The sequence below is a fragment of the Nocardia aobensis NBRC 100429 genome, assembly GCF_000308375.1.
In the GTDB taxonomy this organism is placed as follows: Bacteria; Actinomycetota; Actinomycetes; order Mycobacteriales; family Mycobacteriaceae; genus Nocardia; species Nocardia aobensis.
In genome coordinates this window covers 57,011-112,095 of record NZ_BAFQ01000094.1, presented here as the reverse complement: position 1 = coordinate 112,095, position 55,085 = coordinate 57,011, and the positions used below count along the sequence as shown (strand labels likewise).

Sequence of the window (55,085 nt, the reverse complement as noted above, 5' to 3'; positions counted from 1 at the left end):
AACTGATATGGCGAATGCGGATCTGACCGGCCGCACCGCGATCGTCACCGGCGCCTCGCGCGGTATCGGCCTCGCGACCGCGCAGGCTCTCGCCGCGGCCGGGGCCAACGTGGTCCTGACCTCGCGGGATCAGGAATCGGCCGACGCCGCGGCCGCACAGGTACAGGGCAGCGCGCTCGGTATCGCCGCGCACGCCGTCGACGAGGGCGCCGCGCGCGCCTGCATCGACCGCACCCTCGAGCGGTTCGGCAGCGTCGATATCCTGGTCAACAACGCCGGCACCAATCCGGCGTTCGGCCCGGTGATCGATCAGGACCACGGCCGGTTCGCCAAGATCTTCGACGTCAACCTGTGGGCCCCGATCCTGTGGACCTCGCTGGCGACCAAGGCGTGGATGGGTGAACACGGCGGCGCGGTCGTGAACACCGCCTCGATCGGTGGTATGGGTTTCGAGGCGAATCTCGGCCTCTACAACGCCTCCAAGGCGGCGCTCATCCACCTCACCAAACAGATGGCGCTGGAACTGTCCCCACGGGTGCGGGTCAACGCCGTCGCGCCCGGCGTGGTGCGGACCAAGCTCGCCGAGGCGCTGTGGCGGGAACACGAGAATCTGGTGGCGGAGGCGACCGCCCTGGACCGCATCGGCGAACCCGACGATATCGGGTCGGCCATCGCATTCCTGGTATCCGACGCGGCGCACTGGATCACCGGCGAGGTGATGGTCATCGACGGCGGGCAGCGACTCGGCCACCCGGCGGCATTCCGGACGGCACCATGACGCCGGAGCAGCCCCGTGGAATCGACACCGCGGCGATCACCCGGTGGATCGACGGGCTGGGAGTCGGGCTGACCGGCGCCCCGACCTTCACCCGGATCGGTCTCGGCCAGTCCAATCTCACCTATCTGGTGCGCGACGACGCCGGGCACCGCTGGGTGCTGCGGCGCCCGCCGCTCGGCCGGCTGCTGGCCTCCGCCCATGATGTGGTGCGCGAGTCGCGGATCATGTCCGCGCTGGCCGGTACCGATGTCCCGGTGCCCGAAATCGTCTCTGTCACCACCGATTCCGAGGTCTGTGACGCACCGGTGGTGCTGATGGAATTCGTCGACGGACAGGTCGTGGACACCATGGAGGTCGCGGAGTCGCTGCCCCCGCGGCGACGCCTGGCCATCGCCGAATCCCTGACCCACACCCTGGCGCGCATCCACGCGGTCGATCTCGAGGCGGTGGGGCTGGCGGATCTGGCCAGTCACAAACCGTATGCGCAGCGGCAGCTGAATCGGTGGTCGCGGCAGTGGGAGCAGTCGCGCACCCGCGAAGTGCCCGAACTCGACGACCTCACCCGCCGGCTCGCCGAATCGGTTCCGCCGCAACGGGAAACCACGCTGGTGCACGGTGACTTCCACCTGCGCAACGTGATCACCTCGCGAGACAGCGGCGCGGTGGTGGCCGCACTGGACTGGGAACTGTCCACCCTCGGCGATCCGCTCGCGGATATGGGGAGTCTGCTCGCCTATTGGGTCGAGCCCGGCGAGGACATCGGCGGCGACTTCCCGGCCTCGGCACTGCCGGGTTTCCCGAATCGAGCCGAGATGGCGCGCGCCTACCTCGACGAGACCGGACGCGACCGCGACGCTCTCACCTTCTGGCATGTGCTCGGATTGTGGAAACTCGCGATCATCGCCGAGGGTGTCATGCGGCGCGCTGCCGATACGCCGGGCAACAAGGCCGCCGCGGGCACACCGACCGTCGAACGCATCGACGCGATCATCGCCCACGCCCGCGAGATCGCCGCCGAGGCCGGCCTCTGACGGGCGTCGATCAGTACGCGACGGCGGCCGCGATCACCTCGGTGACCGGCCGCCGTGGCGTATGCGGCAGCGGTGCGGCGCCGGAGGACAGCCAGCCCAGCCGCACCATCGTCTGCGGATACGCGCATTCGGCGAGCACGTGGCGGCGTATCTCGGCGCGCAGATCCGGCATGGCCAGCGGTTCGGACTGCAGACTCGACGACAGGCCCAGCGTGGTCGCCGACAACAGCAACGCGCTCACGGCCTCCCCCGCGCGCAGCCGCGCGAGGCGGTCGTCGCCGGTCGTGCACACCACCAGCCATTCGGCGGCCTCGGGCTCGGTGGCCGGATCTGCCAGCTCCGGCGACTCGAACCGGCGTTTGGCGATCTCGTCGTCGGAACGTGGTGCGGGGGTGTTCGCGGCCGGGACACCGTCGGTCGTTCCGTGCCGCCCGCTCCAGACCGCCAGCTCGTGCAGATAGGCGGGGTCGGCGGCGTGCCGCACGGACGCGACCCGGGCGGCGTCGGCCAGTTCCGGGCGCAACTCCGGCGGAACCTGCCGCGCGGCGGCGCCGTAGGCGCGGGCATCGGCGGACACCTCGCGCACGAGAGCCTGCGGCACCGGGCGGCCGCTGTAGCGGCGGCGATCGGACTGCCGGTGGGCGATCGCCGCGGCCAGGTCGATATCGCGCGCCGACGGGGTCCGCGGGCTCATGGTGATCGCCGCGAGGTGGTCGGGATCGGTGTCGTCGGGAAGGTAGGTGACCTGCGCGGACCAGCCGAGCATCGCCAGCGCCACCCGCATGTGGTGCAGCGCCGTGCCGCAGCTCAGCAGCAGTGCGCGCTGGGCCGGATCGGTCACGGTCAGCTGCCGGGACTCGTCGGCGTACAGGTGGATGGTCTCCTCGCGCAGCGACCACCGCCACGGCTGGGTGTTGTGCACCGAGGGTGCACGCACGGCCATCTCCACAGCGTCGGCGAAGACCGCGGTGAACGGATCGGCGAATGTCATGATGCCGGTTCTGCCTTTCGAGCGTCGCACGGACATGCCGGGACGGTGACCGGCGGATATCGGCCGCCATATCGAGTCCCTGTATCGATCAACCGCCGGCACGGCCGGTTAGTTTCGTAATAGTTCACAAAATCGCGGGGCGTGCACTTGTGACCTTGTGCTCACGATTCCGCGGCGCCGGAATTCAGCTCCCGATAGCGCAGCGCCCACCACACCTGCTGCGCCACGTGCGGATCCTTCAGCGAGGCCCCGGTCAACTCCTCGAATCGGGACAACCGATAGCGAACCGTGTTGTGGTGCAGATACAGCCGATGCCCGGTTTCGCTCGCATTGAGGCCCGCCGCGAGATACGCGTCGACGGTGTCGAGTATCGAGCCGGCTTCGGCGTCGTCGAGCGGAGTGATGTAGCGAAGCAGCAGGGCGCTGCCCACATCGCTGTCGCCGACCACGGCCGGTAGGACGCCCAGCTCGGTGAGGGTGTGGCGGCCCGCTCGGCCGAACAGCCGCGCGGTTTCGGCGACCCGGCCGGCGATACGCAGGGAATGGGGAACCCCTTCGAGCGGACAGGCGGGGCCGACGCCGAGGAATACTCCGGCCGAGGGCCCCGAATCGTCGTGCGGGTCGCAGATGCCGACCACATCGCGGTCCAGGATCGCCACCACGCCGCGCGGCGGACGGAACCCCGGCCGCTGCCGCAACTCCCATTCGGTGTGCTCCGGTTCATCGGTGATCGCGCGGAAGGCCGCGTACGCGCCGTCGAGGCGCAGCCCGATGTATTGCGCGCGGCGGCGCAGTTCCCCGGCGGGCAGGGCGCCCTCGGCCAGTGCGCGCACCATATCGTCGCGCCGGGTGTCGAGACGGCGGGTGATCTGTGCCTCGGCCTCGCGATGGCCGGAGCTGTAGGCGACCGTGGCCGCGTCCGAGGCGCGCAACAGAGCTGCCAGCACCGACATCAGTACCGCGCCCGGCCGGGTCGCCCAGTGTTCGGAGGTGCCGATACGTTCGATCACCTCCCCCACCACGATCTGCCATCCGCGCAGCATCGCATCGAGCGGCACACCCAGTTCGGCACGCAGTGCGCCGTACTCACGGAAGTCGGCCAATTCTTGTTCGTCGAGTGGCCGATCGGCTGAAGTGGCGCTGATCAGACGATCCACCGCGTCCGCGATCGAGGGCACCAGGGTCGATGCGGCAATCCCCCGGTACGCCGGAATCTCGCGCTGGAGCCGGGCGCAGACGTGTTCGGCGAAGGCGCCGGGATCGCCGATCACGGAGGGCCGCAATCGCGGGCGCGTCGCACCGTCGTCATCGCTCACATCGGTCGACGATACGGGTAGCGGAGGCGGATACGGTGGTGGTCGCGGTCCGGCCGCCGAGTCGGAAGGCCACCATCGGCGCAGTTCCGAGGCCTTCTCGTCGACGCCCCGAGTGATGACGAGCCGGTCCGGCACGTGCGGGCGCAGTCGGTCGAATCGATGGCGAAGGCGGTGGCGATCGGCGGTCGGGAATATCGCAGTATCCGGCCGGCAATCGGACCCTTCGCCGTCGCCGCCCGAAAACCAGCCCCGACAGCGTGCTCTTCTCGGCGAATGGCAGGCAACCCCGTTGCGCGGGAGCATGTTTCGGCGCTCACGAATCGGAAACCGAACACCGGAGCGGTATCTGGGTAAGAATGGGAGCGGCCGAGATCCGGCCACAGGGGACATGTCGGCCCGGCCGGGCCGACGGATTGTGGGGAAAGATCATGAGAGCCAAGAAATTCGCCGCCACTGCGCTTCTGGCCGTCGGCGCCACCACCGCGGCCGCGGGCGTCGTGCAGGCCGCACCGGCCACGGCCTCCGAGATCGCGGTGCGCGGTGTCGAACAGGGCGTCGGCTTCGTCACCGCGCCGACCGCCGATCACACCGGTCTGACCACCACCGTGGAGGCCGGATCCTTCACCGTCACCGGTGATTCGGTCACGCTCACCGATGCCGCCGGTCGTGCCGTCGCCTCGGTTCCGCTCGGCCTGCGCACGGCCTCGGGAACCGTCGGCCTCACCCCGCGCATCGAGAACGCCGGCCGCACGCTGACGCTGACACCGCAGTCGGCGACCGAGCGCACCGCGCAGGCCATCGACGAAGCCTCCGACACCCTCGCCCGCAAGCAGTACAACGCGGGTGTCGGTGCGCTGGTCGGCGCCGGAATCGGTGCGGTCCTGGGCTTCTTCCTCGGTGGCGTCGGCGCCCTGATCACCATCCCGATCGGCGCCGGGATCGGAGCCCTGATCGGCTACTCCACCCCGTAGCCGGTACCTCGCGCGGCCGTGCGGCCCTCGCCCGGCGAACCCGCACGGCCCGCGGTGGGCCGCATGAACTCGATGTGCGGCCGCACTGGGAAAAGTCATCATCGTCGCGTTCGTCGCACCCGGACACCCGCCGCCGTTCACGAATGCTGTTGGGAGCCACCACATTCGCGCATCTGCTCGCCGTGCCGGGCAGTAGCCTCGTCGCATGGTGAGACCATCGGCCCTGTCGCGGCGCCGGGCGCTGACGCTCGCGGCCGCCGGCGCGGGTGCGTTCGCCGCGGCCCGATCGCCACTGGCTCGCGCCGACGGGCCCGACAACGCACGCTACGGCGGATATTCCGCGCAGGACCGCGCCGCGCCGTATGCCCATTTCATGACCGAACACACCGCCCCGCCGCAGTCGGCGGTCGCGGCGGCGTACGCGGGGCCGCCCACCCCGGCCGATCGCATTCCTCCCTTTTCCGCCCTCCCCGCGGAGCTGGGGCCGTCCGGCTACGCGCCGATCGAAACCGGCTACGGGCAGACCGATTCCGGAATCGTCTGGGTCGCGGTGCGGACCGAGATGGCGCGGGTGACGGCCGCCATGTGGGACTGGTGGTTCGGGTGGCATCTGGTCGAATCGGCCCGGTACAAGCTGTGGCATCCGGACGCACACCGGTACGCGGAGGTGGCGGCCGATCGGACCGATGGGGCGATGCCGGACCGGCAGCGGTATATCGGCAACATCTCCTACGTCGACGAATACATCGGCCCGAAGTTGCAGCAACTCGCCATCGCCTTCCACGATCCGGTCGCCTACGGATTCACCGTGCCCGACGATCACACCGTGGTGTTCGGCCGGGTCGGCAGCAGCATCGCGCCGGTCGATCTGGGCTGGCTGGCCCACCAGGTCCGCCCCATTCCCGGTGGATGCGAGATGCGCAGTCGCTTCTACCTGCGCATCTACGGAGTCCACACCTTGGATCCGGTGCACGCCGCGCGTGCGGTGCAGCGCGGTGCCGCCGCCGACGTCGGCGACCTCCTCCCCGGACTCGGCCTCGCGCGGGATCTGCTGTTGCACTGCGGGCAGGAGATGAACCACCTCGCGCGCTTCCTGCCCGAGCTGTACCACGAATTCGCCTGACCGGTTTCGGCCGTCACAATGGTGAGGTGCCCGATTCGACGACCTCGCCCGCCGTCGCCGCGCTGATCCGCTGGCAGGACAGCGGTGGCGTCTGGCGAGTGCTGGGCCGGCGCGGCGCGCACGTGACCATCGGACTGTTCGAATGCACCGGCGGCGACGAAGTCGACCGTATCGTCTCCGCGGATCCCGCCTTGCGGGCGTTCGTGGGGCAGCGGGCGGGCAGTGAGGACTGAAACCGACAGTTCGGCACCATTTTCCGGTCGCAGGGACTACGGTGTGCGCGGCAACGCATCGATTCCCTTACAGCTACGGCGAAAGGCGGCGCGATGGCCGATACCGGTGAGGCGAATCGTCCCCTGGCCGAGCGATATCCGGGCACCGAGCCGGTCGGCTGGCGCGGTGTCACGGTCCACCCGATGTACTCGCAGCGCCTGGGTGGCGAAACGACGGTGGTGCGGTTGGTGCTGCACGCCGCGGCATCGCCGCCGGGACTGCTCGGACTGGGCATCGGGGTATCGGTGATCGACGGATACGTGACATTGCGCGGGCAGCGGTTGCCGGGCGTCGACGTATGGAGCGATGCCCTCGCCGAGGGAGCCGATCTCCACCTGTCGGGAACCGGACCGGCCGCCGCGTACACCCTCACCCCGGTCTGGATGACGGCCGCGGGCGCGGTCGAATCCTGGACGGGCAACTACGGACTCGTCATCGAACGCGGCGCGGCCGGTTCGATGCTGCTGCGCTGCAGCACAGGAGTCGGGGAACCCGATTTCGATGAATTGGTGGTCGCGATGACCGTCACCGTCGACGCCGGCGGCGAGCAGGACCGCCTCCGCTCCACCATCTACCACCTCGGAGTGGAGGCGCACACTCGCGGCGACCTCGACCAGGCCCGGCGGATGTGGCGGCAGGCGGCCGATCTCGGACATACCGCGGCGGCCTACGATCTGGGCGTACTCGGTTATCGGACACGCGAATTCGACGAGGCGCAACGCTGGTGGCGCCTGGCGGCCGAACAGGGCGATGCACGCGCGATGGCCGGTCTCGCGGAAGTGCTGGAGCGCCGGGGTGATCCGGATGCGGCCCGGCGATGGCGTGCGCAGGCTCAGGAGCATTGAGCCGTCGAACGCCGCGCCGCCGCCCGACACCTGGTCGGTACCCCGCACGCTCGCCGGGCGGCTGGGCGGTTCAGAGAAGGCCCAAGAGCTGTCCCAGGTTTCCTCCGAGCACCAAGTCACGCACCGCACCGGGAGGGGTGACCCGTTCCACGGTCGTGCGGGCGAGCACCGGATCGCCGTAGGGAGCATCCGAGCCGAACAACGTTCGCTCCGGAATTTCGCGGATGGCCAGCCGCACCGCGAAAATGATGTTGGCTGTGGACAATTCCACATACATACTCGGTGTGTCCTTCACCATTTCGATCGCCGCCATCCAGTTCGTCCCGCCGAGTTGGCTGACCACCAGCGGAACCGCCGGGTATCGCGCCGCGAGACGGGACAACGTGCGCAGGTCTTCGCCAGTGGTGGGGGCAGATCCGTGGACCACGACCGGCAGCCCGCCGTGGTCGTGCGCCGCGGCGAGCACGGGCTCGATCCGGGCTGCCTCACCCGCGGGAGGTGTAAGTTCCCCGATGCCGCGCAGTCCGCGTCCCACCACCTCCCGGTCGATCAGAACCGCGATGTCGTCCTCGGGCAGGTCCACCGGTATGGAGCCGAACCCGATGAACCGGCTCGGGTGCGCGGCCAGGGCCTCGTGAAGCTCTGCCCAGGCGGTGCGATAGCTGTCGAGGCTGTTCTCGCCGCCTGCCAGAGCGCTGTCGAGGACGCCCATCTCACGACGTAGTGACACAAGATCGACGGCCCGCTCCGGATGCGGTCTGGTCCCGAAGAGCACGGCGCGATCCACTCCCGCATCGTCCAGAGCGGCGAGGTGGCTTTCGACCGGGTCGTGGACATGACTGTGGGCATCGATGATCAAGGGTTCCTCCAGGAGTGAGCGGGGCCGCTGGAATGCGGCAGGGCAGGCCCACTGTTGCTCCTTGACACTGTTGGAAGGTCAAGCGCGAGAGGAAAGACGGTGCTCATCGGAGAACTGGCCAAGCGGACCGGAACCAGCGAACGGCTCCTGCGCTATTACGAACGGGCGGGGCTGCTCCGGTCCGAGCGCCGGTCCAACGGGTACCGGACCTATGACGAGACCGCCACCACGACGGTCCTGCGGATTCGGGCTCTGCTCGCGGCCGGCCTCCCGACCCGTATCATCCGCCACATCCTTCCCTGCACCGACGCCGCGGCAGCGGTACTGCCCTGCCCCGGCGTCTTGGACGCGCTCCGCGCCCAGCTGCGCGTCCTCAACCAGCGATCGGCCGAGATCAACACAGCCAGAGACGTTCTGCGGCAGACCATCACCACCGCAGAAACCGCCGCCGCACGTGCGGCGCTACCCCGAACCTTTCAGGCGGCTGTGCCGCCGAGCTGAATTCCGAGCAGCTCACCGGCCCCCACGACCAGTGCCGCGAGGGTGAGCACGCCGAACACGAGGACCCACAGCCGCGCCGGAATGCGCGTGAGCCAGGCCAGCTGGTCGGCATCGGACCCGTCGCCGCGCACCGACACCTGCCACAGTTCGATCACGGCGCGTACCCCGCCGAACAGCAGGAACCACGTCACCACATAGCCGAAGACGCCCTGCCACACCGCCGTTCCGTACCAGGACACGGCGAAGGCGGCCCCGCCCGCGCAGATCACGGCGAGGAAGCCGAACAGGTTGCGGATCACCACGATCAGCACCACCAGTGCCGCGATGAGTATCCACAGCATCAACGTCTGGCGTCCGGTGCCGAGCAGGATCGCGAACCCGAGCCCGACCGCCGAGGGAGCCGGATAACCCGCCAGGGTGGTCAGCACCATCCCGAAACCGCGTGGCTTGCCGCGGGATACGGTCACGCCCGAGGTGTCCGAATGCAGGCGGATACCGCTCAGGGTGCGGCCCGTGCAGATCGCGACCACCGCGTGGCCGATCTCGTGGGCGATCGTCACACATGTCCGCAGCACTCGCCACACCGGCCGGTAGAGCACTACCGCCAGGGCCACGGCCGCCGTCGCCAGCACCACCCATACCGGCGGTTGCGGAGATATCGTCGTCAATCTATCGGTTACCGACGACACCGCATCGGCCGTTCGAGACAGCTGCACCGCCGTAGGGTAGCGGTCCGCCCGATTCGGCCGGATACGACGGGGTATTCGGCCGGTGAACGCTTAGGCTTGCGGTCGAATTGCCGGGATCGGCCCGGCACGCGGCCTCGACGAGGAGAACAGATGACATCCAGGGCCCATCGCAGCATCGCCGCGCTGTTCGGCACCATCGCAGCGGCCACGGTGACCGCGGGCCTGCTGAGTGGATGCTCGGACGTGCAGCGCGCGATCAACAAGGGTGGCGACACCCCGTGCAGCGAGTATGTCAAACAGGACGCCGACACCAAGCGGGTCACGATCACCAAATTCGTGAAACAGCAGACGAACAACGATCACGAACCCGCCGGCACCCAGGTCGACGCCACCATGGCGGCGGTCGATTTCCTGTGCGCCAACCAGCGCAACGCCGATACTCCGATCAAGAACGCGAATCTGACCGGAATCTTCTTCAACCAGTGAGCGCGCGGGTCGGTCACCGCCACCCGGTGACCGACCCGTCCCGCTCAGCGTCCGGGCAGGAAGCGGAAGCTGCGTGCCAGCGTCATCAGCAACGCCTGCCACTTCGACTGCGGAATGCCCAGCGGCGCATCCAGATTCATTCCGCGAGTGACGACCACCGTCTGCGGTTCGGTGAACTTCAGCAGTCCGTCGGGGCCGTGGCGGCGACCGACCCCGGAGATCCCCATTCCGCCCATCGGGGCGCCGGTGCTCCCCCACGCCGGTGCGTAACCCTCGTCGACACAGACGGTTCCGGTCCGCAGCCGGGCCGCGATGGCCTGCCCCTCGGACGCGCTGCTCGCCCACACGCTGGCGTTGAGCCCGTATTCGGTGTCGTTCGCGCGGGCGATCGCCTCCTCGACGTCGGCGACCGGATAGATCGACACCAGCGGGCCGAAGGTTTCGTTGCGGCCGCATTCCATCTCGTCGGTGACCTTGCTCAGCACGGTCGGCTCGAAGAACAGTGGCCCCAGATCGGGCCGGGCGTTGCCACCGGCGAGAATTTCGGCGCCCTTGGACGTGGCGTCGGCGACGTGCTTGGTGACCGTCTCGAGCTGCGCCGGTGAGATCAGGCTGCCGATGTCGGTCGAGAAGTCGTAGGCCGCACCGAGTTTCGCGGCACCGACCGCCTTCACGAACTTCTCGCTGAACTCCGCCGCGATCGACTGCTCGACGTAGATCCGCTCGATCGAGATACACAGCTGGCCGGCGTTGGAGAAACATGCGCGCACGGCGGCCTTGGCGACCTTGTCCAGATTCGCGCCGCGAGTCACGATCATCGGATTCTTGCCGCCGAGTTCGGCCGAGAATCCGATCAGCCGCTTACCGCACTGCTGGGCCAGCTCGCGCCCGGTGGCCGAGGAGCCGGTGAACATCAGGTAGTCGCACTGGTCGACGATCGCGGTGCCCACCACGCCGCCCGGTCCCGGGATCACCTGCAGTACATCGCGGGGCAGACCCGCGCGCAGCAGCAATTCCACGCTCGCCAGCGACGAGAACGGGGTCTGGCTGTCGGGTTTGACGACGACCGCATTGCCGGCCAGCAGCGCCGGGATCGCATCGCCGATCGACAGCACCATCGGATAGTTCCACGGCGCGATGACGCCGACCACGCCCTTGGGCTGGGTGCGCACCTGCGCGCGATTCAGCACCGGGAACGCGCCGGGTACCGAATGCGGTGCCAGCAGCTTCGGCGCCACGCGCGAGAAGTAGCGGGCCGCGAACATCATGCCCAGGATCTCTTCCTGCGCCGCCCACCGGGCCTTGCCGGTTTCGGCCTGGATGACGTCCATCAGGTAATCGCGCTCGCTGATGATCAGTTCGCGGAAGCGTTCCAGCACCGCCGCCCGCTCCTTCGGCGTGCGTTTCGCCCACTCTGCCTGGGCGGCGCGGGCGCGGATGAACGCGGCGCTCACATCGTCGGCGGTTCCCACCGGCACCTCGCCCAGCGGCCGCCCGGTGAACGTCTCGGCGATGGTCTTGTTCGCGTGCTCACGGGAACCGTCGACGGACGCGAACGCCCGCAGACGCTCGAACACCGCAGCTTCCGGCACGGGCATCGTCGCCTCCTACTTGTGAGTAATGTAACCGTCCGATACACATAATCTACCGCGCGCCGCGCGGGCATATCTCCGCCCTGGGACGGATATTGTGCGACGCCCTCGAGCCCGACGGCTCACAGGGTCAGCAAGCGCCGCACCGGGGCGGGTCCGCCGGGCAGGTGCTTCCTCGCCGCTCGAGGCCAGGATCATCGCGCAGCCATCATCACCAGGTCGCGGTATGGCAGCGTGACAACCGGCAATGTATCGATACTCAACTCGAGCTCGACCTGCTCGAGGTGCGTGGCTGCCTCGTGCGGGTCGCTCGCGCAGACTTCGGTTTCGACGAATTCGCCGGCACCGGCGACACTGTCGAGAGCGACCACTGTGTCCTCGCGATCGGGATGGCGGAATACGCACCGGTTCTTCTCCACGACCGCGAGTTCTCGCATCCCGACAGCCTCGAGCAGCGCGCGTGCCGCGTCGCTGTCCGCGACTCCCGCGAGAGCGACATTGATTTCCCGTTTGGCGATGATGTGGTTCGCGCCGTGAGTGCCGGAATTCGACGGCGGTTTGTAGGTGATCTCGCAGAAGTCGCCACGGCGGCGTACTCGAAGGCATTCGACGGTCTGCATGTAATCCACATCGGGCCTGCTGTAGTAGACGTCGGTCTCGGTGACTCGGGCGTTCTCGCAGTAACCCAGCGCGATGAGCCGGTCGCGCAGGGCGGGAGCGTCGGTGAGGACGCGTTTGCGCTCGACCTCGATCAAATGCATTGGGGTTCAGCCTTTCCAATGGATGGCAGTATGCAGCCGGGCGACGTTGGGCTTGGAGCACAGCTGTTGCAGCGTGGCCAGCGCTCGTTGCATGGTGTGGATGTCGTGGGTCGGGATGTTTTGAAACAAGATCAGCTGTTTCGCGTCGACCAGAGGGTTCGCAAGCCGCTTGGCGAGAAAACGATTGTAGTAGAGGCGATCTCGCGTGATCACGTCCTCGACGGAGACCGGCATCAACACCGTGTCTTGATCCGGCCGACCTTCCAGCGAGTTCACGGCGAACGCGGTGAGTAGGTCGTCTGCGGTCAGGTACGCGTAGGTCTCGTGGCCTTCGCGTGCCAGCCATGCACGCCATGTCGGTTCACACCGGGAGTCGGCGAGTTCGGCACCAGAGAGGAATGCCATGAGAGCAGCGTCGGTGACCGCATCGAAGATGTCGCCGTCGATCACGTAATGGTCGCTGTACCGCTCACTGACCGCGAGCAGCGCGTCCGGATGCGGTGAGACCATTTCCGAGTCCGTGAGGGTGTAGTGAACGCGCTTGTGACCGGAACGGAAATCAACCCAGTCCACCGACAACTCGCCGTCCAGTATCGGCGTGAACCCGAGTATCCCGGACCTCCAGACATGGTCGCGCAGGGTGATGTAGTGGCGCTGCACCTCCCGGAACACCCCAACCGGTGCCTCGATGACGGCGCAGACGTGGGTGTCGAGTTCTGCGACGGGCACTATCCGCGAGTTCTGTCGCGCGACGACCTCGTCGTCGTGGTGATGGTAGGGATGCGCCTTCGACGAGGTAATGAGGTACGAACATCCGCAGGAACTGCAGCCAGGATTGCGAGCTGTAGCAATGCACGACACGTTCGTGCAGAGTCGGCGCGTCGACGGCATAAACGTCGCGGTAGACGAAGAATCCGTGATGCCGGATCACGGTCGGCAGCACCCGCATCATCGTGTGAAGCCCCGTGTACGCACCCCCATAGGAGTACACCTCGTGCATGAGCGCCGAGGCGCTGATCACATCTACAGGGTCGGCGATCAGTGTAGAAAGGTCCTTCGCCCAGCCTTGGACAAGATGACAGGTGCCCACAGCCGCGAATGCTTCCATGGCTTCTCCCAGCGAATGTGATGTCACCCCAGGGGCCTCGATCAACGTGAGCCGTGCCCGACTGTCGGCGGTGAGTCTCGAGGCAAGGTATCGCACGGCTGCGCCCCCACCAGGTCCGATTTCGACCAGGTCAGCTTCGGCCGTCTGCAGACGTGTGATGGCATGGTGGACGAGTGCGCCTTTCTCGTCGCCGTGATCGTTCGCGGCGATGTCGAGGTAACCAGCATCCGATTTCTGTTGATGGGCAAACATATTCACTGTAGGCATCGGTTCTTCCTGAACGGAGAATTGTGCAGGGGAATCTCTCGGCGGAGCTACGGCTCCTGCGGCCTGGATTCGTGGCGGTCGCGTTCGCTCCATTCATCGAGCCCTTGCGCGACGCGGATCAGCAGCGCTGCGGACGCCAGCGTGGTTGGGTAGCGCAGGAACCCGGATTCACCGGGCTCGCGCCGTGGAAGCTGCTCGGTCATCGCGACGGCCCCTCGGCTTCCAACCGTGCCAACCTGTCAGCGGTTTCGGAGCCGGCACCAGGGGCACGACGCTGCGGCATGTCGATCACGGAGGACGAGTCCGAACGATTGCGGTATTCGCCGAGACACGTTGGGGTGCAGAAGACACGACCGTCCGCGCGAAGGGGTTCGCCGGGGATCTCGAGGGCGCACCAGTCGCACCACTCGTCGTCGGTTGTGGCGTTCACGCCGTCACCTCCGATGCCCACGACAGGGCTGCCAGGTACTGGGGGCATCGCGCCCCGTGATCGGCATGAACTGTCAGAACGCGACGAGCCTCTTCCAGACTGTTGATCGGAGCAAGGCAGTCTTCGCAGAACCGGTGGATGATGTCCGACTGCGGGAGCTGATGCGCGACACTCGGGCTCACCGGATGCCTCCGATGAGGGGCACACGCGGATGAATGCGACCCGCGTCGACCAGGACCATCCAGGCCGCGTCTTTGCGCTCACAATCACCACGGCGGCACTCGCGATGGAGTTGCATCTCCAGGTGCGCTTGGGCCTCGGTGAACAGCATCAGCGGTGCGTGGTGTGGACACTCCGGATCCTGCGGGTTGTCGCAGGCAAATGTGGTGGGACGCGGTCGTGCCGGCATGAGGTAGGCAGCGGCGGCCAGCCCTACCCGTACGGCGGCGAGACCGCCGATCAAGAGCGATGTCGTCAGCATCGGAACCTTCGGTTTGTGTGTCGGCCGGATGGACTCTCCCGATGCCTGGCCCGCCGACCAATTCGAAGTTATGGACTCGATCGGTGCCGGAAACCCCTGTGGGGCTGAGGCATTGGGCATCGGAAGCTGGAACCAAGCGTGGCTCGGGGAATTCCGCGACAGAAGGTGCACGCGGTACATGGCGGTATACGCTGGGTTCACGGTGGTATACGAACCCAGCGCCGAGGGGCCAGGATTGGGTATGCATGTCACGTGGACAGGTGCCGACGCAACCGCGTTGCGGAAAGCCCTGGGACTCCCCCAGAAGCGATTCGCCGACCGGCTCGGGATTCATGTGCAGACAGTGAAAAAATGGGCCAGCCGAGGGACAACAATCCGACTGGACGAGTTTTACGCGGGTCTGATGACGACACTGCTCGACGGCGCTACCCAGGAACAACGCGGGCACTTCTATGCGAGACGCCAACAGGTCGCAACGCCTGAACCTGGCGTTGCCGAAAAGAGTCTGGATGTCCCCGAGTGGGATCCGACATCGTGGAGTACCGATTGCGCCACCGTGACGGCAGAACTGACCAGGAGAGATTTGATGTTGGACCGACGCCAGGCAACCCGCGCCCTGATCGGCGTGGTGGTCGGTGCGAAGCTGATCGAACCGCTGGAACAGTGGCTACAGCGCGTAAGCGACGAGCCGGTGGCCGCTATCGGCCGCGGCAATATCGGCCGTCAAGAGGTCGAGCAGCTGGAGAACGCGGCGCAGATGTTTCGCGAGTAGGACGACCAATTCGGCGGCGGGTTGCGCCGCAAGGCCGTGATCGGTCAATTGAGCGAGGTCAATGAACTGCTGCAAGACAGCCATCCAACAGAGATCCGGCGCCGACTGCGGCGTGTATTGGCCTTGCTTGCCGAAACGGCAGCGACGATGTCCTGGGATTCAGGGCTGCAGACGGCGGCCCAGGAGTACTACATGCTGGCCGTGGGGGCGGCGAAAGCTGCGGGCGATCCAGCTCTGTGCGCGAACGCGATGGCAGGCATGGCCAGACAGCTTCTGTCTCTGGACCATTACGGCACAGTGTCCAGGCGCAGGAACCTCGTACATCAGCGCGCGATGGATGCGCTGGAGATAATCCGGCTGGCGCAGGACGAATTCGGTGATGTGGTGACGCCAAGGGTGCAGGCGATGCTTTACGCCCGCGAGGCGTGGGCGTACGGGAAACTCGAACGACCGTCGGCGTTCCGCCGGACATGCGATAAGGCCTACCGGGCATTTGCCCGCGCCGACACCGCCAGTGATCCGTACTGGATTCGGTACTTCGATGCGGCCGAGCTTTCTGGGACGTTGGGCGGAAGGCTGCTCGAGATGGCTCGCCACGACTCGTGTTTCGCTGCGGAGGCCGCGTGTGAAATCGAGCGTGCGATCGAGTTGAGGGTGCCAGGACGGTTGCGCAGCTCGGCTCTGGACAAACTGGGGATCGTGGAGGCGCGCCTACTCCAGGGCGAGTTGGACGAGGCGGCACGGCTCGGGCACGAGGCTTTGAACATGGTTGAGCAGACCGCGTCCGATCGCGTTCGAAAGAAGCTGTGGAACGTGTACGGCCGCACCGACCAACTCGCAGGGGTGCGGTGCGTCGCCGAGCTGAGGGATCGAGTGCGTCCACTGATCATCGACACGGTGTAGAAATCTTGCATGGTTCGAATCGGTGTCACCGGACATATGGACATCACTGACGACACACGGCGTCTGGTGTACGGGGAGATCACCAGCCTGCTGGCTCGCTACGATGACGTGACGGGCATCAGTTGTATTGCGAGGGGCGCTGATTCCGTATTTGCCGAGGCGGTTTTGGACGCGGGCGGCCAGCTCGAGGTGGTGATACCGTCGCGAAACTATCGCGAGAAGAAGGTCAAACCCGACCATGCGCCGGTGTTCGATGAGCTGTCCAAGCGCGCCGAAGTGGTGAGCGTGATGCCGTTCGATGACACAGGACCGGAAGCGTATGAGGCCGCCAATGAGGCCGTGGTGGGGACATGCGATCGTCTCGTGGCGGTGTGGGACGGTCAGCCTGGCGAGCGCAGCGGAACTGGTTCTGTGGTGAAGTTCGCGCGGGAGAGAGGTGTGCCGGTGGACGTGGTGTGGCCCGAAGGCGCACGGCGCGTACGCCGGTAGCCGAGCCGGGCGGCCCGGCCGCCGATGCGCTGAGCCTGCTAGCCAGCTGGACGGCCACCCATCTGGGTGCCGCGCCGAGTTCTTCGCTGCCCTCCGACCCGCGCTGACGTCCTTCCGGTCGTTCGCCTGCTGCGGTCGCGTTCCGATGCGATCATGGAGCCGTTCGGGGCGGCGGCAGATCGGCGACGACCGGAGGCGGTTCATGGCGGCTCGGCGGGCGGCACGAGTGGCGCCTGCGCCGCTGAGCGCCTGGGGTTTCGTCGTGCGGTTCGGCATCGTCAGCTTGCTGGCCGATTTCGTGTACGAAGGGGCGCGGTCGATCACCGGACCGCTCCTCGGGTCGCTGGGGGCTTCCGGGTTCGTCGTGGGCGTGGTGACCGGGGTGGGTGAGGCGGCGGCGCTGGTGCTGCGTCTGGTGTCCGGCCCGCTCACCGACCGGACCAGGCGGTTCTGGGCGTGGACCATCTCGGGGTATGTGCTCACCGTGGTCAGCGTCCCGCTGCTGGGTGTGGCGGGGGTGTTGTGGGTGGCGGCCGCCTTGGTGATCGCCGAACGGGTCGGCAAGGCGGTGCGCAGCCCGGCCAAGGACACGTTGCTCTCGCATGCGACGGCGGTCACCGGGCGTGGTCGGGGCTTCGCCGTCCACGAGGCACTCGATCAGGTCGGCGCGGTCGCCGGGCCGCTGACCGTCGCGGCGGTTCTCGCCGCGACCGGCGACGATTTCACTCCCGCCCTCACGATGCTCGCGATACCGGGTGCGGCGACGCTGCTGTTGTTGGTGCGCATTCGCATTCGCGTCCCCGATCCCGTTCGATACGAACCGGCCGCGGCACCTCGGCCCGGAATCGCGAGAGTTCCACTGCCCCGCAGGTTCTGGCTGTATTGCCTGTTCACCGCCGTCTCGATGGTCGGCGCGACCACCTACGGCGTGCTGTCGCTGCACATGGTGGCGGCCGGGGTGTTCACGACGGCGACGGTGCCGGTGGTCTATGCCGCGGCCATGGCCGCCGACGCCTTGGCCGCGCTCGCATCCGGGTGGCTGTACGACCGCGTAGGCGCGAAAACGCTCCTCGTTCTACCGGTTTCGACGGCACTGGTGCCGGTCTTCGGTTTCGCCGGCGGCATGGGCGCGGTACTGGCGGGCGCGCTGCTGTGGGGCGCGACGGTCGGTGTGCAGGAATCCACGCTGCGTGCCGTGGTGGCCGACCTGGTGCCGGGCGATCGCCGCGCCACCGCCTACGGCATCTACGCCGCCGTTCTCGGCGCCGCGACCGCCGCCGGCGGCGCGATCACCGGATTTCTGTCCGACACATCGTATTCGGCACTGGTCGCCACGGTGGTGGCAGTCGAATGTGCCGCCGTGGTCGTCCTGTTCGTCCTCGCCGCGCGCGGGCGCACACCGGCCGGCCGGTGACCGAACGCGCTGCCTCACAGCGATATTCGAGCCCGGCTATACCTAACACTGTTCAAACGTGTGACTTGCCACAATCGTTCGGTGGCCGTCACCTTCACCACATCCATCATTCACGCCCTGACCTGCACACTCATATCGGGCAATGAAAGTCAATATGGGTCTCGCTCAGTGGTATCAGACCTGAAGTTTGAAACATCGCCCGTTATGTTGTGCCGATGTTGAGAGCGAGGCTCGGTATCCGGACCCGCATCCTGGCCATCGCAGTGATTCCAAGTCTGACGTTGCTCGGAATCGGTGTGGGCACAGCGGGTTATCTGGTACGGGAGGGGCAACACGCCAAGGACTGGGCATCGATCCTGGGCAACGCCAATGTGCACACTCGCGAGATGATCGCCGCGGTGGAACAGGAGCGGATGCTGTCGCTGTGGCATCTGGCCGGTGAGCACGGCGACCCGGCCGCTCTCGGCGCGGCCCGCACGCGAGTGGACAATGCCCTGCAGGCCCTGGCCGCCACCGAGAACAAACTGATGACCAGCGGTTCGAATCCGATGGGTGACGACACCGGCGGATTCGAAACCCTCAAGAAGCAACTTCCGGCCATCCGCGGCGGCATCGATGCGGGCGCGCTGCCGATTCCCGAAACCTACGCCATCTACAACCGCATTCTGGATGCGGTCGTCGTCGGCACCAATCTCACCATTCCGACCGCGCCCGACGCGGCGGTCGCCCAGCAGCTGGCCGGCGGTCTGCGCACTCTGCACGCGATGGAGGGCATGTCGCGCAGCGCCGCCCTGACCGCCGCCGAACTCAACGGCCAGATCCTCGCCGGGCAGATGCGCGACGACTACCGCAACCTGGTCGGCTACTACCGCACCGAACTCCCCCAGCTCGCCGCCGATCTCACCGGTCCCCCGGCGGACAAGATCAAGACCGTTCTCGCCTCCCCGGCCTGGCAGCAGCTGGCCGCGATGGAGGACTACCTCATCCATCCGCCCGCGCCGGGCAAGAACGGCGAATTGCCGCCGCCCCCCATGAGTTTCACCGACTGGCGCACCTCGGCCGAACAGCTCGGCGACCAGTTGCTCGCCGCCTGGCAGTACCAGAACGACCACGCCAACCAGACCGCCGTCGACGACGGCGACCGCACCGCGACCAATTCGCTGTGGGCCGGCGCCGGCGTGCTGGCGATCGCGATCATCGCCTTCCTGCTGTCGCTGTGGCTGGCCAACCGGTTGATCGGGCGGCTCAAGCGGCTGCGCACCGAAACCCTCGCACTGGCCGAGGTCCGCCTGCCCGACACGATGCGCCGCCTGAGCGAGGGCGAGAACATCGACGCCGAGACCGAGGCGGCCCGGCTGGACTTCGGTCACGACGAGATCGGTTCGGTGGCCAACGCGTTCAACCGCGCTCACACCGCGGCCGTCTCCGCCGCGGTCACCGAGGCACGCACCCGCGAGGGTGTGCGCGCGGTATTCCTCAACATCGCGCACCGCAGCCAGATCGTGGTGCACCGCCAGCTCGAGATTCTCGACGAAGCCGAACAGCGTCAAGAGGATCCGGCCCTGCTCGAGACCTTCTTCCGGCTCGACCATCTGGCCACCCGCGAACGCCGCAACGCCGAGAACCTGATCATCCTCGGCGGTGGCGAACCGGGCCGGCAGTGGCGGCGCCCGGTGCCGCTGGTCGAGCTGGTGCGCAGCGCGATCGGTGAAACCCTCGACTACGCGCGGGTTCGCGCGCATCGCATGCCGCAGGTGTTCATCGTCGGCAACGTCGTCGCCGACCTCATCCACCTGCTCGCCGAACTGGTCGACAACGCCACCTCCTTCTCTCCGCCGCAGTCGCGGGTCGAGGTGACCAGCAACGTGGTCGGCAAGGGTGTGGCGATCGAGATCAGCGATCAGGGCATGGGCATGCCCGCCGACGAACTCGAACGCGCCAACGAGATGCTGCGCAACCCACCGGATTTCGGTGTCGCCACCCTGTCGGCCAATTCGCGTCTGGGCCTGTTCGTGGTCGCCCAGCTGGGCGCCCGCCACGGCATCTCGGTGCGGCTGTCGGAATCCGACTACGGCGGCATCCGCGCCATCGTGCTGGTGCCGACCGCCGTCGTCGCCGCCGATGCGCCGCTGGCCGACCACCTGCCCGAACGGTTCGGCGGCCGCCGCCCCGAACCCGCGATGACCGGTGAGATGCCGGCCATCCCGGCGGCCGAGACGACCTCGGCGGCAACGTCGCTGGCGACCCTGACCTCGCCGCAACCGCAGGCTTGGTCAAATTACCCGCGCACCGACAGCGTGCCGCGCACCGACGAGCGGAGCTGGGCCGACTCCCCGGCCCGGCGCGAAGCGCCGCCGCGCCACGAGCTGCCCGCGACACCCACCGACCAACCGGCGCGTCGCAGCCCGCAGCGTCCGTCCTACACTGGCAGCGATGCTCGCCCACCGTTGCCCCGCCGTCGCCGACAGGCCAGTCTGGCACCGGAATTGGCGCACGACCCCCAACCCGACGCTGCGTCCCCGCAGCGGCCGCGCTCGGCGGAACAGGCACGAGACCTGATGTCCGCCATCGAGAACGGAACCAGGCAGGGGCGGCGATCGCAGCCCGGCCACACCCCGGACGAACAGGAAGGCGAAGGTGACTTCTTCCAACGCAGGTGATCTGAACTGGCTGCTCGACGATCTGGTCGATCGCCTGGCCGGGGTGCGCTACGCGGTGGTGCATTCCACCGACGGGCTGCTGCTGGGCCGCTCCACATCGATGAGCCGCGAGGACGCCGAACACTTCGGCGCCATGTCGGCCACCCTCTACGGGCTGGCGCGCAGCGCCGGGAACCGATTCGACGGTGGTGGCGTGCGCCAGGCGGTCATCGAACTCGACCGTGCGGTATTGTTCGTCACCGCGGCCGGTGACAACGCATGTATCGCATTGCAGGCCAACGAGAACGCGAATCTGGGTATGGTGGCCTACGAAATGAACCTGACCGTGCAGCGAGTCGGCGGTTACCTGTCCACCGATCCGCGTAACGGTCTGGCCGAGCACGTGGAGCATAGATTGTCATGACGCGCTTCGGTCAACCGTGGTTCGACGATGCGGCCGGTCCCCTGGTCCGTCCGTACGCCGTAACTCGGGGCCGCACGATGGGGGCGGGACACGATCTGGACATGCTCACCCTGGTGGTGACCGTGTCACCGGGTCCGCCGCTGCGGCGCGTCGAACCCGAATACGCGGAAATCGTCCGGCTGTGCCGGACCCCGCAATCGGTAGCCGAGGTCTCGGCGAGACTCAAGCTACCGTTGGCGGTGACCAAGATCCTCGTCGGTGATCTGATCGGCGAGGGTCTGCTGAACTTCCGGGCTCCCGCCCGGACCGACACCGATACCGGCGGGACCGGCGAACTGAACATCTTGCGAGCAGTACTCGATGGAATCCGAAAGCTGTAGAACACCGTGCCTGATATTTCGTCCTCGGCCGACCTGGCTGCCTCGGTCAAAATCCTCGTAGCCGGCGGTTTCGGCGTCGGGAAGACCACGATGGTGTCCTCGATCAGCGAGATCACGCCGCTGCGCACCGAGGAACTGATCACCGAATTGTCCACCGGCATCGACGATCTGTCGGGCGTGGAGGGCAAGACCACCACCACCGTGGCGCTGGACTTCGGTCGCATCACCATCGACCAGAACCTGGTGCTGTACCTGTTCGGCACGCCCGGCCAGGACAGATTCTGGTTCCTGTGGGACGAATTGGCGCGCGGCGCCCTCGGAGCGGTGGTCATCGCCGACACCCGCCGGCTGGAGAACTCCTTCGCCGCCATCGACTTCTTCGAACGGCGCGGACTCTCGTTCGCGGTGGCGGTGAACTGCTTCGACAACGCCCCGGTCTACACCACCGAGGAAGTACGCGAGGCGCTCGATCTCGACGCCCACATCCCGGTGGTGCTCTGCGATGCGCGCGACCGCAGCTCCTGCAAGACGGTGCTGATGACGCTGGTCGAACATCTCATCGCCCGCGCCACCAGCTCGGTGGCCTGACCGCCGATGTCGTGAGCGGAGTATCCGGCGCGGCCGCTCAGCGGGCGACCGCGACCGGATCCAGCTCGGCGAAGCTGCCGATCCACCGGTGCGGCGGCCGCGGCGAATTCGGCTCACCGGCGCGGGTGACGCCGACGGCCTGCCAACCAGCGGCCACCGCGGCGTCCAGTTCGTCGGGATGATCGGACAGGAACAGGATCTCTCCCCCCGGCACGCCGATCTCGGCCGCGATGCGGCGATACGACCGCTCCTCGCGCTTGGGCCCGGCATTGACCAGGTCGAACCACCCCCCGATCAGCGATGCCAGCTCGCCTCCACGCGCGTGGGCGAACCAATCCTGTTGATTGCGAATCGAACCCGACGAATACACCCACAGGGTGAGTCCGGCGGCATGCCAGGCACGCAGAGCCGCGGGCGCGTCGGGAAAGAATTCGCCGAACAGGGCGCCCTCGCGAAAGCCCTGAGCGCAGATCACGCCCTGCGCGGTCTTCAGCGGTGCCGCCTTGATGTCGGAATCCAGCCAGCCACGCAAGATCTCGGCGATCTCGTCGAGATCGGCCTCGGGCCGCCCGGCCAGTTCGCGCGTCTGCTCGATCACGGTCTTCGCGGCGTCGTCGGAAGCGTCCGCCAACCACTGCGGCAGCCGTCGGCGGGTGTAGCCGTAGAGATCTTCGCGGACCGAACTGGTGGGGCTGGTGGTGCCTTCGATATCCACGACGATCGCGCGGACCGTCAGGGCTTCGCCATCTCGTCGGTCGCTCATGCGGCGACGAGCTCGTCCAGGGTCGGAAAGCCCTGCGCGATGGGGTCGCCGGTGAAATCGCCGATCCAGCCGTCAGCCTCTTCGAAGAACCGGATGGCCACGAAGTCCGGGCGGGTGCCCATATCGAACCAGTGCCGCGTCCCCGCGGGCACCGACACCAGATCGCCGCCCTCGCAGACCACCGCGACGACCTCCGGTTCCAGGTGCAGGTAGAAACAGCCGCGGCCGGAGACGAAGAAGCGCACCTCGTCCTCGGCGTGGCGGTGTTCGGACAGGAACTTCTGCCGCGCCGCACTCGCCTGCTCAGGCCAGAGCGGATCGCTGTCGTCGGGATGCAGCCGGGCCAGATCGATATGACGGTAGCGGCCGTCGGCGTTGAGGTCGGCGATCCGATCCCGGTATCGGCCGAGGATCTCCTCGGACGCGATGTCGGCGGTCACGGCCTCGGCGGGCCAGCGGTCGAATTCGATGCCGCGCGTGGCCAGTTCGGCCGCGATACGCTCCGGATCGGTGGTGTGCAGACGCACGTCGGCCGGATCGGTATCGGCCGCGATATGCAACAGGGTCACTGCGGTTGCTCCTCGAGAATGTGGTCGGTGGAGATGTCGCGGCGTCCGGTGAGCGACACCAGTTCACACAGGGCCTCCAGGCATTCCGCACGGTCGCGGGCCTGCGCCAGGTCGGCGCCCCAGGCGGTGATGCCGTGGCCGGCGATGAACAGCGCCGGCGGGGCCGCCGGATGCGCGCGTAGATACTGTTCGATCTCCGCGCCGATCAGCGACACATCGGCGTGATTGGGAAAGACCGGAACGTCGATGGTATCGCCGGAGCGCAGACCCTTGATCAATTCGAAACCGGTGAACCGCAGCGGATTCGGGGCGCCGACGGAGGCCGCGGTAGCCCGCGGCGAATGCACGTGCACCACCGCCGCGGCCTCGGTGGTGCGGTAGATCGCGGTGTGGATCGCGGTCTCCGCGGAGGGCCGCCGGTCTCCGGCAACGGGTTCGGAGTTCTCGATCCGCACCCGGACCATATCGGCGGCGGTCAGCTCCCCCTTGGACAGACCGCTGCCGGTGACCACTGCGGTGGGCCCCTCGGTGTCCGCGCCGTTGTCCGATGCCGCCCGGAAGGCGCCGTCACGCACGGAGATGTTGCCGGCGGTCCCCGGCATCCAGCCGCGACCGTAGAGGTCGCGAGCCAGGCCGGCGATCGCGGCGGCGTTCGGGGAGTCGGCGGGGTCCTGTGCGCCGGAATCGGCGGTGCGCGGATCGGCGACGGCGATCGCCTGCGCCGCAAGCGGATTCGCCTCGTCGACCAACCCGTTCTCGGTCACCACGGCCGTCACCAGTTCCGGCGGTGTGACATCGAAGGCCGGGTTGAAGACCGCGGTGCCCTCGGGTGCGGCCGCATAGTCGCCGAAGTGCGTGATCTCGGCCGACCCGCGCTGTTCGACGACGATATCGGCGCCGGTCGCGGTCGCCGCATCGCGCGTGGATTCGGGCGCCACCACGATGAACGGGATGCCGTGGTGGCGGGCGGCCAGTGCCAGTCCGTACGTGCCGATCTTGTTGGCCACCGAACCATCGGCGGTGATGCGGTCCGCGCCGACGATCACGCAATCCACCTGCCCGGTCGCCATCGCCCAGGCGGCGGCGGAATCGACGGTGAGCCGATGCGGAATGCCGGCCTCGGCCAGTTCCCACGCCGTCAGGCGCGCGCCCTGCAGCAGCGGGCGGGTTTCGTCGACCAGAACGCTGTCGATCACGCCGCGGGCGTGCAGAACGCGCAGTGCCCCGATCGCCGTGCCGAAGGCGGTGGTGGCCAAGCGGCCGGTATTGCAGTGGGTGAGCATCCGCAACGGCCGCCCCGGACACAGCCGCTGAACCAGGTCGGCCGCGTGTTCGGCGGCGGCCCGGTTGACCCGGCCGTCCTCGGCGAGCAGTGCCTGTGCCTCGGCCAGCACCCCCGGCGCACCGCCGTCGGCCAATTTCGCCAGGGCTCGCCGCACGCCCCAGGACAGATTCACCGCGGTGGGCCGGGCGGACTCGATGCGGGCGGCCTCGGCCTCGACCCGCGCGGGTTCGCCGGGATGGGCGAGCGCGGCCAGCGCGACCCCGAAGGCCCCGGTCACCCCGATCGCGGGGGCACCGCGCACGGCCAGGGTGGCGATCGCGTCGATCACCTGATCGACCGTCGTCAGCCGCAGCGTGCGCACCTCGTGCGGCAGCGCGCGCTGATCGATCGTCACCACGGCGCCGTCGACCCACGTGATCGAACTTTCACCCATTGCGCGCACAACCCTCACCACTCGACCCGGCTGACCCCTCATCTCAAACGGTAGCGAATCAGAGGTCACCGGCTCGCACCAGGTTTACCCTCGCCGGGATCCGATCCCGCACCTGCGGGTAACGGTCGTGGACACCCCCTGAATGGCAGTGTGTGCACACGTGCACCGCGTGCAGCCCGGCGCTGCGCGTGAGGGTGTAGATCACAGCCCAACGGCAGACCGCGGTACGACTCGGATTACCAGGCCTGGGGTGCCGCCGAGCCGTTGTCTGGGAATGAGGCTGCTCGCTGTCCGCTGACGCGCCCCTCGTTGTGAGCGGGCAGCCGTGTAGGACGGACTCGCGGTGCGCGGTCTCGGCCGCCAATCGACCGGCGCGGCCACCGCGACGAGCTGCATGAAACAAGCGCAGGCGGCGCGGCCCGTCGGCGCGCCCTCTCGCCGGGCAGTGGTGGCAGAAGCGACAGCACCGCTGCTCGAACAGCTCCGGCTATCCGTTCCCTCGACACTCGCTCGAAGGGCACTGCCGGTCAGAGTTTTCCGCGGCCGTATGGGTGAAATGTCCTGCCATTACCGCAGTTCCACGATGTTTTCCACAGTCGGCGTGTCATCCACAGCGACCGGTGGACAAGCGTGAACAGCGGTTGTTCCACATCCCCGGAGACAGTCGAGGAAGAAGACCTCAGGCTCGCCCGAATGCGAGTGTGACGTTGTGTCCTCCGAAGCCGAAGGAATTGCTGAGCGCCTGTGAGATTCGCTGTGGACGTGCGATGCCGTGCACGATGTCGAGGTCGACACCCGGGTCCGGATTGTCGAAATTCAGTGTGGGAGGCACGGTCTGATCGCGCAGTGTGCACAGGGTGAGGATGGCCTCGAGCGCGCCCACCGCACCGATGGAATGGCCGAGCGCGGATTTCGGCGCGTACACCGAGGCGTGCTTCGCCACGGCCGCAATGGCATTGGCTTCCGAGGCGTCACCGATCGGGGTCGAGGTGGCGTGCGCGTCGATGTGGTCGATATCGGCGGCGGTCAGATCCGCGGCGTCGATGGCCTTGCGCATCGCCCGGGCGGCGCCCGCGCCGTCGGGATCGGTACCGGTGATGTGGTAGCCGTCGGAAGTGATTCCCGCGCCGAGGATCCGGCCGTGCACGGCGGCCCCGCGGGCCCTGGCGAACTCCTCCGATTCCAGCACCAGCAGCGCACCCGCCTCGCCGAAGACGAACCCGTCGCGGTCGCGGTCGAAAGGCCGTGAGGCCAGCCCCGGTTCGTCGTTGCGGGTGCTCATCGCCCGCATCATGGCGAAACTGGCGATCGGGATGGCTTCGATATATCCCTCCACGCCACCGGCGATCACCACGTCGGCCTCCCCCGTGCGGATCAGCCGCCACGCGTGCGCGATCGCTTCGGCACCCGAGGAACACGCCGAGGTCGGCGCGTAAACACCTGCCTTCGCGCCGAATTCGAGTCCCACCCGGGCGGCCGGCCCGTTCGGCATCACCATCGGAACCGTCAGCGGCGGCACCTTGCGATAACCCCCCTCGCGCATCGCGTCGACCGCGGTGAGGAAGGCGTCGCCGCCGCCGAGTCCGGTGCCGATCGCCACCGCGAGCCGTTCGGCGTCGACCTCCGGCGCCCCCGCCTGCGACCACACCTGGCGGCCCAGCACCAGCGCCAACTGCTGCACATAGGAGTGCCGACGCTGTTCGATGCGGGTCAGGTGAGCGCCCGGGTGTTCGGTCAGCCGCCCGCCGATCCGCACGGGCAGGTCGTAGCGAGTCACGAACTCGTCGGTGAGCGGCCCGATCCCGCTCTTGCCCGCCAGCAGCGCCGACCAGGTGCTGTCGAGGTCGGGGCCGAGGCAGGTGGTGGCCGCCATGGCGGTGACGACGACATTCCACGAGGTTTGTGTAGCAGTCGTTACACTCATGCGGATATGGATACCCGTAGCGACCGCTACAGTCAACACGTGCCTCGACCACTCGACCAGGCCCGGCGCGCGGAACTACTCGCCGGGGTGATCGCCTACATCGGCGAATACGGATTGACCGAACTCTCGCTGCGTCCGCTGGCGGAGTATCTCGGAACCAGCTCGCGCATGTTGATCCACTATTTCGGAACCAAGGAGCAGATGCTGATCGCGGCGCTCGAGACCCAGCGCCCCGACATTCCGGGCATGTTCGCCGGCGTTCCCGACCTCCCGGCTCTTCGCCGCCGTCTCATCGAATCGTTCAGCGTCAACATCACCACGGAGTGGGTATCGAGCACGCGCGTGCTGTTGCAGGTGATGGGGGTGGCCGCGGTGCCCGGAAGTCCGTTCCGTTCCTACGGCGAGGACGCCGTGCACGTCCTGGTCACCGCCCTCACCGATGTGCTGAAGAGCTTCGATCCCACCGTCGCCGATCCGGAATCGACCGCCACCCTGCTCGTTTCGGGTGTGCGCGGGTTGCTGCAGGATCGGTTCGTCACCGGCGATACCGCCCGCGTCTCGCGCGCGGCGCGGTTGCTGATCACCCAATCGCTCACGCTGCCCGAGCCCGGCGCCGGCCGATGAGCGGGCCCGCGGTATCGCTGATGGAACAAGTTTCCGTATTGTTGCCGCCATGGCTTTCGTGATCGATGACACCGTAGAGATCGACGCACCCGCCGAGGTGGTGTGGAAGGTGCTGACCGACCTGGGCAGCTACGGTGAGTGGAATCCGTTCGTCGCCGAATGCCGCAGCACGCTCGAACCCGGCGATCCGATCGAGATGCAGGTGCGGCTCGGCTCGCCGAAGCCGCGCAAGCAGGTCGAATACGTTCGGACCCATACGCCCGGAACCGAATTCAGCTACAGCATGAAGCCGGTGCCGCTGGGGATCCTGCACAGCCTGCGCTCGCACACCGTGACGCCCCTCGACAACGGCCGCACCCGGTACCGGTCGCATTTCGAACTGGGCGGCCTGCTGCGGCCTGTCGTGACGCTGGCGCTCGGCAAGGCACTGCATTCCGGCTTCGGCGGCATGACCGCGGCGGTCAAGGAGCGCGCGGAATCGCTGCGCTGAGCAACGCGGCGCCGCATGCCGGCGCTCAGGCCTCGAACGGGATCACGTTCCCCGCGGCGTCGCGGTTGCCGCGACCGGCCTCGATCGCGCTGACGAGTTCGGCGACGTCGGTCCAGGTGCGGGCGGGCTCGCCATCGAGATTGCCGATGTGATACCAGGTTTCGGTATCCCGATAGCGAACCAGTCCCCTGCCCTGCTCGTCGACGGTGACATCGAGTTCGCCGGACACCGTCCCTTCCTCGTCGGTCATGACGGCGGCCTTACCGGTGATTTCGATGATGTCGCCTATGTGAACTCTCCTCGGTGGAGGCAGTCGTCGACCGCGGTGCGCAATGCGGTCTGTTCCGCCGTGTCGATGGTCAAACCGTATTTTACCTTGATGCGAATGTAGCGCTGAACGTACTCGCAGCGGAACACGCCGGGCGGCAGATAATTCGCCGCATCCTGATCGCCCTTGGACCGGTTGGCCGACGGATCGGAGGCGACCAGATTGATCGCGTCGTTGGCGATATTGCGGCGCGTATCGGTGTCGGTGGATTGCGCGCCGGAACGCCAGGCCTCGGCCAGCGGGACGATATGTTCGGCGTCGACTCCGGCGGGATCGGTGATCCATTTGTAGGGCTTGAGTTTTCCCGTCTTGGCGTCGAGTACGCCGTAGCGGTCGCGCCAGCCGCCGTCCTTGCCGAGACTCAGTTTGCAGGTCGCGGCATCGAGTGTCACCGAGCCGGTGGCGTCGCGCAGCATCATCACATCGCGGGTGGTGCATTTCGCGTACTGGGCGTATTTGTCGCCGAATCCGTGCTCGGGAGTGTTCTGATCCCAGTGCGGGAATTGTTCACGGCTGTATCCGGTCATCGACGCTTCCGGTGCGACCACGAGTTTCCCCAGCAGCGCGTTGACTTCTTTGCCGGAAAAGGTCGCGGCGGCAGCGGAATCGGGTTTCGGATCGTTCTTCTTGCCCCCTTCGTCGATGAAGCTGTACACCACCGCGAGCACGACGGCGAGGAGGACGGGCGCCACTATCGCGACCAACCGGCGCATGCCGGGAGAGGATATCTTCACCGCCGCGCCCCGATCGTGTCGTCGGGCGCGCACCGGGGACCGCGGAATGCCCGAGACCGGAATCCGGTGCCTTCGAGCGCAATCCGGGCAAACATCCGGACGGTGGGGTACTGATCAACTTGCCGGCCGCATTCGGGCCGTTCATCATATGTACTTCTCATCGCGAATACAGAGTGTCAACCGGCACCGGCAAACCGCAAGTGCACCAGCCGCTTCCGTATCCGCTTCGATACCCGGACAGAACTGTCCGGCAGGGCGCGGCGGCCCTGCCGGACAGGCGTTGTCAGCTGTTGAGCTTGTTCAGCCGCTCACAGGCCTCGAGGTACTCCTCCATCAGGCGCTGCATGACATCGGAGGTCCGCTCGACCTTGTTCATCATGCCGACGACCTGGCCGACGGGGTTGAAGTTGACGTCCTTGGCCGCCTCGGGATAGCGGTGGCCGCGCTTGACGCCGTCGAGGGCGACCATCATCTGCAGCGGCATACCCAGCGGATCCGGGGTGTCCGGACGCTCCCACGCCTCGGTCCAGTCGTTGCGCAGCATGCGGGCGGGCTTACCCGTCCACGCCCGCGAACGCACGGTGTCGTGACTGGTGGCGTCGATGTAGGTCTGCATCTGCGCGGGCGGCACATTGGCCTCCTCGACGGTCAGCCAGATCGAGCCGGTCCACGCACCCGCCGCGCCCATCGACATAGCGGCGGCGACCTGGCGGCCGTTGCCGATACCGCCGGCGGCGAGCACCGGCAGATCGCCCACCGCGTCGATCACCTGCGGCCACAGCACCAGCGAGGAGATCTCACCGCAGTGGCCGCCACCCTCGGTGCCCTGGCAGACCACGAAATCCAGGCCGGCGCGCTTGTGATTGAGCGCATGCTTCACCGAACCGCACAGTGCGCCGATCAGACGACCGGAGTCCTGGACCTTCTTGATGATGTCGTCGGGCGGGGTGCCGAGCGCGTTGGCGACCAGCTTCGCCTTGGGGTGCTTCAGGATGACGTCCACCTGCGGACCGGCCGTGGTGGCCGTCCAGCCCAGCAGCTGCTCGTGATGTTCGTCCTCGGGCAGTTTCGGGACGCCGTGGTCGGCGAGGATCTTCTCGGCGAAATCGCGGTGGCCCTGCGGAACCAGTTTGGCCAGTTCGGCTTCCAGCTGCGCCGGGCTCAGGCCGTCGATGCCCTTGCCCTCGTACTTGGACGGGATGACGAGGTCGACACCGTACACGCCGTGCACATGGTCATCGAGCCAGGCCAGTTCGACCTCCAGCTCCTCGGCGGTGAAACCGACCGCACCCAGGACGCCGAGCCCGCCGGCGTTGCTCACCGCGGCGGCCACGTCGCGGCAATGGGTGAAAGCGAAGATGGGGACATCGATGCCCAGTCGTTCGCAGATCTCGGTATGCATGGCGGGGTGACTCCTCTGGTCTTCCGGCGCTGGAACTTCGCCACAACACTAGAACACGTTTCATATTCAGACTAGTGACTCAACGGTCAGGAAGCGAGAGAAGCGCCGAAATTGCCGGTCGATGGGGGTAACACACCATCACCGCCGACGGCGGCATCGACCCTTTTTCAGCAATCAGCGTGGGCAACATGTTCTAGTTGGCACGGGCGATCCGGTGGCAGATCCTGCGCGCGACGAGTCAGCGTTCACCGGCGCGGGCGAGAAACGATGCGCGGTCGACGATCGTGCGCCGGATGGTGCCGTCGGCCACGAGCACATCACCGTCGTGCACGACGACGCGGAATGCCAGCCGCGGACCGTCGACCTCGGCCAGCCGCGCCGCGACGGTCAGCACCGTTCCCGGCGGGCTCGGCCGCCGGTGCCGCACCGAAACCTCGATCCCCACCGATGTCTGCCCCGACGACAGCTTGCCCCGCAATGCCAGCACGGTCGCGTGTTCGGCCAGTGCCACCACCCGCGGCGTGGCGAGCACCTCCACGTCACCGCTACCCACGGCGACCGCGGTATCGGCGGCTCCGACCTCCACACTGAATTCCGCCGACAGACCCGGCTGCAGCTTCACGATCGCTACGGTAACGCCGCGCGCATCACCGCGACGCGAAAGCGGACACACGGCGCTCGTGTCGTCGATGGTCGCCTCGAACTCCAGCGGCGGGATGGGGCGCCGCCCCGCCGCTCACCGTGCGGCCTTCGGGCTGGAGGCTGGGAGGCCGGTTCCGCCTCCGCCGCCCGGCGAAGTGGAATGCTCGTCGGCATGGATGTGTTCGGGCCGGGGGTGTGCCGGTGACCTACGAATCGGAATTGGATCCGGCCGCGGTGGAGATCGGCGGATTCTTCCCGCACCCGCCGGCGCTGCTGTGGCGGGCACTGACCGAACCGGATCTGGTCGAACGCTGGCTGATGCGGTCGATCGGGCTCGAACCCGTGGTGGGCACGCATTTCATCTTCGCCGTCCCGACCGAGCCGAGCGCGGAGATCGCGTGTGAGGTGCTCGCGGCCCGCGCGGGTGAACAACTGACGTATACGTGGATCGACCTGCGGGCGAAGTTCCCGGCCCGGTGGGTGGTCGACTGGGTGCTCGAGGCGCAGGGACGCGGGACGCGAGTGTTGTTGACCCAGACCGGTTTCGACATCGGCGATCGGCGGCAGAAGATGGCCCGCAATGCGATGGAGCGGGGATGGCGGGGCACCTTGAACCGCTTGCGTGAGGTGCTCGACGAGGCCGAATCCTGACCCCGCGGGTGCCGGGAACGATCAGCGCCGCGGCGGCGCGGGCTCCATGTGCACCACCTTGGTGGTGGTCATCTCGTCGAGAAGTTCGGGGCCGTAACCGAATCCGGTGCCCGATGTGCCGCGCGGCTGGGCCGCACCGCCGGGCGCGCCGCCGAAGACGGAGTTGATCTTCACCGTGCCCACCGGAAGTGTGCGCCACGCCTGCTGCATATGGTCCATCGAGCCGGTGAGTACCGTCGCCGCCAAGCCGTAGTCGTCACGGCACGCGGCATCGAGCCCCGTCGCGAAATCCGAGACCACCTGGACGGGGGCGATCGGCCCGAAGGTCTCCTCGCGGATGACGCGCATTCCGGGCCGGCAGTCGGTGAGGACCGTGGCCGGATACGTCGTGCCGGGGCCCGCCGGAATCCGGCCGCCCACCAGCGCTTTCGCGCCGGCCGAGATCGCCTCCCGCACCTGGGCGTGCACCTGCGTGCGCAGCCGCTCGTCCACCAGCGGCTGCGGATCGAGATTCCAGCGCTGCGCCTGTTCACACAGTGCCGACACGAACGTGTCCGCGACCTCGCGATGGACGTAGATCCGTTCCACGGACACACAGATCTGCCCGGCATTGGCGAAGGCGCCCAGCGCGGCCTGCTCGGCGGCCCATACCGGGTCCACGTCGGCGTCGACGATCAGCGCATCGTTCCCGCCGTTCTCCAACAGCACCTTGGCCCCGGTGCGCGCGCCGGCCACGGCGATGGTGCCCCCGGTGGCGGTGCCGCCGACGTGCGCCACCACGTCCACGCCGGGCAGCCCGACCAGTGCCGCACCCACCCGGCCGTCGCCGCGCACGGTCTGCAGCACACCGTCGGGGCAGTGCTGTTCGAGGAGCTGCCCGAACAGCGCACCGGTGCGCGGGCACCGCTCACTGGGCTTGTGCACCACCGCATTTCCGGTCGCCAGTGCGGCGCCGACCAGTCCCGCCGCGACGGCGACCGGATCGTTCCACGGCGTCAGGGCGACGACTACGCCGCGCGGCTGGGCGATCATGAAATCCGTTGCGTCCCAGCTGCCCTGGAGTGTGTGCCCGCGATGGACCGGCCCCAGCTCGGCGTACTGGTCGAGGGTGCCGGCGCCGGCGAGCACCCCTTCTCGCCCCGAGTCGGCGGGGCGGCCGGTCTCCGCTTCGAGCGTGGCGGCGAGTTCGCCGGCGTGCTCGCGCAATGCGGCCGCCCCGGCACGCAGCGCCTCGGCTCGGCTCGCCGCGGGCGTGCGCGCCCAGCTCGACTGCGCGGTGTGCGCCGTGCCCACGATGGTCATGAGGTCCAGGTTTCCCGTCACCGAGTCGGCCTCGATACGGGTCGCGTTGTCGATCTCGGCCATGGGCTCCGAGTACCCCGGCGTTCTCGGGCAAACTTGTCCGGCCGACATTGTTCTCGGTCCGGGATTGCGGTGCGACGATCACTTTCCGTTCGCGGTCGAGCGCAGCAGGCGCAGCACGGCTCGCTCGACGATGGCTCGGCGCTCGTCCTCGCTGGGCGCGCGCCGCGCCCGCTGCGAAGCCGCCGCGATGGTCCGGTCCCGCTCCCACGCCTCGATCACGCGCGGATCGACGTAGGAGTTGCGGGCCACGGTCGGGGTATTGCCCAGTGCCTCGGCCACCTCGGTCATCACCTCCCGCACGGCGCTGTTGCGGCGGCGCTGGGAGTTCGGGCATTCGGTGGCCGCCAACCCCGCGGCGGCCAGCACCGTCGCCTGCCAGGTGCGAAAGTCCTTCGCGCTGTGGTCGTCTCCGACCAGCTCTTTGAACCGGGCGTTGATGTCGCCGGAGTGCAGTTCGCTCGAGTGCCGGCGTTCGCGGTAGACCAGCAGCCGCCCGCTGGGGCTGCGATTGCGCCGCAGGGACCGCACGGCCCGCGCGAGGTCGGCGTCGACGATGCGCACCTGCCGGCGGATTCCGCCCTTTGCCAGGTAGTCGAACCGCATCTCCTCCCCCGAGACCCGGACCTGTTCGCGCAGCAGGGTGGCGACACCACGGGTGCCGTTCTCCTCGGCGTATTCCTCACCGCCGATACGGAAGACGCCGCGGTCGAGCAGTCCGATCGCCACCGCCTCCACGCGTCGCCGGTCCAAGCCGGAACGCCCCAGGTCGGCGCGCACCTGCTCGCGCAGGTTCGGCAGTTGCGCCGCCGCCTCGAGCATGCGGTCGAACTTCTCTTCGTCGCGTTCTCGCCGCCACTGTTCGTGATACAGATATTGCCGCCGCCCCGCCGCATCCACCCCGACCGCTTGTATGTGGCCCTGGGCATGCGGGCAGATCCACACCTTCCGCCAGGCCGGCGGGATCACCAGTGCGTCGATGCGTTGTGTCACTTCGGGATCCGTGACCGGGACGCCGTTCTCGTCGGCATAGGAAAAGCCTCTGCCTCGTCGCACCCGGCGTATTCCGGCACCGTAGGGCGTGCTGCGCCGCAACCGCATCACGTCACTCCTCTCGTCCCGCGCATCGGGTGATACCCGCGCGGGACGCGATCATGCGGGTTCGGTGGACCCGGGATCCGCCGGTGGCCCGGGTTCGAGCGTGCGGACGAGTGCCGCGGCGAGCAGCGCGACGGCCCGATCGTCGTCATCTACCAAGGGCCGCAACGTATTCAGCGCGAGGGAGCCGGGCAGCTCCGCCAACGCCTGGGTCAGCCGGAGCCGCACCGGTGAACCGGACGGGTGGGCGGCCAGCTCGCCGGCGAGTGCACCCAGGATGTGATCCGCCCACTGCGTGTCCCGGGCCAGCGATCCCAGCAATTCGGCCGCCTCGACATCGTTCGGGCCCTCGATCACGGTGGCGACGAGTTCCGGCACCGCGCGGGTCTGCCCGCGGGCGCCGAGGGCGAGCGCGGAGATTCTGCGAACAGTCGCGTCCGTGTCGTCGAGGGCGTCCAGCAGCACCGCACTCGACTCCGTCCCGGCAATCTCGGCGAGCGCCGACGCCGCCCGCCGCCGGACCTCGACATCGGCGGAGTCCAGGCCGGAGGCCACGTTCAGCACTCCGTCCGCACCGGCTCGGGCCAGCGCCCAGCGCAGCGCCCCCGCCACATACGGATCGGATTCGGCGAGCACCGCCTCGGCGAGCAGTTCGGCCGGCATCTCCTCCGCCGGAGCGAGTACGGCCTGCTGCCGCCGGGCGGCATTGGACGAACCGAGTCCGCGCAAGAGTTCCACGATACGCAGCGCGTCCTGCCAGCCGGAGGGTTCGGCCGCCTCGACCGCACGCAGCCGTTCGAGCAGCTCACGGTCCCGGCTCAGCCGTTCCTCGGTTGCTCGCACCAGGTCGCCCACCAGCGCGGACGGCGTGAAGCCCGGATCGTCGAGAGCCCGCCCGATCTGGGTCAGCGACAGTCCCAGCGATCGCAGACCCTCGACGTGGAAGATCCGCCGGATGTCCTGGACGGAATACTCCCGATAGCCGCCGTTGGTGCGGCCGGTCGGCCGCACCAACCCCAGGGAGTCGTAGTGCCGGAGCATCCGGGCGCTCACTCCCGAGTAGCGGGCCACCTCGCCGATCAGCACGCGGTCGACTCCTCTCGATCCGGTCCGAGGGCGCGAACCCGCCTGGCTTCGCCGATCGCGAGGTCGAAACCGGCATCGGGGTCGCGCAGCAGCACGCCGGTGGCACGCGCATGGGCGCGCACCACCGGGTCCGGGTTCGTCATCGCCGTCTGCAGGACCGGCTCGACGATCTCACCCAGGGCTACCAGAGCGCGGCTCAAACTCAACCGCACCTCGCGGTCGCCGCGGCCGAATTGGGTAGCCAGCGCGCCGGCGAGGGCCTGCTTCTCGCCGTCGGGCACCAGGACGACGGCGGCGCGCCACGCGCTGCGCGCGACGTCGTCGTCGGCATCGCGCAGCAACGACCGGGTGATCGCGGGCCACGCGCTGCGGTCTCCGATCTTGGACAGGGTGTGCAGCGCCTGGCTGCGCGCCTGGGGACGCTCCGAACCCAGTCGCGCACGCAGTTTCGGCACCGTGACCTGCGCCGGAAGCCGGGTGAGCGCCCAGGTCAGCATGTCGCGCACGAAGAAATCGGGCTCGATCCCGCACCGCTCGATCAGCGCATCGGCGAAGCCGGGCGAGGGACGGGTGCCGAGCGCCAACGCCGCCTCGAGCCGTGTCGACGAGTTGTTCGCCGCCAGCGCGTCGAGTAGTCGCATGTCCTGTGGGTTCCTGTGTGTCGAGTTCATCGGGACCACCTCCGGCAGTCAGTGAAGACCTTGTCACGATGGCAAGGTCAAGTACACGCACCGGACCGAGAGAAGAGGAACAGGCCATGAGCGGACGCACGCCCAGCCAGTGGGAAGAGATCACCGCCGCCGATCCGGCGCATTCGACGTGGTACGTCGAGCGATTCCGGACGATGGCGGCCGAAGGCGCGGACATCGTCGGCGAGGCACGCCTGATCGATGCGATGGTCGGGCGCGGCAGCCGAATCCTGGACGCCGGATGCGGTCCGGGGCGGCTGGGTGGCTACCTGTACCGGGCCGGTCATGTCGTCGTCGGCGTCGACGTCGATCCGGTGTTGATCGCCGCGGCGGAACAGGACCATCCCGGCCCGACCTGGCTGGTCGGCGACCTGGCCGAACTGGATCTGCCGAGCCGCGGGGTCGCCGGCGACTTCGATGTGATCGTGTGCGCGGGCAACGTGATGACCTTCCTGGCGCCGGCCACCCGCGGCGCGGTGCTGTCCGGTTTCGCCCGCCATCTGGCTCCGGCCGGCCGGGTGGTGGTCGGGTTCGGCGCCGACCGGGGTTACGAGTTCCCGCAGTTCCTCGCCGACGCCGAACACGCCGGTCTCAGGGTCGATCTGCGGCTTTCGACGTGGGATCTGCGCCCGTTCACCGACGAGTCGGACTTTCTGGTGGCGGTGTTCTCGCGCGCGGAGTGAGGCCGAACCTGCCCGATTCGCGACACACGACGTTGTACAGTTCGACCGACCCAGTCGCAGAGGAGTTCGCCATGACCTACGCCGTGGACTTCACTACGGTATCGACCGAAGGCCTCGAATCGTCGCCCGTCGCGCAGGCTTTGGCCGGTCTGCGGGCCAACGAGGCCCGGTACTTCAAGAACAAGTACGACCACGTCTTCACCGTGGAGCCCGCGAAGGAGGCCCAGTCGACGGTCGACTGGGTCAGCCGGATCCTCGAGGACGAGCGTGGCATCGTCATCTCCTCCCGCCCGCTCGAGGCCACGGCCTTCGAAGCGGACGGAATTCGCTTCGCCTACGTCTTCTACGAGAGCGGCCTGTCGATCAACGTGATGTATTCGATCGACGATTCCGGTAAGCGGGCCGTGGGTTTCAAGCTGTCCGACGGGATGGAAATCCCCACCGAACTCTCGTCGTTCAAGTTCGCGCGGCAGAAGTCGAAGCTGGCGGGAACAATTCGCGGCTCCTACTTCGTCATCAAGAACCAGTACTGATTCGCCCGGTGGTCGCGGCGCAGGTCAGGCCAGGCGGACATCCGCCGTGGCGAGACCGAAAACCTTGCGGCCGGCCGACTTCGCGACGATGACGACGACGGCGGTCCTGGTATCGGGGTCGACCGACTTGATGCGCCCGGTGAACTCCACCGTTCCCGCGGAGGCGGCTTCGATGACCGTGTAGTTCGACAGCCGCACGCCGTACCTGATCATCGCGCCCGGTCCCCGAGCCATCCGGTGACGAAGCCGGCTCCCAAGCCCATCGTGAGCATGCCGTGGGCGATCACGTCGGGAAGTCCTGCGAGCGCGGCGATCTCGGCATGCCAATGGATGGGATTCACGTCCCCGGAGACCCCGGCATAGTTGACCAGATCGCCGCGCGTCAGGTTCACCGACCGTGCGGGAAGTTCGGCACCTCACTCGGTGAATGTCGTCGGTCGGTCGGTTCGCCGGCGTAGCAGCCCCCGCATCCGCGCGGCCTCGCGGGTGAGGTGGTCGCGCTCCGGGACGCTGGTGGCGGTGCGGGATGCCGCGGCATACAGGTCGGCGGCCTGTTCGAGGTCGCCGGCGCGTTCGAGCAGGTAGGCGCGGACCGCGGCGTACCGAGGCAGGCCGGGGTCCACCTTGCTCAATTCCGCCAGCCCGGCCTGGGGTCCGTCGGCTTCGCCGACCGCGACCGCGCGATTGAGCCGCACCACCGGGCTGCCCGTGAGATTCAGCAGTTCGTCGTACCACTCCACGATCTGTACCCAGTCCGTTTCCGCGGCGGTCGGGGCATCGGCGTGCAGGGCGGCGATCGCCGCCTGCGCCTGGTATTCGCCCAGGTGGTCACGAGCCAATGCGGCTTGCAGGATCGTGACACCTTCGGAGATAAGCGTTGTGTCCCAACGGGTTCGGTCCTGTTCGGCCAGTGGCACGAGGCGCCCGTCCGGACCCGTGCGGGACCTGCGGCGGGCATGGTGCAGCAGCATGAGGGCCAACAGTCCCGCGACCTCCGGCTCGTCGCTCGCCGCGGCCAGCTGGCGGGTGAGGCGGATCGCCTCGGCCGCCAGATCGATGTCGCCGCCGTAGCCCTCGTTGAATACCAGGTAGAGAACCCGCAACACGGTCGCCGGATCGCCGGGCCGGTCCAGCGGCAGTCCGGCGAGACGCCGCTTGGCCCGGCTGATCCGTTGCGCCATGGTCGCTTCCGGGACGAGGTAGGCCGTCGCGATCTGCCGCGTCGTCAGGCCGCCGACCGCGCGCAGCGTCAGCGCGACGGCAGAACCGGGTGACAGCGACGGATGCGCGCACAGGAAGTACAGCCACAGCGAGTCGTCGGCTCCCGGGACCGTCCCGGTCGGCGGCTCGTGCTCGACCGCGAGTTCTCGCTCCCGCCTCGATGTCTCGGCTCGGGTGGCATCGAGGAACTTTCGCCACGCGGCCGCGACGAGCCAGCCTTTCGGATCGCGCGGTGGGTCGTCAGGCCAGGTTTGCAGGGCCCGAATCACAGCCTCCTGCACGGCGTCCTCGGCCGACGCGAAGTCCGCGCCGCGCCGGACGAGGACGCCGATCACCGCCGGCACCAACTCCCGCAGCAGCGATTCGTTCACTCGGTCACCGTGGGCATCGCCGTGAGCAGCGGGCGCAGCTCGAGCCACTCCCGGATCGGTTTCCCGTCCGCGCCGGGCGCCTCGGACAGCTCAGCGGCCAGTTCGAGCGCCCGCTCGTAGGTCTCGACATCGATGAGCATCCAGCCCGCGATCAGATCCTTGGTCTCCGCGAACGGACCGTCGGTGATCGGCGGGCGGCCCTCCCCGTCGGACCGGACGAACGTCCCCTGCGGCGAGAGCGCCCGATGGTCGACGTACTCGCCGCTGGTCTGCAGCCGCGCGGCGAAGTCCTCCATGTACCGCACATGGGCGGTGATCTCCTCCGGTGTCCACTGATCCATCGGCACGTCGTTGACCGCCGCGGGCGCACCCCGATAGTGCTTGAGCAACAGATATTTCGGCATCATCGTCTCCTCGGTGTCGGCGGCACGGTGCCGGCCGTGGTGATCAGGCCTGCTGACGTTCGGCCCGCTGCCGGACCAGCTCCTCGACCGCGGTTGGCAGAGTGGTGTCGAAGTCGATGAGCTTCGCCCAGGTCGGGGTGATGACGATCCGGACCATGCCGTCGTAGAGCGAGCGGACTTCCGCCTCCCACTCCACGCGCTGTTCGGGCGTCATTTCGTAGCTGCCGTTCATCTGCAGGTATTCCTCCGGGATGCCGTCGACGACGTCCAGCTCGGCACGTCCGCGCAGGAGCAGGATCTTCGGCGGATGGACCTCGATGTCGATCGTCAGCGCGACCTGAGGATTGTGCCGCAGGGAGTGCAGTTTCGGTGCGTTCTTCGTGGTGCAGAGCACGATCTGCGAGCCGTTCCAGGTGAACGCGATCGGTATGTTGCGCGGCGTGCCGTCCTTGGCGACGTAGGCCAGCCGCAGCAGATCGCGCGCCAGCAATTCCTGGCTGATCGGACGGTTGAGGATTTCGCTGATCGTGTGCTGTTCCATTGCTGACGCTCCTGTGTCGATGTCCGCGAGCGGGCCGTTCTCGGTTGCTCGTACCCCTGGGACGGAGCCGATTCGCCGTTCTCGACATCGGCGGAGATCTTTTTTCGAAACTTTCCACCGCAGCTCAATCCGCCGAGTCTTCCTTGAATTTTGCTTCCATTTCTGCCGCGAGCTGCGGCTGCTCGGCCTCCATCTTCTGGACGTAGACGACCGCATCACCGACGGTGCGCAGGCTCGCCAGGTCTTCGTCGGGAATCTTCACCTCGTACTTGTCCTCGAGCTGGACGGCGATCTCGACCAGCGACAGCGAGTCGATCTCCAGCTCGTCGACGAACGACTTCTCGAGGGTCACGTCCGCGGGATCGATGCCGGTCACCTCCTCGATGATCTCCGCGATGCCGGCGACGATTTCTTCCTGCGTAAGTCCGGCACCGCGGCAGCGAACTCGATCGATTCGTCATCGTTTTCCTCGGCAGCCGTGTCACGGTCGGACAAGCCCACAACTGGCTCTACGCCGCGCTGGCCGGATCCGGCGACCACGCCGACTGACCGGCATCACCGCGATCGCCCGACGCGGTAAGATCGCACATGTGTTCGAATCGGATGAGGGGGCGGCGGCAGCGGAAAGGCGGGGGCGGGCGGCGATTCTGCATGCGGATCTGGATTCGTTCTATGCGTCGGTCGAGCAGCGGGACGCGCGGGAGTTGCGGGGCAAACCGGTGATCGTCGGGGGTGGGGTGGTGCTGGCGGCGAGTTACGAGGCCAAGGCGTACGGGGTGCGGACGCCGATGAACGCGCGGCAAGCGTTGCGGTTGTGTCCGCACGCGGTCGTGGTGCCGCCGAGAATGTCGGCCTATGCGCAGGCGAGCCGGGACGTATTCGCGATCTTCCACGACACCACTCCGGAGGTGGAGGGAATCTCCATCGACGAGGCCTTTCTCGATGTCGGTGGGCTGCACCGCATTTCGGGCGCGCCGATCGACATCGCGGCCGGATTGCGGGCTCGGGTGCGCGCCGAGGTCGGACTGCCCATCTCGGTCGGCGTGGCGCGGAGCAAATTCCTCGCCAAGGTAGCCAGTGCGGTCTGCAAACCCGACGGCCTGCTGCTGGTGCAGCCCGACGCCGAACTCGACTTCCTGCATCCACTGCCGGTCGAACGGCTCTGGGGCGTGGGCGAGGTGACGGCGCGGACATTGCACGAACACGGCATCACCCGGATCGGGGAATTGGCCGACACCGATCCGATGGAGTTGTGCGGCCTGCTCGGTCGCGCCGCCGGACGGCATCTGCACGCCCTGGCCTGGGCCCGCGATCCGCGCCGGGTCGACACCGGTCGCCGCCGCCGCTCGATCGGTGCGCAACGCGCGTTGGGTAACCGGCCCCGCACCGATGCCGAGATCGAGGCCTACCTGCACGGCCTGGCGGATCGGCTCGGGCACCGCTTGCGGGCCGCGGGACGGATCTGCCGAACGGTGGTACTGCGCTTACGCTTCGCCGATTTCGGGCGCGCGACCCGGTCGCACACTCTGCCCACCGCCACCGACGACGGTGCGACGATCCTGCAGGCCGCCCGCACCCTGCTCGCCGCCGCCCGCCCACTGATCGAGGAACGCGGCATCACCCTCATCGGCCTCGCCCTGACGAACCTGCAGAATACGGACCCGAGACAGCTGATGCTGCCGTTGGACGCCGGCCCGGACACCACACTGGACGCGGCGCTGGATGCGGTGCGCGACCGCTTCGGCGCCGGAACCGTCACCCGGGCCGCACTGCTCGGGCGCGGTGAAGGTCTGTCGGTGCCGCTGCTCCCCGACTGATTCGCCCGAGCCCGGAGGTCAGTGCGCCGGCAGCAGTCCGCGCGCCACCAGATCATCGAAGAGCACCTGGTCGACGGGCGGCACCGCGGCCCGGTCGGCATAGCTGAACCAGGCGATCTCGGCGATTTCGCTACTGGGTTCGATCGTTCCGGCGTAGTCGGCGGTGTAGCAGCTCATGCGCACCGAAACCTCGGTGGCGCCGGGCAATTCGGCCTCGTAGGTGCCGACGTGGGCGATCGATTCCGGAATCAGCACCACGGTGAGCTCTTCGGAGATCTCCCGAATCAGCGTCTGCCGATCGGTCTCCTCGCCCTCGCGCTTACCGCCGGGAATATAGAACTCGTCCTTGCCATCCGGTCGGGCGCACAGGATCCGTCCGTCCTCGATCAGCACCCAGGCCACGGTGTCGATGAGGCGCCGCGACGATTCGATCCGCATCCGCGCAGCCTACCCGGGCGCTCCCCGACCGCCCGAGTCTCGGGCGAGGCGTCCGGCGAGGCGTGATAGACAGAGCTGAACGCAGTGATCGGAAGGTGTGGTGCGATGCCGGACAGTACGCGGCCGATGAGCCCGGTGGAGCTGATCGCGCAACGCTTCCACAGCGGCAGCATCGCCGGTGAGCATGGCGACGGTTTCCGGCTGGCGCTGGTCATCGAGGGCGGCTCGGCACGCGGGGTCTATTCGCACGGCATGGTCACCGGCCTGGAAGAACTCGGCGTGCTGCGCTGTTTCGACGCCGTCTACGGCGCCTCGGCCGGCGCGCTGAACGGCGCGTGGCTGCTGTGCGGGCGGGCGGCGCGGGCACGGCGGGCCTGGCATTCGGATGTGGTGCGACGGGTGATCTCACCGGCCCGGGCGCTGCGCGGTGGTCTGGTCGTGGACACCCGATATCTGGTGCACACCGTCTACGAGCGGATCGTGCCGATGGATTTCGCCGCGATCCTCGGCAATTCGGTCACCTTCCACCCGATCGGCACCGATATCGCCGACGGCAGCGCTGTCGATCTGCGCCCGCACATCAGCGATATCCCGTCCCTGCAGCGTGCGCTGCGCGCCAGCACCTGCATGCCGGTGCTGGCCGGACGTCCGGTGGCGGTGGGCGCCGGGCGCTATGTCGATGCCGGGCTGTCCGAATCGGTACCGGTCACCACCGCCCGCGCCCAGGGCGCCACCCACATCGTGGTGTTGCGCACCCGGCGGGTCGATGAAAAGCCCAGCATTCCTTCGGATTTCGAACGGCGCGTGGTGGCACGGGTACTCGGCGCCTCGGGCCCGACGGTGGCCGAGAGCTGGTTCGCCCGTGCGGCGCAGTTCGCCGCCGACGAACACCGCATGGCGAGCGACCCGTCGATTCTGCAGATCCGCCCGCCGCTGGGCGCACCCACGATCGGCCGGGTGGCCCGGGATTCCACGGTGCTGTTGCGCGCTCTGGACCTGGGCCGCGCCGCAACCCTGGCGGCGCTCGGTGAATCCGTTCGATCAACGGGAGACATCGCGAGCTGAATCGGCTGTGGCGGCAAGCGCAACCGAGTCTTATGCAGCGACCCGGCCTCGGCGCGCACTCGCGGCGGTCTCAGCCGACGTCGAGATGGTCTCGCCCGGTGGCGCGGGCGAGGTGGACGGCTTCGGCTCGGAGCCGCTCCGGGTCGACGCGCTCGCCGTCGAACATGCTGACCGTGAGGGTGCCGTCGACGGTTTCCCACGTCCCGGCGATCCGGCCGCCGACGAGGACCAAGGGCGAGATCCAGCCGGCGGTCCGGCTGACCTCGGTGCGATGGGCCGGGGGCAGCAGGATCGGATCGGTGGTGCCGGGGCCGAGAACGTATTGATCGAAGGGACCGAGCAGGCGGACGGTGTCGGTGGGATCGGTGGCGGCCAGCTCGTCGGCGTCCTCGGTGCGGATCCAGGTGCGGCGGCCCTCGACATCGACTTCGGTGAGTTCGGCCCCCAGCTCGGAGAACCATTGGCGGACAGTGGTTTTGCGCAAGGCTCCGCGCAGGAGCCAGGCATTGAACGCCTCCGGTGTGCCCGGGCCGTAGACGCCGAGATAGGCGCGGATCAGGTGTGCGGCCGCCACATCGGCCGGCGGCAGGCCGGTCCATCCGGTCACCGCACGCGCGGGAGCGGTGAAGGTCACCGATGATCCGCGGGCGGGGCCGTGGCACAGCACTCCCTGCCAGGCCAGCGGTTTCAACAGCGCACCCCAGCCCGAGCGCAATTGCTCGCCCATGGTGGCGAAGCGGCGCTCACGCAGTAGTTCGTCCACCAGTTCCGCCCGGCTCAGCACGGCACCGCCGTCGAGCAGTTCAGCCACCGCGTCGGTCAGCGCCTTCACTTCGCCGGGATCGGCGCCGAAATTGCGTTGCCACGCCGGCTTCTCCCACGTCCGCGCCGACGCGATCAGGGCCAGTGCGGCGGCCGCGGTATCGGGCGTCATCGCATGCAATGTTCCGCGCATCGCCCACGTCTTCATCAGTTCACCGGCGTCGAGCGCGCGGACCAGTTCATCCGGCGCTCCTCCGCGCCGCACCGCCACCGCGGTCTCCGCCGCGGATGTCACCTGCGCCTGCACGCCGGCCAGTCGCCGCGTCACCGCCACCGCGCTGCCGCCGTCCCGCCCTTCGACGAATCCCCTGCGCAGGCGCCACGCGAACACCTGACCCCATGTGACCTCCACCGCACCTCCCGTATCCGGACACCCGCCGATCCGCGCGCTCACCTTACGGCTCGTCACCGACAACCCCCGTCCCCGGCGGTGACCGCTCGCACACCACAAGGCCAATACATGCATACCCATGCATGTATTGCTAGTCTGTTGCGGTGACTCCGAAATCCGAAGACTCCCTCGAGCCGTTCTGGACGCTGGAGACCCGCCTGGCCTCGGCCCTGCTCATCCTGGCCGGGTTCGTGGGCGCCGCCGCCTACACGCACTCCGAGGGCTACTTCGTCACCTTCATGACCGGCAATACCGAGCGCGCCGTGATCGGCGGATTTCTCGGCGACTACACCCTCGCGGCCGGCGCCTTCGCCCTGATCGTGTTCTTTCTCGCCGGCGTGCTGGTGGCCTCGCTCTGTCGCCGGCACTGGTGGCGCAATCACCCGCACGGCGCGACCATGCTCGCCACCGCCGCTCTCACCGTCGCCGCCGTCCTCGACACGATTCTCTATCGGCACGACGCCGATCTGGGCCTGGTGCCGATCCTGCTCGTCTCGTTCGCGATGGGTTCGCTCAACACCTCCTTCGTCAAGAAGGGTGAGGTATCCATCCCGGTCACATACGTCACCGGAACCCTGGTGAAATTCGCGCAGGGCGTGGAACGGCATATGGCCGGCGGCACCCATCGCGAATGGCTGGGATACGCGGTGCAATGGCTGTCGTTCGCCGCCGGCGCCCTGATCGGCGGCCTGGTCTCCTTGGTCGTCGAGGGCGGCGACATGCTCTACACCGCCGTCATCGCCTCCGCCATCGTGGCCGCCTACACCTGGCGCGCCGACCTCAGCTGGGTGCAGCGCCATTCCTCCTCGGAGTAGCGGGTTAGGGCTGCGCGATCGGCGAACGATGCGGTAGTCCGGCGGCCGCGAACAGTCCGATCACACCGGCCACGCCGAGCGCGAGCATCGCGACCGCGTAGGCATGGCTGCTGAGTCCGGCGACGAGGATGGTGCCGGCGATAGCGGTGCCCAGCGACGATCCGAGATTGGACACACACCGCGACAGTCCCGAGATCTCGCCTTGGCGCTCCTCGCTGAACGCCGACTGCACGACGTTCACCGACGGAGTCAGCATGGAGCCGAGTCCCAGTCCGATCAGCAGCAGTCCGGGCGCGAACGCCCACGGGTTCAGCGTGCGCCCGGCCAGGGCGATGAGTACCACGATGCCGGCGACCACGACGACGAAGCCGGCCATGATGAGGGTTCGCTGGGTGAACAGCCGGGCCAGCCGGGCGGCCGTCAGCGACGACACCAGCAGTCCGGCGGTGGCGGCCGTGAAGATCACGCCGGTGCGGATCGGATCGTAGCCGCGCACCACCTGCAGATACGCCGAGACCACGAACGAGGTCCCCATCAGGATCAGCCATTGCAACAATTGGGTGGCCAAGCCGAAATTCGAGATGCGGCTGCGGAACAGACTCAGCGACACCAGAGGTTCGCCGCCGGCTCGTTCGGTGGCGCGCACGTGCCGGAAGAACCCGGCGAGCACCACCACCGCCAGCACGATCAGCACCACACACCACCGTATATCGTTGTCGGCGGCCAGAATTCCGAGCACGAGCAGCACGAGACCGGTCGCCGAGAGCACGCTTCCGGTCAGATCCAGGGTGCGGTGCGGATCGGGCGGAAGCGGGTCACGGACCCGGCGCGTGGAGAGCAGGATGGCCGCCACCACCAACGCCTGAAAGGCGAACGCCGCCCGCCAGCCCAGCCCGGAGGCGATCAGTCCGCCGAGCAGCGGTCCGGCGGCCGCACCGATCCCGCCCATCGCCATCACGACGCCGAAAGCCCGTGCGCGCGAAGTAGTGTCGGTGAACAGCAGCGTGGTCAGGATGTAGACCGGCGGAATCAGCAGCGCGGTACCCACGCCCTCCAGCACGGAGTTGCCCAGGGCCAGCACGCCCAGTCCCGGTGCGAGCGCGCTGAGTATCGCGCCGAGCCCGTAGACCGAAAGCCCCACGACGAAACAGCGTTTGCGGCCGTAGCGGTCGGTGAGTTTGCCGCCCGGAATCATCAACGCCGCCATGATCAGCAGGAACAGGGTGATGACCAGTTGCACCCCGGCCACGTCGGCGTCCAGATCGGTGCTGATGTCGGTGATCATCACCGCCATATTCGTACCGGCGAAACTGCAGATGAACTGCGCCAGCGCCAGCGGCACCAGCACGCCGCGCGGGCGGGCCGGAGCACGAGACTCGCTCATCACGAGGGCTTTCCGGACTCGAGGCGATCGAGCTCGTCGTCGAGTGCCATCGCCGCCGCCACCAGGGCCAGATGCGTGAACGCCTGCGGGAAGTTGCCCAGCTGCTCACCCGAAGGACCGATCTCCTCGGCGAACAGCCCCACGTGGTTGGCATAGGTCAGCATCTTGTCGAACGCGTAGCGGGCGTGGTGAACTCGCCCCGCCCGTGCCAGCGCCTCGACGTAGAGGAAGCTGCACAGATTGAAGGTGCCCTCGGAGCCGCGCAATCCGTCCGGCGATGCGGCGGGATCGTATCGATAGACCAGGCTGTCGCTGACCAGTTCCTCGTCCATCGCGTCGAGTGTGCTCAGCCAGTCCGGGTCGCGGGGGGACAGAAAGCCCATGCGCGGCATCAGCAGCAAAGCGGCATCCAAGACGTCGGTGCGGAAGTGCTGGACGAATGCGCGGCGGTCCTCACTCCAGCCACGTTCCAGGATCTGGGCGAACACCGCGTCGCGCGCATCGGTCCAACGCTGTAGGTCGGCCGGCCGGGCATGGTCGGTCGCGAGGCGAATGCCGCGATCGAACGCGACCCACGTCATCAACCTGCTGTAGGTGAAATCCTGTTGGCCACCGCGGGTTTCCCACACGCCTTCGTCGGGCCGATCCCACTTGTCGACCAGCCAGTCCAGCAACTCGGCGAACACCCGCCACCCCGAGATACCGCCGATATCGGAGGTCTGTGCCAGCGCATCGGCGACCTCGCCGTAGATGTCGAGTTGCAACTGATCCGCGGCGGCGTTGCCGACCCGCACCGGCGCCGATCCGCGATATCCCTCCCAGTGGTCGAGGATCTCCTCGTCCAGTCGCGGGTCACCGTCGATGCGATACATGATCTGCAACGGCTCACCCGAGGGGGTGCTGCCCGGCAGCCGCTCACGCAGCCAGCGGCGAAACGCGTAGGCCTCGGCGGTGAACCCCAGATCCAGCAGCGCCCGGACCGACAGGGAACCGTCGCGCAACCACGTGTAGCGATAGTCCCAATTACGTTCCCCGCCGACTTGTTCGGGAAGGCCCATGGTGGCCGCCGCGATGGGAGCGCCCGTCGGTAGGTAGGTGAGCAGTTTCAACGTGATCGCGGAGCGGTTGACCATATCGCGCCAGCGGCCGCGATAGGTCGAGTTCCGCAGCCACCCCTGCCACCATTCCCGGCAGTCCGCGAAATCGGCCGCGACCGCGCCGCGCTGCGGTGGCGCCGGGAACTCCCCGCCCGCCGCGGTCGTGGTCAGCACGATGACGGCCGTCTCCCCCTCGTCCAGAGTGAAGTGACCGATCGCGTCGCCGTCGGCTACGCTCAATACGACCGGATCGGACGCCTGCAGATGCAGGGTGGTTTTCGGACCCTCGAACATAATCCATTCGTTGTCGTGCGCCACCGTCGTGTGCTCGGCGCGGCCGTAGTCGAAACGTGGCCGGCAGGCGAGCGTGAACGGCAGACTGCCGCGCACCACACGCACGATGCGAACCAGGCGATGCCGATCGGTAGGCGCGTCGTCGTCGATCGGCGGCATGAAGTCGGCGACCTCCCCGACTCCGTCCGGTGCCATGAAACGAGTGACCAGCACCGCGGTATCCGGCAGATACAACTGGCGGATGGTCACCGAACCCTCTGGCAAATCGGCCGCGACACGGCAGTACCCGCCCCGTTCGTGGTCCAGCAGCGACCCGAAAACGCTCGGGGAATCGAATCGCGGTGTGCACCACCAATCCACCGTTCCGGCCGACGACACCAACGCCGCGGTTTGGAGATCGCCGACAATGCCGTGCTCGGCGATGGGCGGGTAGGGGTTCATCGGCACTCCCGGAGGTGGCGGACCCATCTGGCGACGCATCCGGCCGGATCCTGGAGGCCGGTGTACATGAGGCGCGGTCGTTTCTCATTGTGCGCTGCGCCGAGAATCTTGCGGACCGCTCTGGCGAAAATTCAGCAATCATCTTGTGCGGAGAGCGGTGGCGAGACCGGTCGGCTCGATCCGGAGCGCCGGGCGATTCACTCCGGTACGGCGGCGGTGATATCTGCGGGACCGGCGGCACCGAATCATAAGGTGTCAGGTCGTCTCGTCGGCCGCGTTCGCGCTGTCGCCGACCCGCCCGGGCCTGGGTTGCGGTGGATGTTCGTGTCGATGGGTTCCTGTCGTTGGGTCAGGCGTCGGAGAAAAGGGGTGTCCGGTGAACAGTGCTGCCGATATCGACGAGATGGGACCGATCGACTATCTCGTGATCGAATTCCCCGCCGACCGCCAACCGGACGGCTCGGCGTTGCCGATGCTGCGGGATCTGGTGGACCGCGGCATCATCCGGGTCCTGGATCTGGCCTTCGTGCACAAGGATGCGGACGGATCACTGAGCGGGATCGACATCGCCGATGTCGGCTTGACCGGCGACCTGGATGTGACACTGTTCGCCGAGGCGGCGACCGGGCTGCTCGACGAGGGGGATCTGCGCGAGGCCGGGGGCGCCTTGGAGCCCGGCCATTCCGCCGCCGTCCTCCTCTACGAGAACACGTGGGCGGCCCCGCTGGCGGTCGCGCTGCGGCGCAACGGCGCCGAACTCGTCGCATCGGGTCGCATTCCGGTTCAAGCCATCCTCTCGACCCTCGACAGCCTCGAGGCCGACACCTAAGGAGAAGCACCATGCCCGGGTTACTACGGGGCGTCGCCCGTACCGCGGTGGTCGCCGGAACGGCCACGGCCGTATCCAATCGCGTCTCACGACGCCAGGGCCAGCGCTGGGCCGCGCAGGAGGAATACCAGTACGAGCAGCAACCGCCGCCGCCCGCCCCGGCCGGCGGGGGAACCGACCGCATCGCGGCACTGAAACAGTTGGGCGAGTTGAAAGCTCAGGGGGTGCTCACCGAGCAGGAGTTCGAATCGGAGAAGGCGCGCATTCTCGCGTCGTGACCACCGGGCCCATCCGGACGGAGATCAGGAGAAGCAGCATGAAACTCGTCAAGGCGGTAGCGGTGCTGGCGACCGGTGCGGCAGCGCTGATTCCGATCGCCGCATGTTCCTCGGACAACAACAGTGGTCCGGCCGTGGTCACGACGACCACGGCGCACGGTGGCGAGCACACCGATATGCGAAGCAGTCTCGCCACCACGGCGTCGTCGGTGGTGGGTTCGGCCCTCAACTCCGCGCAGCAGGCCGTGCAGAACGCGATCAACAGTGTGCTGTCGGCGGCGCCGATCACCTTCGACAAGAACAGCTCCGATCTGAGCCCGGCCGATGTCGCCACCATCAAGGCGGTGGCGCTCCCGCTCAAGGGCAACGACACAGCGGTCAAGATCGAAACCTACGCCGTCGACTCGAATTCCGGGGCGGCCGACTCGCTCGCCGAGGCACGGGGCAACAACGTCGCAACGGCGCTGCAGGACGAGGGGATCGACAAGGCGCGCATCACCGTCCACGCGGAGGGCAATCCGATCGAGTCCAACGTGCAGATCGACCAGGCGACGATCTCGGTCACCGTGAAGTAACGCAGAGGCGGGCGGGGATCACCCGTCACCGTTCGGCGCCCTCCGCCGCGGTGGGCGCCGGGCCGGGAACCAGCACCTTGGCGATCGTCGCCGCCCCGACCACCACGACCGACAGCACGAAAAGCCAACTGATCGCGGTGAACACCGGGCCGAGCAGCCCGAACTTCGCCTGCGCGGAGGCGGTGATCTTCGGCAGCACCAGGCGTCCTCCGGCCCGGACCGAGGTCAATCCGACAGCCGTCAGCGCTCCGGTCACCCACAGTGCCCGCCCGCGCAGCGTGCCCATCGTGAGCAAGTACGCGCACAGGGTCCATACGATCATCCACACCAGCAACTCGCCGGCCAGGGTGAGCGGCAGTCCGAAATAGCGGAGCCCGGCCAGTTCGCGCACGGCCCCGATCGTCGCGGCCGAGAATGCGACGACGAGCAGAACCACCGGCCAGCGCCATGCGTCGCGCAGGCCGATCGCCGGCACGTCCCAGAGCTTGCCGTAGATCCGCGCGAGTGTTTTGGCGAACGAGGCGCCACTGATCACGACCATCAGCAGTCCGACGACCCCGAACGCCGCGAATGTCGGATCGGTCGACGCGACGACTCCGAAGGCGGACCGGAACGTCGTCCGGTTCAACCCGAGCTGATCGTCGATGGCGCGGGTCGCCAGATCGAGCTGGGAGAACACGGACCCGGCGATGATCACGGGCAGTACGCAGGTGAAGATCTTGGCCGCCAGCGTCATCGATCGGTCCACGATTTCGATATCGGCGAATTCCTCGAGCACCTGCCGGAGCGGCCCGGATCCGGCATCAGGTGCATTCCGGCGCGCCGCGGCCCACGTGGCGCTCACATTCATCGACCACATAGCGTCGATTCAACTCCGCGACATCGCCGTGCGCGAGCGTCGAAACACCCGTTCTCGGGGCGGGTTATGCGCGCGGGCCGGGCCGTTTGTCCATCAACCGCAGAATGAGCGGTGTGAAGATCAGCTGCATCGCCAGATCCATCTTGCCGCCCGGCACCACGATGCAGTTCGGACGCGACATGAACGAATCGTGCAGCATCGACAGCAGATACGGGAAATCGATCACCTTCGGATCGGCGAAGCGGATCACGACGAAACTTTCGTCGGCGGTCGGGATGCTGCGGGCGGTGAACGGATTAGAGGTATCCACCGTCGGCACCCGCTGGAAATTGACGTAGGTGCGCGAGAACTGCGGGCAGATGTACTTCACGTAGTCGGGCATGCGCCGCAGGATCGTATCGATCACCGCTTCGCTGGAATAGCCGCGCTCGGTCTTGTCGCGGATGACCTTCTGAATCCATTCCAGATTCACGATCGGCACCACGCCCACCAGCAGATCCGCATAGCGCGCCACATCGACCGTGCCGGTGACCGCGGCGCCGTGCAGCCCCTCGTAGAACAGCAGGTCGCTGCCGGGGGCGAGTTCCTCCCACGGCGTGAAGGTGCCCGGTTCCAGTCCGTAGGGTTTGGCCTCGGTCTCGTCGTGCAGATATTTGCGCACCAGCCCGACCCCGGATTGCCCGTAATCGCGGAACAGGCTCTCCAGTTCGGTGAGCAGATTGGCCTCCGGGCCGAAGTGTGAGAAATGCAGATTCAGATCGGCTTCGGCTTCGGCCATCGCCACCTGCATGCCGCCGCGATCGTAGCGGTGGAACGAATCCCCCTCCACGATCGCGGCGTTGATGCCCTCCCGCCGGAAGATTTCCTGGAAAGTACGGGTGACGCTGGTCGTTCCGGCGCCGGAGGAACCGGTGATGGCGACCACGGGATGTTTGCGCGACATGACATCTCGATTCGATCAGCCGGCGTTCAATGGCGCGCCGGTCGGAACAGGGTGCGGGTACCGAACAACGACGCGTCGAACGGCGGCCCGGCATCGGGTTCACGGTGATAGCGCTCGATCCGGCGCACCTCGTTGCGCGATCCGAAAACCAGCGGGATCTGCTGATGCGGATGCTCGGGAACCACCTCGAGCACCCGTTCGTGGCCGGTGGTCGCGGCGCCGCCGGCCTGTTCGATCACGAAGGCGATGGGATTGGCGCCGTACAGCAGCGACACCCGGCCCGGCCGGCCGGGATCACGGGTGTCGTAGGGATACAGATAGACCCCGCCGCGGGTGAGGATGTGAAAGGCGTCGGCGACCAGTGACGCCACCCAGCGCATATTGAAATCGCGCGAGCGCGGCCCGTCCACCCCGTCGAGACATTCGTGCACATACCGCCGCACCGGGCGCTGCCAGAACCGCTCGTTGGCGGCATTGATCGCGAATCCCGAGGTGTCCTCGGGAATGCGCATGCGGGGGTGGGTGAGGACGAACGCGCCGATCTCCCGGTCGAGGGTGAATCCGTCGACCCCGCTGCCGGTGGTGAGGACCAGCATCGTCGCCGGGCCGTAGAGCGTGAATCCCGCACAGACCTGCCGTACTCCCGGCTGCAGGAAATCCGCCGCCTGCGGCGCCCGCCCGTCCTCCGGTGCGCGCAACACACTGAATATCGTGCCGACGGGCAGATTCACATCGATATTCGAGGAGCCGTCCAGCGGATCGAAGGCCAGCATGTATTTGCCACGCCGCACCTCCCCCGCCACCGGATGAAATCCGTTCATCTGCTCCGACAGCAGTGCCGACAGCGGCCCGCTGGATTCGGATTGCTCCACCATGATGTCGTTGGCGATGGCGTCCATGCGCCGATGCAGGCTCAGCAGTGGATCCGCGCCGTCCGATTCACCCAGCGCCCCCACGATGCGGCCGCGAGTCACCTGATTGGCGATGATCTTCGCCGCGGTGGACACCACATTGAGCAGTGCGGAGAACTCTCCCGAGGAACCGGGATGCCGATGTTCCTGTTCGATGGTGTAGCGGGTGAGGGTTTTCATTCCGTCGGGCATGCCGGCGCCTCCTCCGCGGCGCCGACGCGGTCGCCGAAAACGCTGCTGCCGTAGATGTCCTCGGTCGTCAGCGTCATCAGATCGGCCTTGCCGAGCGGGCGATGCTCCTGCACCAGGCGATTCGCCTGGCGCAGCCGGCACCGGTCCACGGCATTGCGGACACTGCGCGCATTCGCGAAACGCGGCCGCGCCATCCGCACCGCCAGATATTCGTCGAAGGCCGCCGTCGCCGAGTCGCCGAAACGGAAATTCTGCTGTGCCACCATGACTTCCGCGATGGCCAGCAGTTCCTCGCGCGTGTAGTCCGGGAATTCGATGTGGTGGGCCACTCGCGAGGACAACCCGGGATTGGCGGAGAAGAACGTCTCCATCCGGTCCGGATATCCGGCGAAGATCACCACCAGACTGGAACGTTCGGTCTCCATCTCCTGCAGCAGGATCTCGATCACCTCCTGTCCGTAGTCCCGCTCGTTCTCGGGCCGGAACAGGTAGTACGCCTCGTCGATGAACAACACTCCGCCCGCGGCCTTGGCCAGCGCCTCCTTGGTCTTGGGCGCGGTGTGGCCGATGAACTGGCCGACCAGGTCATCGCGGGTCACCGTGTGCACCTTCGGTTTCCGGATGTAGCCGAGGGCGTGCAACATCTCCGCCATCCGCAGCGCGACCGTCGTCTTCCCGGTGCCGGGGCCGCCGGTGAAACTCATATGCATGGTGGGACGGTCGGCCTGTAATCCGAACCGCTGCCGGGCCCGGTCGATCAGCAGCAGCGCCGCGATCTCGCGCACCCGCTTCTTGACCGTGGCCAGTCCGATCAGCTCCGCATCGAGCCGGGCCAGGGTGTCCTCGACGTTCTTGCCGGCCAGATCCGTCGACAGATCGACCGTCGCGTCGTCGGGCAGCGCGATCTCCGACGGATCGGAATCCGCGTGCGCTTCGGTGTGATTCGCACCCGGACCCGCGGCGCCGCCCGCTCCCGGCCGGTACATCCGGAACCCCGATCCGCTGCCCTGTGTGCCGCCGGACATCGCCTGCCTCCCGTCCACCATCGCGTCAGTCCCGGTAGCGCGCGCCCGCGCGCACATCGGTGGCGTAGGACCGCAGGCCGTAGTGCTGCCGTCGATCCTCGGTCTCGGTGCGCACCACCAGGAAGCCCGGTTCGTCGGCCGGCCGCTGCACCAGGAAACTCAGCGCGGTCGTCTGCCGGCCGTAGCTCGCGTCGTAGGCGTTGACGCGGATGTAGTGGTGCGGGAACGTCGAACGGCAGGCGTTCACCTCGGCGAGCACGCCGTCGGGTTCGTCGAGGTCGAACAGCGGCAGCCCCCACATCTCCCAGTAGACGTTGCGTGGATGCGGATCGTCGGTGTATTCGATCGAGACCGGCCAGTTGTTGAGCAGCGCGTAGCGGATCTGAGCGCCGATTTCGGTATCGGACAGGTCGGGCAGATGGGAGAACGTCCCTTGCCGCAGATGCATTGCGTCTCCTTGTAGGTCGTCGGGGCGGGCGGTCAGGCGGTGACCGTCGGTACGGCGTCGGGGGCGTCGGTGGAGGTGTAGTCGAAGGTGACATCACCCCAGGTCGCGAGCGCCACATCGAGCGCCGGGCAGATCCGGGCCGCGGCACGCAGCGCGTCGGGCCCCTCCTTCAGCAGATCGCGGCCTTCGTTGCGCGCCTTGACCATCGCCTCCAGCGCGACCCGATTGGCCTCGGCGCCCGCGGCGATACCCATCGGATGTCCGATGGTGCCGCCGCCGAACTGCAGGATCGCGTCGTCACCGAAGAGATCCAGCAGTTGATGCATCTGGCCCGCGTGGATTCCGCCGGATGCCACCGGCATCACTCCGGGCAGGCTCGCCCAATCCTGGTCGAAGAAGATCCCGTTGCGCGGATTGGCGGGAATGTGGTTGTCGCGCAACGTATCGTAGAAACCCTTGACGGTGTGCGGGTCACCTTCGAGCTTGCCGATGACGGTGCCCGCGTGCAGGTGGTCGA

General features: G+C 67.7%; 62 protein-coding genes and 2 pseudogenes (2 of these 64 running past the window's edge). 28 read left to right on the top strand and 36 right to left on the bottom strand.

The features are described 5' to 3' along the window. The 3 genes in view from RJ03_RS12305 to RJ03_RS12295 are tightly spaced (at most 1 nt apart) and all read left to right on the top strand, a layout consistent with a single transcriptional unit that may run on beyond the window. Nucleotides 1-6, top strand: the final stretch of a protein-coding gene (locus RJ03_RS12305; RefSeq protein WP_036501327.1) for an acyl-CoA dehydrogenase family protein. The gene continues 1,218 nt to the left of window position 1, outside the view; only the last 6 of its 1,224 coding nucleotides appear in the window; its start codon lies beyond the left edge, outside the window; its stop codon occupies nt 4-6. Nucleotide 7: 1 nt separating this feature from the next. Continuing rightward, nucleotides 8-778 carry an SDR family oxidoreductase gene (locus tag RJ03_RS12300; protein ID WP_036501326.1) on the top strand — a complete coding sequence of 257 codons (771 nt, stop codon included), beginning with the start codon at nt 8-10 and terminating at the stop codon, nt 776-778. Further along, nucleotides 775-1,809, top strand: coding sequence for a phosphotransferase family protein (locus RJ03_RS12295; RefSeq protein ID WP_036501324.1), 1,035 nt, complete (start codon nt 775-777; stop codon nt 1,807-1,809). Before RJ03_RS12300 ends, RJ03_RS12295 begins: the two co-directional genes overlap by 4 nt. Before the next feature lie 10 nt (nt 1,810-1,819). Here the strand turns inward: RJ03_RS12295 and RJ03_RS12290 are convergent, their stop codons facing one another. Both RJ03_RS12290 and RJ03_RS38810 read right to left on the bottom strand, forming a co-directional pair. Then, nucleotides 1,820-2,836, bottom strand: coding sequence for an Acg family FMN-binding oxidoreductase (locus RJ03_RS12290; protein WP_232329165.1), 1,017 nt, complete (start codon nt 2,834-2,836; stop codon nt 1,820-1,822). A gap of 125 nt (nt 2,837-2,961) precedes the next feature. Next, nucleotides 2,962-4,116 (bottom strand): PucR family transcriptional regulator, encoded by a 1,155-nt coding sequence (locus RJ03_RS38810; RefSeq protein ID WP_281032275.1) that lies wholly within the window; start codon nt 4,114-4,116, stop codon nt 2,962-2,964. 428 nt (nt 4,117-4,544) lie between these two features. Here RJ03_RS38810 and RJ03_RS12280 point away from each other — a divergent pair, with 428 nt between their 5' ends. The 4 genes from RJ03_RS12280 (at nt 4,545) to RJ03_RS12265 (ending at nt 7,328) form a co-directional block, all read left to right on the top strand. After that, nucleotides 4,545-5,087: a DUF8020 domain-containing protein gene (locus RJ03_RS12280; protein ID WP_036501320.1), complete on the top strand. Its 543-nt coding sequence runs from the start codon at nt 4,545-4,547 to the stop codon at nt 5,085-5,087. Nucleotides 5,088-5,292: 205 nt separating this feature from the next. Beyond that, nucleotides 5,293-6,210 carry a DAPG hydrolase family protein gene (locus RJ03_RS12275; protein WP_036501319.1) on the top strand — a complete coding sequence of 306 codons (918 nt, stop codon included), beginning with the start codon at nt 5,293-5,295 and terminating at the stop codon, nt 6,208-6,210. Between the two features lie 26 nt (nt 6,211-6,236). Next, nucleotides 6,237-6,443, top strand: coding sequence for a hypothetical protein (locus RJ03_RS12270; RefSeq protein WP_036501318.1), 207 nt, complete (start codon nt 6,237-6,239; stop codon nt 6,441-6,443). Nucleotides 6,444-6,536: 93 nt separating this feature from the next. Further along, complete coding sequence (locus RJ03_RS12265) at nt 6,537-7,328, top strand: tetratricopeptide repeat protein (RefSeq protein WP_036501317.1); 792 nt, start codon at nt 6,537-6,539, stop codon at nt 7,326-7,328. A 70-nt stretch (nt 7,329-7,398) separates the two neighbouring features. Here RJ03_RS12265 and RJ03_RS12260 read toward each other — a convergent pair whose 3' ends face one another. Continuing rightward, on the bottom strand, nt 7,399-8,187 hold the full coding sequence (locus RJ03_RS12260) for an amidohydrolase family protein (RefSeq protein ID WP_036501316.1): 789 nt from the start codon (nt 8,185-8,187) through the stop codon (nt 7,399-7,401). Nucleotides 8,188-8,286: 99 nt separating this feature from the next. On the opposite strand from RJ03_RS12260, the gene RJ03_RS12255 reads away from it, so the two are divergent. Continuing rightward, entirely contained in the window at nt 8,287-8,688 is a 402-nt protein-coding gene (locus RJ03_RS12255) for a MerR family transcriptional regulator (RefSeq protein ID WP_051024600.1), read from the top strand. On the opposite strand, the gene RJ03_RS12250 is transcribed toward RJ03_RS12255, so the two are convergent. Beyond that, nucleotides 8,664-9,404: a M50 family metallopeptidase gene (locus tag RJ03_RS12250; RefSeq protein WP_086007234.1), complete on the bottom strand. Its 741-nt coding sequence runs from the start codon at nt 9,402-9,404 to the stop codon at nt 8,664-8,666. The genes RJ03_RS12255 and RJ03_RS12250 overlap by 25 nt on opposite strands. Before the next feature lie 123 nt (nt 9,405-9,527). Here RJ03_RS12250 and RJ03_RS12245 point away from each other — a divergent pair, with 123 nt between their 5' ends. Further along, nucleotides 9,528-9,863 (top strand): hypothetical protein, encoded by a 336-nt coding sequence (locus RJ03_RS12245; RefSeq protein WP_036501314.1) that lies wholly within the window; start codon nt 9,528-9,530, stop codon nt 9,861-9,863. Nucleotides 9,864-9,907: 44 nt separating this feature from the next. On the opposite strand, the gene RJ03_RS12240 is transcribed toward RJ03_RS12245, so the two are convergent. The 5 genes from RJ03_RS12240 to RJ03_RS12225 all read right to left on the bottom strand — a co-directional run bounded on the left by RJ03_RS12240 (nt 9,908) and on the right by RJ03_RS12225 (nt 14,502). Beyond that, nucleotides 9,908-11,461: a succinic semialdehyde dehydrogenase gene (locus RJ03_RS12240; protein WP_036501313.1), complete on the bottom strand. Its 1,554-nt coding sequence runs from the start codon at nt 11,459-11,461 to the stop codon at nt 9,908-9,910. A gap of 188 nt (nt 11,462-11,649) precedes the next feature. Further along, nucleotides 11,650-12,216, bottom strand: a complete 567-nt coding sequence (gene cyaB, locus RJ03_RS12235; RefSeq protein WP_036501311.1) for a class IV adenylate cyclase — start codon at nt 12,214-12,216, stop codon at nt 11,650-11,652. 6 nt (nt 12,217-12,222) lie between these two features. After that, nucleotides 12,223-12,945 (bottom strand): hypothetical protein, encoded by a 723-nt coding sequence (locus RJ03_RS38080; RefSeq protein ID WP_218000952.1) that lies wholly within the window; start codon nt 12,943-12,945, stop codon nt 12,223-12,225. A gap of 693 nt (nt 12,946-13,638) precedes the next feature. Further along, entirely contained in the window at nt 13,639-13,794 is a 156-nt protein-coding gene (locus RJ03_RS37085) for a hypothetical protein (protein ID WP_157110970.1), read from the bottom strand. 405 nt (nt 13,795-14,199) lie between these two features. Next, a complete protein-coding gene (locus RJ03_RS12225; protein ID WP_036501308.1) occupies nt 14,200-14,502 on the bottom strand; it encodes a hypothetical protein in 303 nt (100 codons plus the stop codon). Between the two features lie 241 nt (nt 14,503-14,743). On the opposite strand from RJ03_RS12225, the gene RJ03_RS36690 reads away from it, so the two are divergent. From RJ03_RS36690 to RJ03_RS12190, 8 genes and pseudogenes are all read left to right on the top strand, one after another. After that, nucleotides 14,744-15,274: a helix-turn-helix domain-containing protein gene (locus RJ03_RS36690; protein WP_157163400.1), complete on the top strand. Its 531-nt coding sequence runs from the start codon at nt 14,744-14,746 to the stop codon at nt 15,272-15,274. 12 nt (nt 15,275-15,286) lie between these two features. After that, nucleotides 15,287-16,177 (top strand): annotated as a pseudogene (locus tag RJ03_RS12220) (NsdA family TPR-like regulatory protein); the annotation flags it as partial. Nucleotides 16,178-16,186: 9 nt separating this feature from the next. Next, nucleotides 16,187-16,666 (top strand): hypothetical protein, encoded by a 480-nt coding sequence (locus RJ03_RS12215; protein WP_036501306.1) that lies wholly within the window; start codon nt 16,187-16,189, stop codon nt 16,664-16,666. 202 nt (nt 16,667-16,868) lie between these two features. Next, on the top strand, nt 16,869-18,080 hold the full coding sequence (locus tag RJ03_RS12210) for an MFS transporter (RefSeq protein ID WP_051024599.1): 1,212 nt from the start codon (nt 16,869-16,871) through the stop codon (nt 18,078-18,080). Nucleotides 18,081-18,295: 215 nt separating this feature from the next. After that, a complete protein-coding gene (locus RJ03_RS12205) occupies nt 18,296-20,740 on the top strand; it encodes a sensor histidine kinase (protein WP_036501303.1) in 2,445 nt (814 codons plus the stop codon). After that, on the top strand, nt 20,718-21,143 hold the full coding sequence (locus RJ03_RS12200) for a roadblock/LC7 domain-containing protein (RefSeq protein ID WP_030514365.1): 426 nt from the start codon (nt 20,718-20,720) through the stop codon (nt 21,141-21,143). The genes RJ03_RS12205 and RJ03_RS12200 overlap by 23 nt, the downstream gene beginning before the upstream one ends. Beyond that, entirely contained in the window at nt 21,140-21,523 is a 384-nt protein-coding gene (locus RJ03_RS12195) for a DUF742 domain-containing protein (protein WP_030514366.1), read from the top strand. Before RJ03_RS12200 ends, RJ03_RS12195 begins: the two co-directional genes overlap by 4 nt. Nucleotides 21,524-21,529: 6 nt before the next feature. Then, nucleotides 21,530-22,111 carry a GTP-binding protein gene (locus RJ03_RS12190; protein WP_036501302.1) on the top strand — a complete coding sequence of 194 codons (582 nt, stop codon included), beginning with the start codon at nt 21,530-21,532 and terminating at the stop codon, nt 22,109-22,111. Between the two features lie 37 nt (nt 22,112-22,148). On the opposite strand, the gene mtnC is transcribed toward RJ03_RS12190, so the two are convergent. The 4 genes from mtnC to RJ03_RS12170 all read right to left on the bottom strand — a co-directional run bounded on the left by mtnC (nt 22,149) and on the right by RJ03_RS12170 (nt 27,085). Continuing rightward, nucleotides 22,149-22,874 (bottom strand): acireductone synthase, encoded by a 726-nt coding sequence (gene mtnC, locus RJ03_RS12185; RefSeq protein ID WP_051024598.1) that lies wholly within the window; start codon nt 22,872-22,874, stop codon nt 22,149-22,151. Beyond that, nucleotides 22,871-23,443 carry a 1,2-dihydroxy-3-keto-5-methylthiopentene dioxygenase gene (locus RJ03_RS12180; protein ID WP_036501300.1) on the bottom strand — a complete coding sequence of 191 codons (573 nt, stop codon included), beginning with the start codon at nt 23,441-23,443 and terminating at the stop codon, nt 22,871-22,873. The genes mtnC and RJ03_RS12180 overlap by 4 nt, the downstream gene beginning before the upstream one ends. Then, entirely contained in the window at nt 23,440-25,161 is a 1,722-nt protein-coding gene (locus tag RJ03_RS12175; RefSeq protein WP_036501298.1) for a bifunctional S-methyl-5-thioribose-1-phosphate isomerase/methylthioribulose 1-phosphate dehydratase, read from the bottom strand. Before RJ03_RS12175 ends, RJ03_RS12180 begins: the two co-directional genes overlap by 4 nt. A 679-nt stretch (nt 25,162-25,840) precedes the next feature. Then, complete coding sequence (locus RJ03_RS12170; protein ID WP_036501297.1) at nt 25,841-27,085, bottom strand: KasA/KasB family beta-ketoacyl-ACP synthase; 1,245 nt, start codon at nt 27,083-27,085, stop codon at nt 25,841-25,843. A 39-nt stretch (nt 27,086-27,124) separates the two neighbouring features. Between RJ03_RS12170 and RJ03_RS12165 the strand changes: the two genes are divergently transcribed. After that, a complete protein-coding gene (locus RJ03_RS12165) occupies nt 27,125-27,709 on the top strand; it encodes a TetR/AcrR family transcriptional regulator (RefSeq protein ID WP_036501439.1) in 585 nt (194 codons plus the stop codon). A gap of 49 nt (nt 27,710-27,758) precedes the next feature. Further along, the gene (locus tag RJ03_RS12160; RefSeq protein ID WP_036501295.1) at nt 27,759-28,199 is read left to right on the top strand and encodes an SRPBCC domain-containing protein; all 441 of its coding nucleotides are present in this window, start codon (nt 27,759-27,761) and stop codon (nt 28,197-28,199) included. 25 nt (nt 28,200-28,224) lie between these two features. On the opposite strand, the gene RJ03_RS12155 is transcribed toward RJ03_RS12160, so the two are convergent. The 4 genes from RJ03_RS12155 to RJ03_RS12140 all read right to left on the bottom strand — a co-directional run bounded on the left by RJ03_RS12155 (nt 28,225) and on the right by RJ03_RS12140 (nt 31,285). Further along, complete coding sequence (locus tag RJ03_RS12155) at nt 28,225-28,449, bottom strand: hypothetical protein (protein WP_083870769.1); 225 nt, start codon at nt 28,447-28,449, stop codon at nt 28,225-28,227. A 35-nt stretch (nt 28,450-28,484) separates the two neighbouring features. After that, on the bottom strand, nt 28,485-29,240 hold the full coding sequence (locus RJ03_RS12150; RefSeq protein ID WP_036501293.1) for an HNH endonuclease family protein: 756 nt from the start codon (nt 29,238-29,240) through the stop codon (nt 28,485-28,487). A gap of 304 nt (nt 29,241-29,544) precedes the next feature. After that, complete coding sequence (locus tag RJ03_RS12145) at nt 29,545-30,663, bottom strand: NAD(P)H-dependent flavin oxidoreductase (RefSeq protein ID WP_036501291.1); 1,119 nt, start codon at nt 30,661-30,663, stop codon at nt 29,545-29,547. A gap of 238 nt (nt 30,664-30,901) precedes the next feature. Then, a complete protein-coding gene (locus tag RJ03_RS12140; RefSeq protein WP_036501289.1) occupies nt 30,902-31,285 on the bottom strand; it encodes a thioesterase family protein in 384 nt (127 codons plus the stop codon). Between the two features lie 221 nt (nt 31,286-31,506). Here RJ03_RS12140 and RJ03_RS12135 point away from each other — a divergent pair, with 221 nt between their 5' ends. Then, nucleotides 31,507-31,956 carry an SRPBCC family protein gene (locus RJ03_RS12135; protein ID WP_036501435.1) on the top strand — a complete coding sequence of 150 codons (450 nt, stop codon included), beginning with the start codon at nt 31,507-31,509 and terminating at the stop codon, nt 31,954-31,956. A gap of 21 nt (nt 31,957-31,977) precedes the next feature. Here RJ03_RS12135 and RJ03_RS12130 read toward each other — a convergent pair whose 3' ends face one another. The 4 genes from RJ03_RS12130 to RJ03_RS12115 form a co-directional block, all read right to left on the bottom strand. Beyond that, entirely contained in the window at nt 31,978-33,321 is a 1,344-nt protein-coding gene (locus RJ03_RS12130) for an aldehyde dehydrogenase family protein (protein WP_051024597.1), read from the bottom strand. Between the two features lie 78 nt (nt 33,322-33,399). Continuing rightward, entirely contained in the window at nt 33,400-34,419 is a 1,020-nt protein-coding gene (locus tag RJ03_RS12125; RefSeq protein WP_036501287.1) for a DNA topoisomerase IB, read from the bottom strand. 51 nt (nt 34,420-34,470) lie between these two features. Continuing rightward, nucleotides 34,471-35,502: a MerR family transcriptional regulator gene (locus RJ03_RS12120; RefSeq protein ID WP_036501285.1), complete on the bottom strand. Its 1,032-nt coding sequence runs from the start codon at nt 35,500-35,502 to the stop codon at nt 34,471-34,473. Further along, nucleotides 35,496-36,173 (bottom strand): HEAT repeat domain-containing protein, encoded by a 678-nt coding sequence (locus RJ03_RS12115; RefSeq protein ID WP_086007238.1) that lies wholly within the window; start codon nt 36,171-36,173, stop codon nt 35,496-35,498. Before RJ03_RS12115 ends, RJ03_RS12120 begins: the two co-directional genes overlap by 7 nt. A gap of 86 nt (nt 36,174-36,259) precedes the next feature. Between RJ03_RS12115 and RJ03_RS12110 the strand changes: the two genes are divergently transcribed. Together RJ03_RS12110 and RJ03_RS12105 are read left to right on the top strand one after the other, a co-directional pair. Beyond that, a complete protein-coding gene (locus tag RJ03_RS12110) occupies nt 36,260-36,874 on the top strand; it encodes a class I SAM-dependent methyltransferase (RefSeq protein ID WP_036501281.1) in 615 nt (204 codons plus the stop codon). 71 nt (nt 36,875-36,945) lie between these two features. Then, a complete protein-coding gene (locus tag RJ03_RS12105) occupies nt 36,946-37,407 on the top strand; it encodes a DUF8821 family protein (RefSeq protein ID WP_036501279.1) in 462 nt (153 codons plus the stop codon). A gap of 24 nt (nt 37,408-37,431) precedes the next feature. Here RJ03_RS12105 and RJ03_RS12100 read toward each other — a convergent pair. The 5 genes and pseudogenes from RJ03_RS12100 to acpM form a co-directional block, all read right to left on the bottom strand. Continuing rightward, a pseudogene (locus tag RJ03_RS12100) lies at nt 37,432-37,823 on the bottom strand (MaoC/PaaZ C-terminal domain-containing protein); the annotation flags it as partial. After that, entirely contained in the window at nt 37,824-38,999 is a 1,176-nt protein-coding gene (locus tag RJ03_RS12095) for an RNA polymerase sigma factor (protein ID WP_036501277.1), read from the bottom strand. Continuing rightward, entirely contained in the window at nt 38,996-39,403 is a 408-nt protein-coding gene (locus RJ03_RS12090) for a YciI family protein (RefSeq protein ID WP_036501431.1), read from the bottom strand. The genes RJ03_RS12095 and RJ03_RS12090 overlap by 4 nt, the downstream gene beginning before the upstream one ends. 43 nt (nt 39,404-39,446) lie before the next feature. Beyond that, the gene (locus RJ03_RS12085; RefSeq protein WP_036501275.1) at nt 39,447-39,944 is read right to left on the bottom strand and encodes a pyridoxamine 5'-phosphate oxidase family protein; all 498 of its coding nucleotides are present in this window, start codon (nt 39,942-39,944) and stop codon (nt 39,447-39,449) included. Nucleotides 39,945-40,068: 124 nt separating this feature from the next. Next, nucleotides 40,069-40,398 (bottom strand): meromycolate extension acyl carrier protein AcpM, encoded by a 330-nt coding sequence (gene acpM, locus RJ03_RS12080; RefSeq protein ID WP_036501274.1) that lies wholly within the window; start codon nt 40,396-40,398, stop codon nt 40,069-40,071. A gap of 136 nt (nt 40,399-40,534) precedes the next feature. Here acpM and dinB point away from each other — a divergent pair, with 136 nt between their 5' ends. Then, nucleotides 40,535-41,761 carry a DNA polymerase IV gene (gene dinB, locus RJ03_RS12075; RefSeq protein ID WP_245552255.1) on the top strand — a complete coding sequence of 409 codons (1,227 nt, stop codon included), beginning with the start codon at nt 40,535-40,537 and terminating at the stop codon, nt 41,759-41,761. Between the two features lie 18 nt (nt 41,762-41,779). Here the strand turns inward: dinB and RJ03_RS12070 are convergent, their stop codons facing one another. Further along, on the bottom strand, nt 41,780-42,199 hold the full coding sequence (locus RJ03_RS12070; protein WP_036501273.1) for an NUDIX hydrolase: 420 nt from the start codon (nt 42,197-42,199) through the stop codon (nt 41,780-41,782). Nucleotides 42,200-42,304: 105 nt separating this feature from the next. Between RJ03_RS12070 and RJ03_RS12065 the strand changes: the two genes are divergently transcribed. Continuing rightward, nucleotides 42,305-43,264, top strand: coding sequence for a patatin-like phospholipase family protein (locus RJ03_RS12065; RefSeq protein ID WP_218000951.1), 960 nt, complete (start codon nt 42,305-42,307; stop codon nt 43,262-43,264). Between the two features lie 70 nt (nt 43,265-43,334). Here the strand turns inward: RJ03_RS12065 and RJ03_RS12060 are convergent, their stop codons facing one another. Continuing rightward, nucleotides 43,335-44,438, bottom strand: a complete 1,104-nt coding sequence (locus tag RJ03_RS12060; RefSeq protein ID WP_036501272.1) for a winged helix DNA-binding domain-containing protein — start codon at nt 44,436-44,438, stop codon at nt 43,335-43,337. A 143-nt stretch (nt 44,439-44,581) separates the two neighbouring features. Here RJ03_RS12060 and RJ03_RS12055 point away from each other — a divergent pair, with 143 nt between their 5' ends. Continuing rightward, nucleotides 44,582-45,292 carry a YoaK family protein gene (locus RJ03_RS12055; protein WP_083870767.1) on the top strand — a complete coding sequence of 237 codons (711 nt, stop codon included), beginning with the start codon at nt 44,582-44,584 and terminating at the stop codon, nt 45,290-45,292. Between the two features lie 4 nt (nt 45,293-45,296). On the opposite strand, the gene RJ03_RS12050 is transcribed toward RJ03_RS12055, so the two are convergent. Together RJ03_RS12050 and RJ03_RS12045 are read right to left on the bottom strand one after the other, a co-directional pair. Beyond that, nucleotides 45,297-46,676 carry an MFS transporter gene (locus RJ03_RS12050; protein WP_036501271.1) on the bottom strand — a complete coding sequence of 460 codons (1,380 nt, stop codon included), beginning with the start codon at nt 46,674-46,676 and terminating at the stop codon, nt 45,297-45,299. Next, on the bottom strand, nt 46,676-48,508 hold the full coding sequence (locus tag RJ03_RS12045; protein ID WP_036501270.1) for a glycoside hydrolase family 15 protein: 1,833 nt from the start codon (nt 48,506-48,508) through the stop codon (nt 46,676-46,678). Before RJ03_RS12045 ends, RJ03_RS12050 begins: the two co-directional genes overlap by 1 nt. Nucleotides 48,509-48,911: 403 nt before the next feature. Between RJ03_RS12045 and RJ03_RS12040 the strand changes: the two genes are divergently transcribed. From RJ03_RS12040 to RJ03_RS12030, 3 genes are read left to right on the top strand one after another with little or no spacing between them, the layout of a single operon-like run. Next, entirely contained in the window at nt 48,912-49,337 is a 426-nt protein-coding gene (locus RJ03_RS12040) for a DUF6325 family protein (protein WP_036501423.1), read from the top strand. Between the two features lie 11 nt (nt 49,338-49,348). Then, nucleotides 49,349-49,615, top strand: a complete 267-nt coding sequence (locus RJ03_RS12035) for an SHOCT domain-containing protein (RefSeq protein WP_036501269.1) — start codon at nt 49,349-49,351, stop codon at nt 49,613-49,615. A 38-nt stretch (nt 49,616-49,653) separates the two neighbouring features. Beyond that, nucleotides 49,654-50,190 carry an OmpA family protein gene (locus RJ03_RS12030; RefSeq protein WP_036501268.1) on the top strand — a complete coding sequence of 179 codons (537 nt, stop codon included), beginning with the start codon at nt 49,654-49,656 and terminating at the stop codon, nt 50,188-50,190. Nucleotides 50,191-50,215: 25 nt separating this feature from the next. Here RJ03_RS12030 and RJ03_RS12025 read toward each other — a convergent pair whose 3' ends face one another. From RJ03_RS12025 to RJ03_RS12000, 6 genes are all read right to left on the bottom strand, one after another. Then, nucleotides 50,216-51,034: a hypothetical protein gene (locus RJ03_RS12025; protein WP_157121524.1), complete on the bottom strand. Its 819-nt coding sequence runs from the start codon at nt 51,032-51,034 to the stop codon at nt 50,216-50,218. 79 nt (nt 51,035-51,113) lie between these two features. Then, nucleotides 51,114-51,992: a phosphoribulokinase gene (locus RJ03_RS12020; RefSeq protein ID WP_036501267.1), complete on the bottom strand. Its 879-nt coding sequence runs from the start codon at nt 51,990-51,992 to the stop codon at nt 51,114-51,116. A gap of 26 nt (nt 51,993-52,018) precedes the next feature. Then, a complete protein-coding gene (locus RJ03_RS12015; RefSeq protein ID WP_036501266.1) occupies nt 52,019-53,095 on the bottom strand; it encodes a class 1 fructose-bisphosphatase in 1,077 nt (358 codons plus the stop codon). Further along, entirely contained in the window at nt 53,080-54,120 is a 1,041-nt protein-coding gene (locus tag RJ03_RS12010) for an AAA family ATPase (protein WP_083870766.1), read from the bottom strand. The genes RJ03_RS12015 and RJ03_RS12010 overlap by 16 nt, the downstream gene beginning before the upstream one ends. A 25-nt stretch (nt 54,121-54,145) precedes the next feature. Next, complete coding sequence (locus RJ03_RS12005; protein ID WP_036501265.1) at nt 54,146-54,568, bottom strand: ribulose bisphosphate carboxylase small subunit; 423 nt, start codon at nt 54,566-54,568, stop codon at nt 54,146-54,148. Nucleotides 54,569-54,600: 32 nt separating this feature from the next. Further along, nucleotides 54,601-55,085, bottom strand: the 3' portion of a protein-coding gene (locus tag RJ03_RS12000) for a form I ribulose bisphosphate carboxylase large subunit (RefSeq protein ID WP_036501264.1). It continues 958 nt past the right edge of the window; the window shows 485 of its 1,443 coding nt (coding positions 959-1,443); the start codon falls outside the window, past its right edge — the gene reads right to left on this strand; its stop codon occupies nt 54,601-54,603.

Coding starts and splice junctions, on each gene's coding strand:
- RJ03_RS12175 (WP_036501298.1), bottom strand. CDS start 25,161: ATGGGTGAAAGTTCGATCACGTGGGTCGACGGCGCCGTGGTGACGATC.
- RJ03_RS12035 (WP_036501269.1), top strand. CDS start 49,349: ATGCCCGGGTTACTACGGGGCGTCGCCCGTACCGCGGTGGTCGCCGGA.
- RJ03_RS12275 (WP_036501319.1), top strand. CDS start 5,293: ATGGTGAGACCATCGGCCCTGTCGCGGCGCCGGGCGCTGACGCTCGCG.
- RJ03_RS12240 (WP_036501313.1), bottom strand. CDS start 11,461: ATGCCCGTGCCGGAAGCTGCGGTGTTCGAGCGTCTGCGGGCGTTCGCG.
- RJ03_RS12065 (WP_218000951.1), top strand. CDS start 42,305: ATGCCGGACAGTACGCGGCCGATGAGCCCGGTGGAGCTGATCGCGCAA.
- RJ03_RS12005 (WP_036501265.1), bottom strand. CDS start 54,568: ATGCATCTGCGGCAAGGGACGTTCTCCCATCTGCCCGACCTGTCCGAT.
- RJ03_RS12160 (WP_036501295.1), top strand. CDS start 27,759: ATGGCTTTCGTGATCGATGACACCGTAGAGATCGACGCACCCGCCGAG.
- RJ03_RS12205 (WP_036501303.1), top strand. CDS start 18,296: ATGTTGAGAGCGAGGCTCGGTATCCGGACCCGCATCCTGGCCATCGCA.
- RJ03_RS12085 (WP_036501275.1), bottom strand. CDS start 39,944: ATGGAACAGCACACGATCAGCGAAATCCTCAACCGTCCGATCAGCCAG.
- RJ03_RS12010 (WP_083870766.1), bottom strand. CDS start 54,120: ATGTCCGGCGGCACACAGGGCAGCGGATCGGGGTTCCGGATGTACCGG.
- RJ03_RS12030 (WP_036501268.1), top strand. CDS start 49,654: ATGAAACTCGTCAAGGCGGTAGCGGTGCTGGCGACCGGTGCGGCAGCG.
- RJ03_RS12215 (WP_036501306.1), top strand. CDS start 16,187: ATGGTTCGAATCGGTGTCACCGGACATATGGACATCACTGACGACACA.
- RJ03_RS12015 (WP_036501266.1), bottom strand. CDS start 53,095: ATGCCCGACGGAATGAAAACCCTCACCCGCTACACCATCGAACAGGAA.
- RJ03_RS12195 (WP_030514366.1), top strand. CDS start 21,140: ATGACGCGCTTCGGTCAACCGTGGTTCGACGATGCGGCCGGTCCCCTG.
- RJ03_RS36690 (WP_157163400.1), top strand. CDS start 14,744: ATGCATGTCACGTGGACAGGTGCCGACGCAACCGCGTTGCGGAAAGCC.
- RJ03_RS12290 (WP_232329165.1), bottom strand. CDS start 2,836: ATGTCCGTGCGACGCTCGAAAGGCAGAACCGGCATCATGACATTCGCC.
- RJ03_RS12295 (WP_036501324.1), top strand. CDS start 775: ATGACGCCGGAGCAGCCCCGTGGAATCGACACCGCGGCGATCACCCGG.
- RJ03_RS37085 (WP_157110970.1), bottom strand. CDS start 13,794: ATGACCGAGCAGCTTCCACGGCGCGAGCCCGGTGAATCCGGGTTCCTG.
- RJ03_RS12090 (WP_036501431.1), bottom strand. CDS start 39,403: ATGCCGAAATATCTGTTGCTCAAGCACTATCGGGGTGCGCCCGCGGCG.
- RJ03_RS12280 (WP_036501320.1), top strand. CDS start 4,545: ATGAGAGCCAAGAAATTCGCCGCCACTGCGCTTCTGGCCGTCGGCGCC.
- RJ03_RS12145 (WP_036501291.1), bottom strand. CDS start 30,663: ATGCATACCGAGATCTGCGAACGACTGGGCATCGATGTCCCCATCTTC.
- cyaB (WP_036501311.1), bottom strand. CDS start 12,216: ATGCATTTGATCGAGGTCGAGCGCAAACGCGTCCTCACCGACGCTCCC.
- RJ03_RS12130 (WP_051024597.1), bottom strand. CDS start 33,321: ATGGCCGAGATCGACAACGCGACCCGTATCGAGGCCGACTCGGTGACG.
- RJ03_RS12045 (WP_036501270.1), bottom strand. CDS start 48,508: ATGAACCCCTACCCGCCCATCGCCGAGCACGGCATTGTCGGCGATCTC.
- RJ03_RS12155 (WP_083870769.1), bottom strand. CDS start 28,449: ATGACCGACGAGGAAGGGACGGTGTCCGGCGAACTCGATGTCACCGTC.
- RJ03_RS12050 (WP_036501271.1), bottom strand. CDS start 46,676: ATGAGCGAGTCTCGTGCTCCGGCCCGCCCGCGCGGCGTGCTGGTGCCG.
- RJ03_RS12115 (WP_086007238.1), bottom strand. CDS start 36,173: ATGAACTCGACACACAGGAACCCACAGGACATGCGACTACTCGACGCG.
- RJ03_RS12070 (WP_036501273.1), bottom strand. CDS start 42,199: ATGCGGATCGAATCGTCGCGGCGCCTCATCGACACCGTGGCCTGGGTG.
- RJ03_RS12210 (WP_051024599.1), top strand. CDS start 16,869: ATGGCGGCTCGGCGGGCGGCACGAGTGGCGCCTGCGCCGCTGAGCGCC.
- RJ03_RS12105 (WP_036501279.1), top strand. CDS start 36,946: ATGACCTACGCCGTGGACTTCACTACGGTATCGACCGAAGGCCTCGAA.
- RJ03_RS12265 (WP_036501317.1), top strand. CDS start 6,537: ATGGCCGATACCGGTGAGGCGAATCGTCCCCTGGCCGAGCGATATCCG.
- RJ03_RS12150 (WP_036501293.1), bottom strand. CDS start 29,240: ATGCGCCGGTTGGTCGCGATAGTGGCGCCCGTCCTCCTCGCCGTCGTG.
- RJ03_RS12110 (WP_036501281.1), top strand. CDS start 36,260: ATGAGCGGACGCACGCCCAGCCAGTGGGAAGAGATCACCGCCGCCGAT.
- RJ03_RS12040 (WP_036501423.1), top strand. CDS start 48,912: ATGGGACCGATCGACTATCTCGTGATCGAATTCCCCGCCGACCGCCAA.
- RJ03_RS12020 (WP_036501267.1), bottom strand. CDS start 51,992: ATGTCGCGCAAACATCCCGTGGTCGCCATCACCGGTTCCTCCGGCGCC.
- RJ03_RS12170 (WP_036501297.1), bottom strand. CDS start 27,085: ATGAGTGTAACGACTGCTACACAAACCTCGTGGAATGTCGTCGTCACC.
- RJ03_RS12300 (WP_036501326.1), top strand. CDS start 8: ATGGCGAATGCGGATCTGACCGGCCGCACCGCGATCGTCACCGGCGCC.
- RJ03_RS12125 (WP_036501287.1), bottom strand. CDS start 34,419: ATGCGGTTGCGGCGCAGCACGCCCTACGGTGCCGGAATACGCCGGGTG.
- mtnC (WP_051024598.1), bottom strand. CDS start 22,874: ATGAGCGACCGACGAGATGGCGAAGCCCTGACGGTCCGCGCGATCGTC.
- RJ03_RS12225 (WP_036501308.1), bottom strand. CDS start 14,502: ATGCTGACGACATCGCTCTTGATCGGCGGTCTCGCCGCCGTACGGGTA.
- RJ03_RS12245 (WP_036501314.1), top strand. CDS start 9,528: ATGACATCCAGGGCCCATCGCAGCATCGCCGCGCTGTTCGGCACCATC.